At 41.4% G+C, this 57,671-nt stretch carries 54 protein-coding genes and 1 rRNA gene (1 of these 55 running past the window's edge); 26 read left to right on the forward strand and 29 right to left on the reverse strand.

Going from position 1 to position 57,671, the window contains the following annotated elements; translation table 11 throughout:
• The 3 genes from rrf to trhA form a co-directional block, all read left to right on the forward strand.
• Positions 1-92, forward strand: a 5S ribosomal RNA gene (rrf, locus tag GTQ34_RS14630); the annotation flags it as partial.
• A gap of 70 nt (positions 93-162) precedes the next feature.
• Complete coding sequence (locus GTQ34_RS14635; protein WP_166524557.1) at positions 163-1,503, forward strand: amidohydrolase family protein; 1,341 nt, start codon at positions 163-165, stop codon at positions 1,501-1,503.
• A gap of 6 nt (positions 1,504-1,509) precedes the next feature.
• Positions 1,510-2,148: a PAQR family membrane homeostasis protein TrhA gene (gene trhA / locus GTQ34_RS14640; protein ID WP_166524558.1), complete on the forward strand. Its 639-nt coding sequence runs from the start codon at positions 1,510-1,512 to the stop codon at positions 2,146-2,148.
• 11 nt (positions 2,149-2,159) lie between these two features.
• Here trhA and GTQ34_RS14645 read toward each other — a convergent pair whose 3' ends face one another.
• Positions 2,160-2,849, reverse strand: coding sequence for a ZIP family metal transporter (locus GTQ34_RS14645; protein ID WP_166524559.1), 690 nt, complete (start codon positions 2,847-2,849; stop codon positions 2,160-2,162).
• Between the two features lie 56 nt (positions 2,850-2,905).
• Here GTQ34_RS14645 and GTQ34_RS14650 point away from each other — a divergent pair, with 56 nt between their 5' ends.
• The gene (locus GTQ34_RS14650) at positions 2,906-4,072 is read left to right on the forward strand and encodes a THUMP domain-containing class I SAM-dependent RNA methyltransferase (protein WP_166524560.1); all 1,167 of its coding nucleotides are present in this window, start codon (positions 2,906-2,908) and stop codon (positions 4,070-4,072) included.
• A 26-nt stretch (positions 4,073-4,098) separates the two neighbouring features.
• Here GTQ34_RS14650 and GTQ34_RS14655 read toward each other — a convergent pair whose 3' ends face one another.
• The 4 genes from GTQ34_RS14655 to rlmD are packed head-to-tail and all read right to left on the reverse strand — an operon-like array spanning position 4,099 to position 7,143.
• Positions 4,099-4,446 carry a VOC family protein gene (locus GTQ34_RS14655; protein WP_208103904.1) on the reverse strand — a complete coding sequence of 116 codons (348 nt, stop codon included), beginning with the start codon at positions 4,444-4,446 and terminating at the stop codon, positions 4,099-4,101.
• Positions 4,443-5,201 carry a DUF6048 family protein gene (locus tag GTQ34_RS14660; protein ID WP_166524561.1) on the reverse strand — a complete coding sequence of 253 codons (759 nt, stop codon included), beginning with the start codon at positions 5,199-5,201 and terminating at the stop codon, positions 4,443-4,445. Before GTQ34_RS14660 ends, GTQ34_RS14655 begins: the two co-directional genes overlap by 4 nt.
• On the reverse strand, positions 5,182-5,700 hold the full coding sequence (locus GTQ34_RS14665) for a DUF6452 family protein (RefSeq protein ID WP_166524562.1): 519 nt from the start codon (positions 5,698-5,700) through the stop codon (positions 5,182-5,184). The genes GTQ34_RS14660 and GTQ34_RS14665 overlap by 20 nt, the downstream gene beginning before the upstream one ends.
• Before the next feature lie 30 nt (positions 5,701-5,730).
• Positions 5,731-7,143, reverse strand: a complete 1,413-nt coding sequence (gene rlmD, locus GTQ34_RS14670) for a 23S rRNA (uracil(1939)-C(5))-methyltransferase RlmD (protein ID WP_166524563.1) — start codon at positions 7,141-7,143, stop codon at positions 5,731-5,733.
• Positions 7,144-7,264: 121 nt separating this feature from the next.
• On the opposite strand from rlmD, the gene GTQ34_RS14675 reads away from it, so the two are divergent.
• From GTQ34_RS14675 to rocD, 3 genes are all read left to right on the forward strand, one after another.
• The gene (locus GTQ34_RS14675) at positions 7,265-7,810 is read left to right on the forward strand and encodes an RNA polymerase sigma factor (RefSeq protein WP_166524564.1); all 546 of its coding nucleotides are present in this window, start codon (positions 7,265-7,267) and stop codon (positions 7,808-7,810) included.
• Positions 7,807-8,187, forward strand: a complete 381-nt coding sequence (locus GTQ34_RS14680; protein ID WP_166524565.1) for a DUF6768 family protein — start codon at positions 7,807-7,809, stop codon at positions 8,185-8,187. The genes GTQ34_RS14675 and GTQ34_RS14680 overlap by 4 nt, the downstream gene beginning before the upstream one ends.
• A gap of 155 nt (positions 8,188-8,342) precedes the next feature.
• Complete coding sequence (rocD, locus tag GTQ34_RS14685; RefSeq protein ID WP_166524566.1) at positions 8,343-9,623, forward strand: ornithine--oxo-acid transaminase; 1,281 nt, start codon at positions 8,343-8,345, stop codon at positions 9,621-9,623.
• 48 nt (positions 9,624-9,671) lie between these two features.
• Here rocD and GTQ34_RS14690 read toward each other — a convergent pair whose 3' ends face one another.
• Both GTQ34_RS14690 and GTQ34_RS14695 read right to left on the reverse strand, forming a co-directional pair.
• A complete protein-coding gene (locus GTQ34_RS14690) occupies positions 9,672-10,928 on the reverse strand; it encodes a carboxypeptidase-like regulatory domain-containing protein (protein WP_235915058.1) in 1,257 nt (418 codons plus the stop codon).
• A 210-nt stretch (positions 10,929-11,138) separates the two neighbouring features.
• A complete protein-coding gene (locus GTQ34_RS14695) occupies positions 11,139-13,592 on the reverse strand; it encodes a M14 family metallopeptidase (RefSeq protein ID WP_166524568.1) in 2,454 nt (817 codons plus the stop codon).
• Between the two features lie 162 nt (positions 13,593-13,754).
• On the opposite strand from GTQ34_RS14695, the gene bshC reads away from it, so the two are divergent.
• A complete protein-coding gene (bshC, locus tag GTQ34_RS14700) occupies positions 13,755-15,356 on the forward strand; it encodes a bacillithiol biosynthesis cysteine-adding enzyme BshC (protein ID WP_166524569.1) in 1,602 nt (533 codons plus the stop codon).
• Here bshC and GTQ34_RS14705 read toward each other — a convergent pair.
• The 4 genes from GTQ34_RS14705 to pgmB all read right to left on the reverse strand — a co-directional run bounded on the left by GTQ34_RS14705 (position 15,345) and on the right by pgmB (position 21,001).
• On the reverse strand, positions 15,345-15,890 hold the full coding sequence (locus tag GTQ34_RS14705) for a pyridoxamine 5'-phosphate oxidase family protein (RefSeq protein WP_166524570.1): 546 nt from the start codon (positions 15,888-15,890) through the stop codon (positions 15,345-15,347). The genes bshC and GTQ34_RS14705 overlap by 12 nt on opposite strands.
• A gap of 204 nt (positions 15,891-16,094) precedes the next feature.
• Positions 16,095-18,143, reverse strand: a complete 2,049-nt coding sequence (locus tag GTQ34_RS14710) for a thiol-activated cytolysin family protein (RefSeq protein WP_166524571.1) — start codon at positions 18,141-18,143, stop codon at positions 16,095-16,097.
• Between the two features lie 241 nt (positions 18,144-18,384).
• On the reverse strand, positions 18,385-20,244 hold the full coding sequence (locus tag GTQ34_RS14715; protein WP_166524572.1) for a tetratricopeptide repeat protein: 1,860 nt from the start codon (positions 20,242-20,244) through the stop codon (positions 18,385-18,387).
• Positions 20,245-20,341: 97 nt separating this feature from the next.
• Positions 20,342-21,001 (reverse strand): beta-phosphoglucomutase, encoded by a 660-nt coding sequence (gene pgmB / locus GTQ34_RS14720; protein WP_166524573.1) that lies wholly within the window; start codon positions 20,999-21,001, stop codon positions 20,342-20,344.
• 200 nt (positions 21,002-21,201) lie between these two features.
• Here pgmB and guaA point away from each other — a divergent pair, with 200 nt between their 5' ends.
• From guaA to GTQ34_RS14740, 4 genes are all read left to right on the forward strand, one after another.
• The gene (gene guaA / locus GTQ34_RS14725) at positions 21,202-22,734 is read left to right on the forward strand and encodes a glutamine-hydrolyzing GMP synthase (RefSeq protein ID WP_166524574.1); all 1,533 of its coding nucleotides are present in this window, start codon (positions 21,202-21,204) and stop codon (positions 22,732-22,734) included.
• Complete coding sequence (locus GTQ34_RS14730; protein ID WP_166524575.1) at positions 22,731-24,881, forward strand: LysM peptidoglycan-binding domain-containing protein; 2,151 nt, start codon at positions 22,731-22,733, stop codon at positions 24,879-24,881. The genes guaA and GTQ34_RS14730 overlap by 4 nt, the downstream gene beginning before the upstream one ends.
• Complete coding sequence (locus GTQ34_RS14735; protein ID WP_166524576.1) at positions 24,859-25,263, forward strand: OsmC family protein; 405 nt, start codon at positions 24,859-24,861, stop codon at positions 25,261-25,263. The genes GTQ34_RS14730 and GTQ34_RS14735 overlap by 23 nt, the downstream gene beginning before the upstream one ends.
• A 74-nt stretch (positions 25,264-25,337) precedes the next feature.
• Positions 25,338-25,790 carry a DUF922 domain-containing protein gene (locus GTQ34_RS14740; protein WP_235915055.1) on the forward strand — a complete coding sequence of 151 codons (453 nt, stop codon included), beginning with the start codon at positions 25,338-25,340 and terminating at the stop codon, positions 25,788-25,790.
• Here the strand turns inward: GTQ34_RS14740 and GTQ34_RS14745 are convergent.
• Both GTQ34_RS14745 and GTQ34_RS14750 read right to left on the reverse strand, forming a co-directional pair.
• Complete coding sequence (locus GTQ34_RS14745; protein ID WP_470299679.1) at positions 25,787-26,122, reverse strand: avidin-fold protein; 336 nt, start codon at positions 26,120-26,122, stop codon at positions 25,787-25,789. The two genes, GTQ34_RS14740 and GTQ34_RS14745, sit on opposite strands and share 4 nt — an antisense overlap.
• A 15-nt stretch (positions 26,123-26,137) precedes the next feature.
• Positions 26,138-27,001, reverse strand: a complete 864-nt coding sequence (locus GTQ34_RS14750) for a hydroxypyruvate isomerase family protein (protein WP_166524579.1) — start codon at positions 26,999-27,001, stop codon at positions 26,138-26,140.
• Between the two features lie 44 nt (positions 27,002-27,045).
• Between GTQ34_RS14750 and GTQ34_RS14755 the strand changes: the two genes are divergently transcribed.
• From GTQ34_RS14755 to GTQ34_RS14770, 4 genes are all read left to right on the forward strand, one after another.
• The gene (locus GTQ34_RS14755) at positions 27,046-27,288 is read left to right on the forward strand and encodes a DUF3820 family protein (protein WP_166524580.1); all 243 of its coding nucleotides are present in this window, start codon (positions 27,046-27,048) and stop codon (positions 27,286-27,288) included.
• Between the two features lie 49 nt (positions 27,289-27,337).
• On the forward strand, positions 27,338-28,972 hold the full coding sequence (locus GTQ34_RS14760; protein WP_166524581.1) for a CTP synthase: 1,635 nt from the start codon (positions 27,338-27,340) through the stop codon (positions 28,970-28,972).
• A 65-nt stretch (positions 28,973-29,037) separates the two neighbouring features.
• Positions 29,038-30,912: a membrane protein insertase YidC gene (gene yidC / locus GTQ34_RS14765; protein WP_166524582.1), complete on the forward strand. Its 1,875-nt coding sequence runs from the start codon at positions 29,038-29,040 to the stop codon at positions 30,910-30,912.
• An 89-nt stretch (positions 30,913-31,001) separates the two neighbouring features.
• The gene (locus GTQ34_RS14770; RefSeq protein ID WP_166524583.1) at positions 31,002-31,559 is read left to right on the forward strand and encodes a DUF6515 family protein; all 558 of its coding nucleotides are present in this window, start codon (positions 31,002-31,004) and stop codon (positions 31,557-31,559) included.
• A gap of 281 nt (positions 31,560-31,840) precedes the next feature.
• Here the strand turns inward: GTQ34_RS14770 and GTQ34_RS14775 are convergent, their stop codons facing one another.
• Positions 31,841-34,351: a fasciclin domain-containing protein gene (locus GTQ34_RS14775; protein WP_166524584.1), complete on the reverse strand. Its 2,511-nt coding sequence runs from the start codon at positions 34,349-34,351 to the stop codon at positions 31,841-31,843.
• 75 nt (positions 34,352-34,426) lie between these two features.
• Positions 34,427-36,313 (reverse strand): fasciclin domain-containing protein, encoded by a 1,887-nt coding sequence (locus GTQ34_RS14780; RefSeq protein WP_166524585.1) that lies wholly within the window; start codon positions 36,311-36,313, stop codon positions 34,427-34,429.
• Between the two features lie 449 nt (positions 36,314-36,762).
• Here GTQ34_RS14780 and mnmA point away from each other — a divergent pair, with 449 nt between their 5' ends.
• From mnmA to GTQ34_RS14795, 3 genes are read left to right on the forward strand one after another with little or no spacing between them, the layout of a single operon-like run.
• A complete protein-coding gene (gene mnmA / locus GTQ34_RS14785) occupies positions 36,763-37,953 on the forward strand; it encodes a tRNA 2-thiouridine(34) synthase MnmA (RefSeq protein WP_166524586.1) in 1,191 nt (396 codons plus the stop codon).
• Between the two features lies 1 nt (position 37,954).
• On the forward strand, positions 37,955-38,896 hold the full coding sequence (locus tag GTQ34_RS14790) for an NAD(P)H-dependent flavin oxidoreductase (protein WP_166524587.1): 942 nt from the start codon (positions 37,955-37,957) through the stop codon (positions 38,894-38,896).
• 47 nt (positions 38,897-38,943) lie between these two features.
• Positions 38,944-39,429: a YfiM family lipoprotein gene (locus GTQ34_RS14795; RefSeq protein ID WP_208103905.1), complete on the forward strand. Its 486-nt coding sequence runs from the start codon at positions 38,944-38,946 to the stop codon at positions 39,427-39,429.
• On the opposite strand, the gene GTQ34_RS14800 is transcribed toward GTQ34_RS14795, so the two are convergent.
• The 6 genes from GTQ34_RS14800 to GTQ34_RS14825 all read right to left on the reverse strand — a co-directional run bounded on the left by GTQ34_RS14800 (position 39,426) and on the right by GTQ34_RS14825 (position 45,589).
• Positions 39,426-40,673: a DUF58 domain-containing protein gene (locus GTQ34_RS14800; protein WP_166524588.1), complete on the reverse strand. Its 1,248-nt coding sequence runs from the start codon at positions 40,671-40,673 to the stop codon at positions 39,426-39,428. The genes GTQ34_RS14795 and GTQ34_RS14800 overlap by 4 nt on opposite strands.
• Before the next feature lie 93 nt (positions 40,674-40,766).
• Complete coding sequence (locus GTQ34_RS14805) at positions 40,767-41,765, reverse strand: AAA family ATPase (RefSeq protein ID WP_166524589.1); 999 nt, start codon at positions 41,763-41,765, stop codon at positions 40,767-40,769.
• A 3-nt stretch (positions 41,766-41,768) separates the two neighbouring features.
• Positions 41,769-42,980: a DUF4350 domain-containing protein gene (locus tag GTQ34_RS14810; protein WP_166524590.1), complete on the reverse strand. Its 1,212-nt coding sequence runs from the start codon at positions 42,978-42,980 to the stop codon at positions 41,769-41,771.
• Between the two features lie 5 nt (positions 42,981-42,985).
• On the reverse strand, positions 42,986-43,702 hold the full coding sequence (locus GTQ34_RS16980; protein WP_166524591.1) for a DUF4129 domain-containing protein: 717 nt from the start codon (positions 43,700-43,702) through the stop codon (positions 42,986-42,988).
• A complete protein-coding gene (locus GTQ34_RS14820) occupies positions 43,699-44,640 on the reverse strand; it encodes a hypothetical protein (RefSeq protein WP_166524592.1) in 942 nt (313 codons plus the stop codon). Before GTQ34_RS14820 ends, GTQ34_RS16980 begins: the two co-directional genes overlap by 4 nt.
• Positions 44,615-45,589, reverse strand: coding sequence for a stage II sporulation protein M (locus tag GTQ34_RS14825; protein WP_166524593.1), 975 nt, complete (start codon positions 45,587-45,589; stop codon positions 44,615-44,617). The genes GTQ34_RS14820 and GTQ34_RS14825 overlap by 26 nt, the downstream gene beginning before the upstream one ends.
• 34 nt (positions 45,590-45,623) lie before the next feature.
• Between GTQ34_RS14825 and GTQ34_RS14830 the strand changes: the two genes are divergently transcribed.
• Complete coding sequence (locus GTQ34_RS14830; RefSeq protein ID WP_166524594.1) at positions 45,624-46,349, forward strand: RDD family protein; 726 nt, start codon at positions 45,624-45,626, stop codon at positions 46,347-46,349.
• A gap of 2 nt (positions 46,350-46,351) precedes the next feature.
• Positions 46,352-46,966, forward strand: a complete 615-nt coding sequence (locus tag GTQ34_RS14835; protein WP_166524595.1) for a trimeric intracellular cation channel family protein — start codon at positions 46,352-46,354, stop codon at positions 46,964-46,966.
• 14 nt (positions 46,967-46,980) lie between these two features.
• Here GTQ34_RS14835 and GTQ34_RS14840 read toward each other — a convergent pair whose 3' ends face one another.
• Together GTQ34_RS14840 and GTQ34_RS14845 are read right to left on the reverse strand one after the other, a co-directional pair.
• Entirely contained in the window at positions 46,981-47,679 is a 699-nt protein-coding gene (locus tag GTQ34_RS14840) for a response regulator transcription factor (RefSeq protein WP_166524596.1), read from the reverse strand.
• Positions 47,663-48,904: a sensor histidine kinase gene (locus GTQ34_RS14845; protein WP_313790515.1), complete on the reverse strand. Its 1,242-nt coding sequence runs from the start codon at positions 48,902-48,904 to the stop codon at positions 47,663-47,665. Before GTQ34_RS14845 ends, GTQ34_RS14840 begins: the two co-directional genes overlap by 17 nt.
• Positions 48,905-49,162: 258 nt before the next feature.
• Here GTQ34_RS14845 and GTQ34_RS14850 point away from each other — a divergent pair, with 258 nt between their 5' ends.
• Positions 49,163-49,672: a DoxX family protein gene (locus GTQ34_RS14850; protein ID WP_208103906.1), complete on the forward strand. Its 510-nt coding sequence runs from the start codon at positions 49,163-49,165 to the stop codon at positions 49,670-49,672.
• Here the strand turns inward: GTQ34_RS14850 and GTQ34_RS14855 are convergent.
• Positions 49,608-50,327 carry a dienelactone hydrolase family protein gene (locus GTQ34_RS14855; RefSeq protein ID WP_166524597.1) on the reverse strand — a complete coding sequence of 240 codons (720 nt, stop codon included), beginning with the start codon at positions 50,325-50,327 and terminating at the stop codon, positions 49,608-49,610. The two genes, GTQ34_RS14850 and GTQ34_RS14855, sit on opposite strands and share 65 nt — an antisense overlap.
• A 28-nt stretch (positions 50,328-50,355) precedes the next feature.
• Positions 50,356-51,075: a peptidylprolyl isomerase gene (locus tag GTQ34_RS14860; RefSeq protein ID WP_166524598.1), complete on the reverse strand. Its 720-nt coding sequence runs from the start codon at positions 51,073-51,075 to the stop codon at positions 50,356-50,358.
• 127 nt (positions 51,076-51,202) lie between these two features.
• Between GTQ34_RS14860 and GTQ34_RS14865 the strand changes: the two genes are divergently transcribed.
• Both GTQ34_RS14865 and GTQ34_RS14870 read left to right on the forward strand, forming a co-directional pair.
• A complete protein-coding gene (locus GTQ34_RS14865) occupies positions 51,203-51,715 on the forward strand; it encodes an NUDIX hydrolase (RefSeq protein ID WP_313790516.1) in 513 nt (170 codons plus the stop codon).
• Positions 51,716-51,753: 38 nt separating this feature from the next.
• A complete protein-coding gene (locus GTQ34_RS14870; protein ID WP_166524600.1) occupies positions 51,754-52,566 on the forward strand; it encodes a lysophospholipid acyltransferase family protein in 813 nt (270 codons plus the stop codon).
• Here the strand turns inward: GTQ34_RS14870 and GTQ34_RS14875 are convergent.
• The 3 genes from GTQ34_RS14875 to GTQ34_RS14885 all read right to left on the reverse strand — a co-directional run bounded on the left by GTQ34_RS14875 (position 52,563) and on the right by GTQ34_RS14885 (position 55,198).
• A complete protein-coding gene (locus GTQ34_RS14875; protein WP_166524601.1) occupies positions 52,563-53,210 on the reverse strand; it encodes a hypothetical protein in 648 nt (215 codons plus the stop codon). The two genes, GTQ34_RS14870 and GTQ34_RS14875, sit on opposite strands and share 4 nt — an antisense overlap.
• Before the next feature lie 3 nt (positions 53,211-53,213).
• Positions 53,214-53,708: an RNA polymerase sigma factor gene (locus GTQ34_RS14880; protein WP_166524602.1), complete on the reverse strand. Its 495-nt coding sequence runs from the start codon at positions 53,706-53,708 to the stop codon at positions 53,214-53,216.
• Positions 53,709-53,770: 62 nt separating this feature from the next.
• Entirely contained in the window at positions 53,771-55,198 is a 1,428-nt protein-coding gene (locus tag GTQ34_RS14885) for an amidohydrolase (RefSeq protein WP_166524603.1), read from the reverse strand.
• A gap of 98 nt (positions 55,199-55,296) precedes the next feature.
• Here GTQ34_RS14885 and GTQ34_RS14890 point away from each other — a divergent pair, with 98 nt between their 5' ends.
• Both GTQ34_RS14890 and GTQ34_RS14895 read left to right on the forward strand, forming a co-directional pair.
• Positions 55,297-56,595 (forward strand): NAD(P)/FAD-dependent oxidoreductase, encoded by a 1,299-nt coding sequence (locus tag GTQ34_RS14890; protein WP_166524665.1) that lies wholly within the window; start codon positions 55,297-55,299, stop codon positions 56,593-56,595.
• Between the two features lie 80 nt (positions 56,596-56,675).
• On the forward strand, positions 56,676-57,191 hold the full coding sequence (locus GTQ34_RS14895) for a hypothetical protein (protein WP_166524604.1): 516 nt from the start codon (positions 56,676-56,678) through the stop codon (positions 57,189-57,191).
• 5 nt (positions 57,192-57,196) lie between these two features.
• On the opposite strand, the gene xerD is transcribed toward GTQ34_RS14895, so the two are convergent.
• Positions 57,197-57,671 carry the 3' portion of a site-specific tyrosine recombinase XerD gene (xerD, locus tag GTQ34_RS14900; RefSeq protein ID WP_166524605.1) on the reverse strand. The gene runs 422 nt beyond the window's last position, so only the last 475 of its 897 coding nucleotides appear in the window; its start codon lies off the right edge, out of view; it ends in the stop codon at positions 57,197-57,199.

The raw sequence follows: 57,671 nt of genomic DNA on the forward strand, positions 1-57,671 counted from the left end.
GGCCCACCCCTTTCCATTCCGAACAGGGAAGTTAAGCCCGTTAGCGCCGATGGTACTGCCACACCAGGTGGGAGAGTAGGTCGCCGCCTTCCTCAAGGCCCGATGCAATGCGTATCGGGCCTTTTTTATTTTTAAGCACTATCTTTAGCATAAAACTAAATTATGCGTAAGCTTCAACTTCTTGTATTCTCTTTTTTACTCTTTTCATTCTCACTATTTTCTCAAAATAATCAGTTAAAAGCCCTAGTTGGGGGAACGTTGATTGATGGCTATGGTTCAGACCCGATAAAGAATAGTGTAATATTAATACAAGGCGAACGTATCAAAGCAGTTGGAACTGTTGAAACACTAACCGTGCCTGAAAATGCTGAAATCATATCAACAGAAGGTATGAGCGTACTTCCCGGACTATGGGATATGCATGTGCATACCATGATCAATGGTCATGCAGATTATACGTATTGGGACAAGACATATCCACCATTGTTCGAAGATGTGATCATGCCTGCTTCTGCGTATCAATTACTGATGGCCGGTGTTACCAGTGCAAGAGATTTGGGAGCACCTTTAGAAGAAAGCATAGCGGTTCGGGATGCTATCAATTCTGGAGAAATTCCAGGAGCAACGTTATATGTTTCGGGCCCGTTTATCCAACATAAACCCTACCCTGGAACAGAAGACTTTAGGTGGGGGGTGAACGGTCCCGAGGATGGAAGAAAAAAAATCAGAAAATTGGCCAAGGCCGGAGTGGATGTCATCAAACTGATTGATCATGACCAGATGACCACGGAAGAACTAAGGGCAGTAGTTGATGAGTCGCATAAAAATAACCTAAAGGTGGTTGCCCATGGGCATAGACCCGAAGAGATACGAAGAGGACTGGAAGTAGGAGTCGATTGTTTTGAACACACTGGATTGTCTTCAGCGCCAAGATATCCCGATGATGTAATGGAAATGATTAAGGAGCGAACAGCACAGATGAACAAAGGGCCCTTGTTCTGGTGTCCGACTGTTGAAGGGCTTTACAATTACGAGTATGTAAGGGATAATCCTGAGAAATTGGATAACGATTCTTGGCATTTGGGTCTACCTGATAGCGTGATAACGGATATAAAAAATAGCTTTAAACACCCAGACCGGCTTCCTTATTTCCAATTGACCCCTTCGAGAAGACCAACTTTACAAACGAAAATTCAACAATTGTTGGATGCGGGAGTGGTGCTCTTAATAGGCACCGATAGTGGTATCCCCATGAAATTCCATAGTCAATCCACCTGGAATGAACTGGATGTATGGGTCAACGAATTTGGTATCGACCCCATGTACGCCATACGCTCCGCTACCTACTGGCCAGCACTTTGGACGGGTGTTGCGGATGAAGTTGGAACAATTACCCCGGGTAAATATGCCGATATTATTGCGGTGGATGGTGATGTACTTCGGTACATTAGCCTATTGCAGGATGTTGACTTGGTAATCAAACACGGTAAACGCTACAAATAGGTTGCCTTGACATTCAAATCCCAATCTGTTTTACTGGAGGAGAAGTGGAACGCCTATTCGCACGCTTTGGGTATTGTTCTGGCCTTAATGGGGAGTTACTATTTGCTTTCAAAAGATTTAGGCTCGGGACTTTACCAATTTGAAAGCATTTTGGTCTACTGTCTTTCCTTGATTTTGTTGTTTACCGCTTCAACAATTTATCATGCCGTTGAAAACCCAAAACTGAAAAGGAAATTGCGGGTTTTGGACCATATCAGTATTTATTACTTGATAGCAGGTACGTATACTCCAGTTTGTCTCACTGTATTGATTGGTTCAAAAGGATGGTTATTGTTTTATCTAGTATGGGGTACTGCTTTGTTCGGCACCATCTTGAAAATTTTCTTCACCGGAAAGTTTGAAGTTTTCTCTTTGATACTCTACGGTATCATGGGATGGATAATCGTTATAGATTTACCATACCTTCTTGATACCATGTCACCGAAAGGATTGTTGTGGCTTTCCTTGGGAGGAGCTTTTTACACGGTTGGAATCTTGTTTTATGCCATTAGAAAAATCCCATTCAACCACCTAATTTGGCATTTTTTTGTTTTGGGTGGGGCTATAAGCCATTGGATGATGATTTATGAAGAGACCGTCCGTTAAGCTTTTGGAATTCAAATGAAATAGGCTACTGCTACGCCCAAAACTATGACAATCAACTTCTTAAAATCAAATGAATGCCCTTTGGAACTTTCAAAAAGGATAATGGTTGAGATATGGAGGAAAACCCCAATAGCCAATGAATTCAAAAGAAATCCATGGTTATCAACCCAAGGTGAGTGTGCGGCCAAATAGGTGCCCAGAGGAGTCATCAATGAAAACAATGCTATAAACAAAACCACAAAACTGGGTTTCATTTTTGAGTTGACCAAAAATATGCTCAGTATCAAGGTAACAGGTATTTTGTGGATAACAATACCATACAGCATGGAATTGGTTCCATCTAAGGGAACTCCCTCTACCAAAGCATGGATGGACAAACTCAAAAAAAGCATCAGGGGAAATGTGTTTTCCGAAATCGGGTGATGCATGTGTCCGTGTTCGGCACCTTTGGAAAAGAACTCCAAAAAAACCTGCAGAAGAATTCCCGCCAAAACAAAAAGAGCAACATGCTTGGGATTGCCAGCATGGTATACTTCCGGGAGCAACTCAAAAAAGGTCAGTGCCAATAGAAATGCACCGCTAAAGGCCAGGAGTAGATTAATGGTATCCGCCTGCTTTGGTTTTTTCCACCAAACAAAGGCAAAACTGATCCAAACCGCCAAAAAGGGAATCAGTAGAATTACTGCAAAAGGAACATCCATTGGTTACGTTGAAGGGGCAAAAATAGCCTATTTTTGTTGAAAGTCTTACAGAAGAAATGGCAGGAAATTTTAGGATGTTGGCAAAGACCTTATATGGTTTTGAGCCCATTTTGGCGAAAGAATTGCGGAATTTGGGTGCTGCAAATGTCACCGAAGGAGTCCGTAATGTCTCGTTTGATGGAGACCTTGGTTTTTTATACAAGGCCAATCTTTGTATACGTACGGCGCTAAAAGTATTCAGGCCCATTAAAACCTTTAAGATATTTCACGAAAGGGACTTGTACCAAAATATGTACGCCATTGATTGGACGGCCTATTTTGATGTGGATAAGACCTTCGCTATTGATACCACCATGAGTTCTGATGTTTTTAAGAATTCCATGTATGTTTCCCAAAAGGGAAAGGATGCCTTAGTGGACAAGTTTAGGGACAAGCTAAAGCAGCGTCCTAATGTTAATTCTCAACATCCGGATATCAGAATAAACATCCATATTTTCAAAAACACATGTACGGTTTCTTTAGATAGTTCTGGCGAGTCCCTTCATCAACGCGGCTATCGAATTGCAACGAATATTGCGCCCATTAATGAGGTACTTGCCGCGGGACTTTTATTGATGAGCGGTTGGGATGGACGAACAGACTTTTTGGACCCAATGTGTGGTAGCGGCACATTTTTAATAGAGGCGGCAATGATTGCCTGCAATATTCCGGCAAACATAAACCGGGAATCTTTTGCGTTTATGCACTGGAAAGACTATGATTCTGAACTGCACGAAAAAATAGTGGATGCAAGTCTCAATAAAACCCGTGAGTTCCATCATAGGATATTTGGATATGACAAGGCTCCTTCTGCTGTACGCAAGGCGCAAGAAAATGTAGAGAATGCCAGTCTATCGGAGTACATTCATATTGAAAGAAAGGATTTCTTCCGAGGTGAAAAACCAGTGGATGGGAAACTGCACATGGTGTTCAATCCGCCCTACGGGGAGCGTTTACCCATTGCGGCAGACGATTTTTATAAGAAAATTGGTGATACTTTGAAACAACACTATCCTGAAACCGATGCTTGGCTGATTACATCCAATCTGGAGGCCTTGAAGAGCGTTGGTCTTCGTACTTCCAAAAAAATCAAAACTTTCAACGGGAAGTTGGAGTCTCGATTGGTAAAGTATGAAATGTATAAAGGAAGCAAAAAATCCAAATACTTGGACAGCGAAGGATGAAATTGGACATATGGACAGCCGAAGTCTTATTTATCGGACCATATGGCTAGTTCATTCCCCGACGGGTCTGTAAAATGAAATCTACGGCCACCGGGAAAGGAAAAAATATCCTTCACAATTATACCTCCTGATTCCATTACCCGTTCTTTGATTGCTACTAAATCTTCATGATATAGCACAACCAACACTCCGTTCACTATATCTTCTCCTTCGTTAGCACTTTGGAAACCACCTTCAATGCCACTTTGCGCAAAGGCGGTGTAGCCAGGACCATAATCCGTAAACTTCCAGCCAAAAGCTGATGCATAAAACTCTTTGATTTTATGTAAGTCTTTGGCCTTGAACTCGACGTAGTCAATCACTGTATTTTTCATTCGGATTTGGGTGTTTCACGTTTCTTTTTGGACTTTTTGTATAAAGGAATAAAATAGGAGATGGAATAGTTGTAACTCACACCAAAATTGCTTCCATCGGTAACCTTGTTGAAGCCAGGAATCCAGAGATTTGGAAATCGGTCCGTTTCCTTGTTTGTCACCAAAAAGCCCAAACGGGCGCTCATCCCCATATAGATATTGGCAAAAAGTTCAGCTTTGATCCCGACCACAAATTCTAACCAAGATGCATTGAGACCACTAAACTCTTCTCCAGGTGAAGCGCCTGGCAAAAAATCATCATCAAAGAATCTATCGCTATTATAGATGTTATAATCGTTTAACGTCTGGCTAAAAGAGGCTACTGCATAGCGGCCTCCAAGGGTTATGGCATTGTTCATCCCAAACCAATTTTCATAGGTATTGATGTCCACACCGGCTTTGAAATAACTTCCAGAGGTAGTATAGTTGTAGATTAAGGTATTTCCCAAATCCTCCGTTTGCGTTTTTTCTTCATTGCCGATTTCCGCCGCTAAATATAATTTTTGGGTAAGACGATAATCTCCTACCAGCTCCAATCCAGTATAGTCTTCATCAATAAAGGAGAATATCAATCTACTGATATCGGCACCAACCCGAAGACCGTACTCTTCCTTATACTCCACTGTATCTTTAGGCTGGAGGTCAATAGATTTATCCTGAGCTGTGACCAGAAGTGAAAATGAGAGGACAAAAAGGCTAATGAAATATCTTAACATGGATATTATTGGAGTTTTCTACTGTTGATTGAACAATTTGGATATCCTGAATCCAGTTTTCGGTACCTTCTGAAAGTGTGACGGTCAAATCATTAAAATTGGCCACAAAACCACATGCTCTTGACACAAAGCTTTCACGGACTTGATAGGAAATGGTCAAAGTGTCCACGTTGCCTGTTTCCTCTTCGGTATCTTCATCATCTGCAGAGTCCAATATAAACTGGTAGGATGTTGTCACTTCGTTGATCCTTAACGGAACAGATAAAGAATCAGGGGAATTGGACCTATCACCAAAGGATTCATTATCCAAAACAGTGGAAATATCCGTGTTTATAATGCGAAGGGAAGTAACCTGCTTGGTTTCTGCAGTGTCCGCCACATCAAAAAAACCAATTACCACAAGTGGAGTATCGCCATCCACGCAGATATCATCTTTTTCACAGGATGAAATATGCACAAGTAGTATGGTTATCAATAAAGCGGGGAGTATTTTTCTCATTCCTGTTTAAATCGGCAAATTTAGAATCGATTAAACCTGTCTTGTCAAAAGTACAACATTTTCCACGTGGTGGGTTTGGGGAAACATATCTACTGGTTGAACCTTTTCCACAGCGTATTTTTCTTTTAGCAAGGCAAGGTCACGCGCTTGTGTGGCACTGTTGCAGCTCACATATACTATTCTTTCAGGCGCTACTTTGATAAGTTGTCCCACTACCTTTTTATGCATACCATCGCGAGGAGGGTCAGTTATGATAACATCGGGATGTCCATACTTCTCAATAAACTCTGAAGTGAACACATTCTTCATGTCCCCAACAAAAAAATCCACATTTTCAATATGGTTATGTTGGGCATTTGTTTTGGCATCGGCTATGGCTTCGGGCACGGACTCCACGCCAATTACTTTCTTTGCCTTTTTTGAAACAAATTGGGCAATGGTTCCTGTACCGGTATAGAGGTCGTAAACGAGTTCATCCCCGGTCAGTCCAGCAAAATCAAGGGCCACCTTGTACAGTTCATGGGCTTGTTCTGAATTGGTTTGATAAAAGGACTTCGCCGTGATTTTGAACTGCAAATCTTCCATTTCTTCAAAAATATGGTCCCGTCCCGCAAAACAATGCACCTCCTGGTCATAAATGGTATCATTTTGTTTCTGGTTGATGACATAGAGCAAGGCCGTTATTTCAGGGAATTTTTGTTCGATGTGTTTTAATAGTAGTTCTCTTTTTTCCAATTCATCTTCAAAAAACTGCAACAATACCATAATTTCCCCTTTGGAAGATGTCCGAATCATAAGAGTGCGCAGCAATCCTTCTTGTTTTCTGTGGTTAAAAAAAGAAAGTCCATTTTGGGTTGCAAAGTTTTTTATTTCCAATCTAATGGCGTTGGACGGATCTTCTTGAAGGTGGCATTTTTCAATGTCAAGAATCTTGTCCCACGAGCCAGGAATGTGAAAACCAAGAGCATTTCTATCTTTAATTTCATTTTCTGAAGCTATTTCATCGTCGGTCAACCAACGGTTGCTAGAAAAGGAAAACTCCATTTTGTTACGATAGGAATACTGTTTTTTTGAACCCAGTATCGGTAGAATCTGAGGGAGGTCAAGACCACCAATGCGCTTTAGGTTGTTCTCTACTTCTTTCTGTTTGTAATAAAGTTGGTGCTCGTAGGCCATATGCTGCCATTTGCACCCCCCACAAACACCAAAGTGATTGCATATTGGTTGGGTTCTTTTGCTCGAAAGATGATGGAAATGGGTAGCAACCCCTTCAAAATAGGCTTTTCTTTTCTTGGTCGTCATCACATCGACCACATCTCCGGGAACGGCGTTGGACAAAAAGATGACCTTCCCATCTGGAGCTTTTCCAACCGATTTTCCTTTGGCACCGGCATCGATTACTTCTACATGTTCGAACGTTCTCCGTCTAGTTTTTTTGCGCATGGGGCAAAAGTAAGCATAGGTTTTCATAAAGAACAACTAACTTGTTGATTTGGGTTGAAGAAATGACCATCGCTTTTTTGAACCTTTTTCTCCTTTCTATGTCTATTGATTGGAAATAGTTATGAAAGCAACTGATAGAGTTTTTGATGGGTTACTTGTTTTGGAGTATCGGTCCGGTAACAAAAAGTCATTGTCCTTATTGGTGAAAAGACATCACCTTAGATTGTGCAGGCATGCTTATGGTTATACCAAGGATTTTGAAGTTTCAAAGGATATTGTACAGGATACATGGAGCTCCATCATTAATAACATACAATCTCTAAAGAAACCTAATAGTTTTGGAAGTTGGGCAACCATGATAGTAACCAGAAAATCATTGGATTATCTCAACAAGAAAAATAGGGATAGGTTAAAATTGGAAGATTATTCCTATGACAAGCAAACCTTGGAAGGACCGGATAAAACCGAACCGGAAATACAAAACCTTCTCATGGCAATAAGGGAATTGCCAGAAAATCAGCGGATGGTCTTGCGGTTGTTCTATGTGGAGGAATATTCACTCAAGGAAATCGCAGACATCTTGGGAGTATCTGTGGGAACAATAAAATCCAGGTTGTTTCATGCAAGGGAAAAATTAAAAATGATTTTTAAAAACAATAAGAAATGAAAGATGACAGCAAAAAAATCGATGAATTAATCAAAGAAGCACTTACCGAGGAAGAAGCAAGATTCTACGATGAATTGGGTGAGCAAAATGTTCTTGAAAAGTTTGAAGGCGTGTTTAAAGGAAGAATGGGTTGGTTGAGCATTTTGATGAACTTTTGGATCTTGGTATTTTTTGTGCTGCTGGTCTATTGTGCCGTTCAATTTTTCGGTGCGGAGACCACAGAGGGGCTTGTTACCTGGGGTGTGGGCGTTCTGGTCTGCTCAATTTTGGTAAGTATGCTAAAACTTTATATTTGGATGCAGATGGACAAGAACGATATCTTAAGGGAACTAAAGCGATTGGAACTCCAAGTTTCGGCACTTTCCCATAAAAAATAAACTCGCAATGGGCCATTATAACCAAAATTGACCAAATATTTAATATTTTAGCAGCTCTTCAAGGGGTGATTTCTCTCCCACGCTGCTTTTTCGAGTCCTCGAAAGAATAAAGGTACAGTAGGAATGGTTATTTTATTAATTTAAACACTATTAAAATGGCTGTTTTAGAACATTTGACATCTCAGCAAGCGATTGACTTAGAAAACAAGTATGGAGCACAAAACTATCATCCACTTCCCGTGGTCCTCAGTAGAGGAGAGGGCGTATACGTCTGGGACGTAGAAGGTAAAAAGTACTATGACTTTTTATCAGCTTATTCAGCGGTAAATCAGGGACATTGTCACCCTAAAATTATCGGTGCGCTAAAGAATCAAGCTGAGAAGCTGACACTTACCTCGAGGGCATTTTACAATGATATGCTAGGTCAATTTGAGGAATTCGCCACCAATTTTTTTGGTTATGACAAGTTATTGCCCATGAATACCGGGGCCGAGGCCGTGGAGACGGCAATTAAGCTCGCCAGAAAATGGGGCTATGAGAAAAAGGGCATTCCCACCAACCAAGCTAAGATTGTGGTTTGCCAAAACAATTTTCATGGGCGTACCATTTCCATAATTTCTGCCTCCAACGATCCCATTGCAACGGAAAATTTTGGACCCTTCACCCCTGGGATTGTTTCCATTCGCTATAATGACATCAATGCGCTGCAAGAGGTGTTGAAAGACGAGAACATTGCTGCATTTTTGATAGAGCCAATTCAAGGTGAAGCTGGAGTATATGTGCCCGATGGAAATTATATCAAAGAAGCATTTGCCCTTTGCAAGGCCAAAAACGTGCTCTTTATGGCCGATGAGGTACAAACAGGCATAGCACGTACTGGAAGGTTGCTGGCGACTTGTGGAAACTGCTCCTGTGCCGATAAAAACTGTTCAGGTACACCAGACGTGAAACCCGATGTATTGATTTTGGGAAAGGCCATCTCAGGTGGCGTACTTCCGGTATCTGCGGTTCTGGCCAACAAAGAAATCATGGAGGTAATTCGACCTGGCAATCACGGTTCTACTTTTGGCGGAAATCCTCTGTCCTGTGCAGTTGCCATGGCGGCCTTGGAAGTGGTCAAAGAGGAGCGATTGGCAGAAAATGCTGACGAATTGGGCAAAATCTTTCGTAGAGAGATGGAAAAGCTTGTCCAAAACATAGATTTGGTCCGCTTGGTTCGTGGAAAAGGATTGCTCAATGCCATTGTGATTAATGACTCTGAGGATAGTTCCACGGCTTGGGATATTTGCATGGCCCTAAAAGAAAATGGGCTGTTGGCAAAACCGACCCATGGAAATATTATCCGTTTTGCACCACCCCTGGTAATGACGAAGGAGCAGTTGCTTGATTGTGTCTCAATAATTGCAAAGACCTTGCAAGACTTTGAAAAAAAATAGAAAAAGCCCCATTTTGGGGCTTTTAATATATTCTCTAACCTAAAAACATCAACGAGCGGCTGCTGCAGAACCGCCCTTGGGTTTGGCCCTGCGCAATTGACGCTGAATTTTTTTGATGGCGGACTCAATTGATTTTTCGGGTTCGATAATATTGTACTCTCCCCAAAAATCAGGATCTGAGAACCCAATGGCCTCATCACTAAGAATGATTGATTTTTTGAGGCGTTCTCTATTCTTCGGTAGATTGCCCGTAACATTCTTTTCCCAATCGGTGACCGCCATTTCTGCCGTCATACTGTAGACCGAATTGAACAATTTATCTTCCCAATCCACCTTGAATTCCAAGAAAACATTACTGTACCCGTAATACCATTTGCCATTTTTTTCACGATAATCTACCCGGTAGGCCACTTCGGTGGGCCATACGTCTACCTTGGCAGGCTTTCTTCTGACAAATAGCTTGGCAGCTTTAACCTTGTCTGTTATATTAAGGGTATAAATGGCACTGGTCAAGGTTCTATTTTCCACATCAATAAAGAGTTCTCCTTTATATAGTGGTTCGTTAATGGTTTCCAATTGATCAAACTTGATCACAAAAATAAGTCTGTCGTTAATCCTTGTTGAGCGGTCGAAGGTAAACTTGTAATTAGCTATGGACCCATCGGAAAAAATATACTCCGGATATTTCATAATATCCACATAAAGTGTATTAAAGGGGCCTCCCTGCAATTTTAGAGCAACAGTGTCCAATTTGCTGTAGTCGGTACTTTTTCGTGCTTTGTAAAGCTCCACGGCATCTTGGCGCACCGAGCTATATGGTGATTTGTAAATGTTCACAACAGCTTCTGAAAGAGATACGTTTTTTCTACGTTTTTTTATTGTCTCTCGATAAAATGCGGTCATCAATGTGGGGTCGTCAAAATAATTATCCCCTTTTCTTGCCAAAGTTTCCCTGACCAAGGCAGCAGCATCCTTTGGCGCATTAATGTTTACCTCGGATAGCTGCATTACCGAAACCAACAGTGTAATGGTGTTCTTTGCTGGCTTTAGCTGTGCCAAAGGCACATTCTTGCTTTGGTAGCCCAGAAATGACACTACAACGTTACCTTCCGTCATATTTTTAGGCACTTTCAACAAAAAGCTACCTTCCGTGTTAGTGATTGTAGTGATGTTGGTTCCTTCTACAGTTAGCGTAGCAAATACCAAGGGCTTATTTGACGATTGATCAACAACCTCTCCCTTGTACTGTTTATAATCATTTTCCGATGTTGCTTCTTGCTGGAAACCCCATACTTTTGGTAGCATGAACAATGCGGTTATCACAAAGAAGACCAATGGGATGCTATTTTGTCGTATGGGAAAAGCGGCTCTTAAGGACTGCATAAGTATATATTTTAATAATTTCTTCAACTATTAAATATACAAATTTTTACAGTGATTTAATTAGTTTTTACTCCAATATTGCAATCTAATTGGTTTAAAACCAGATAAAAAGCGGGTTGGTGTGATAATGCTTTAATCCACCATGAAAAGTGCATTGGCCATAAAAAGCTTTCCGTTTTCCCAGAAACCTCTGAACAAAGGATTGTCCACCATATAAATAACCTGACCCTGACCGAATTGCTCAACACCAAAAATAAGTGAGCCGTCCACCTTCTTTTGAGCTTCACTACCAGCAAATCCTGAAACGGGAGTAGCGTTGTTTTTTAGATAAACCGCATTACCATTTTCTAGATATTGATAACCATTACTTCCCAATTTTAGAGTAAAATACTGTTTGCCATATCCATAGGCCAGCGGGTGGGTATTGTCTACTTCAGTTCTAAAAACAGCACCGGTAATGGCTTTCTTTATCTGCTCCCTTTGAGCATTTTTGTGGGGCATGGGTCTGTTTACAGTGTCTTTTGGAGTATTTTTCTTTTTGATGCTGAATCCTTTTTCACCGTCAAGAGCATCAATAGCGCCCCCCATTGCAATTATCTTACCGCCTTTTTTCACCCAATTTTTAAGTAGTCCCAATTTTTCTTCTTTGAAGAAATCCCCATAACGGCCTCCGGGCAAAATCAAAATATGGTAATCGTCCAAGTCAACCTTATCAACATATTCGTTGTCAATTACGGTCAATGGATAATGTAATTGCTGCTCAAAATAATGCCAAATTTCACCAAAACGGAGTGTGGACGTAGGGCCGCCCGACAATATTGCCACCTTTGGTTTGGCCACCATCTGAACGTATCTGGAGCCAAAGTCTTTACCAGAATCTACAAAACCTGTTGAACTACTTATCATGCTTTTGTTGTGCTTCTTGGCAATATTGCGCAGTATTGGAATGAAGTTGTCCTTATGTTGATTATCTCCTTTGGTGATTATCAAGCTGCCACGGTCAAAAGAATCTCCTTCGATGGAGAAGGGCTGGTGTGCTGTTCGTACACGAATGCCATTTTTAAGCAAGTCGGCCAAAAAGCGGGCATCTTTCATGCTGTTCCAATCGGTAATGTGGGCATAATTACCCTCACTAATGTTGCTTTGCACACCAGAGGTATTAGTTCCTCCTTTATTGCTTGAAGAAATGAGCGCTGTGGAAGCGATGGCATCAAGCCCATAGGCATAGGGCAAGGACCAGGCCGTAATATCGTAGGTAAGCGAGTCACTTAGTTTGGCTTTGGGTTCGAACAGTACTTTCACAAGCGTTGCCTTGGTTTGGTTGGTGGAGACAACCAGACTATTCTCCGAAACAGGCATACTTCCATTGCCGCCCGTGTTGTACTCAAAACCTTTTACCGAACCTCTGGAGCCCATACCGTATTCAATCTTGTGCTTGTCAAGCAAGGATTTCAATGCGTCAACTTTGTCTTTGTCCCCATTCAGTACGTAGCTGTTGTACTTGAAGTTTCTGTTTTTGTAGAATTTTTGAAACTCAGTGTTCAGCTTATCTGCATTTTTTGAAGACACTTCCACGGTGGATAGTCCCGTGGTAAAATGGTGGGCTATACGATCTTTTAAAGTAAGGGTATCCCCAATTTTTGTGATAATTCCCAAACCTGCACGTCCACTTCCTCCCTGTTCGTAGGTCATGCCTATGGCACCATTATAGGTGGGATAGGTATCTCCGTAGCTGGGATAGAAAAGGTCAAAAATTTCCTTGGTGAAATAGAACCATCCATTGGCATCAAAATATTTTGCATGGTTTTTTCCCAAGGTTACCTGAAAATTCCTTTGGAAATCAGTAATCACTTCGTGATAGGGCTCAGCGGCCGGAGCAAAATAATAAGGATTGTCCACGCCTTGCTCATGAAAATCCACATGAACATGAGGAAGCCATTCATTGTATACTTTTATGCGTTGTTGACTTTCCACTTGGGTCAACCATGCCCAATCCCGATTTAGGTCGAACATATAGTGATTGCTACGTCCGTTCCACCAACCTTCGTGGTGTTCCTTACTGTTGGGGTCTACCTGATGCGGATTGTTTTTATACTGATTGTACCAATTGCTATATCGGTCCCGACCATCTGGATTGATACAGGGATCTATAATGACCACAGCATCTTCCAAATATGCACTTTTCTTGGTCAACAACTCATAAATGGTCTTCATGGAAGCCTCCGTGCTTACACTTTCATTCCCGTGCACGTTGTAACTCAACCAGACAATTGCTTTGGAATTTGTTCCCGTGCCTTGGGTGTTTTTTACATGTTCCGTTCTTATATCTTCTAGGTTGGCCATGTTTTCTTCAGAAGAAACAAAAACCAACAATAACGGCCTTCGTTCATTGGTTTGCCCATAAACCGTTAGTTTTACCCTTTTCGGGACTTCTTTGGCCAAATATTCGTAATAATCCACCACTTCATGGTGTCTGGTGAATTCGGTGCCTAGTTCATATCCCAAAAACTCAGAAGGAGATTTTAGTTGTTGTGCGCTAAGTAAAAAACCAGAAAGTAAACAGAGGGAAAGTAAAAATTTATTCATAGATGCAATGGTTCATTTGTGGTAACCAAAGCTAACAATAAATTGTTCCCAAAGCATAATTTTGTTTTTGAACCGTTGCGAAAATACGATAAAAGTAATTAACGATTTTTTAGGAGGATAAAAAAAGAAGAGAAGTATCTTTAGCACATCATTGCACTTTTAATGGAAGTAGATTGTATACCTTTTAGGGAAACAGGTTATTTTTCAACGTTGATTTGTGATTACCTTGATGAACACGAAAACTTGAAGCCATTTTATAACCGATTTCCCCACCTTCAAAATTTTCAACCCCAGATAAACGAAAAAAAGGCAAATTATGCCACCTCCCACAGGAAAGTTTTGGTGGAAACCCTAAATCGACAATATAAAGGATTTCAGGTTTCAAAATTGACCCAGGAAAACATTGCTGCTTTAGAAAGTGAGGATAGCTTCACCATTACTACCGGTCATCAATTGAATATTTTTACTGGACCCCTTTATTTTCTGTATAAGATTGTTTCCACCATCAATCTGTCTAGGAAACTAAAAAAAGAATACCCCAAATATCAATTTGTACCGGTTTACTGGATGGCCACGGAGGATCATGATTTTGATGAAATCAACCATTTTAACTTTGAAGGCAAGAAGATAGCGTGGGACAGAGCTGCTTCTGGAGTGGTCGGTGAATTAGATACCCAGGATATGGATAAGGTGTTAAAAGCATTTTCGGCTGATTTGGGAGAGGGGCAACGTGCCGATGAGCTCGTTACTTTGTTCAGGCGAGCCTATTTGGAGCACAACAACTTGGCCGATGCGACCCGTTTTTTGGTCAATGAACTGTTTGGCGATATAGGGCTGGTTATTGTTGATGGTAATGATACAGCCTTAAAAAAATTATTGATTCCGTATATAAAACAGGATGTTTTTGAGCAAATTCCCTATAAAAAGGTTTCCGAAGCGATTGTTGGTCTTACGGGGGTTTCTTCCGAATATAACATTCAGGTCAACCCTCGGGAGATTAATTATTTCTATCTGAGAGAAGGGCTACGAGAGCGCATTGTAAGGAAAGATGAAGGTTTTCATGTGGTCAACACTAAGTTGAGTTTTACCAAAGCACAACTTGAAAAAGAAATGGATGGTTATCCAGAACGGTTTTCTCCCAATGTAATTGCAAGACCATTGTTTCAGGAGGTAATTTTACCTAACCTATGCTACATTGGAGGAGGGGGAGAGCTGGCTTACTGGTTGGAGCTCAAACCCTATTTTGAGGCCATGGATGTCACCTTTCCCATGCTTTTATTGCGAAATTCGGTGCTTTTGCTCACGGAAAAGCAAAAAGGTAAAGTTGAGCGATTGGATTTAAAGGTTTCCGACCTCTTTTTAAAGCAACATCTTCTCGCTGAAAAGAAGGTCAGGGATATTTCTGATGTTGACATTGATTTTTCACCACAAAAACAACTTTTGGAGAATCAATTCCAAAATTTGTATCAACTGGCTGAAAAAACGGATAAAAGTTTTTTGGGAGCCGTAAAGGCACAGGAAGTCAAGCAGAAAAAAGGCCTGGATGTCCTTGAAAAAAGATTGCTAAAAGCCCAAAAACGGAAACTGCAAGATCATGTGAAAAGGACCAGGGACATGCAAGATGTTCTGTTTCCGAACCAATCCCTTCAAGAAAGACAACTAAATTTTTCAAAGTTCTATCTGGAAATGGGTGACAATTTGATTCCAACCCTATTGGAAAAACTTGATCCCCTTAAGCAGGACTTTCTCATTTTAAGGTATTAAATAAGTGCCTTTCCATATATTGCCATGAGGAAGAAATTGAACTCGCGTATGGTTAGGGCGACCCAGTTTTAGATACTCAAACTTTTGCGGGATTAGGTTAACGATGGCAAAATGGTTTTTGTCTTGTAAATAGTCTATGGCCTCTGGGGATTTGATAGTGCTTCCTGGGGGTATAAAAACAGTGTAGTCCCTCCGCGCTTTTGTAGGGACATTTTTCCAGTGGTTTTCAATCAATTGTCTATCAGTCACTAATTGACCTTTTCCTTCCACTTTAAGTTGAAACAATTTCTTTGGATGGTAAAAAAGTGCGGAAATATGCTGGTTTTTATTCAACTCCTTTATTTTACTTGAACGACTATCGGTGTAGAAGGTCAGGTGAAACTCTGGCGAAACTCTTCGAAGAACAACTGTTCGCAAGCCAATATCATTCTGCAATCCTTGGGTCGCCAAGGCAAAATATCGAAAAGGATGTCCTTTTTTGGATGCACCCAGCCTAAGTTCAGCTGTCAATTCTTTAAAAAGATCTTGAATCATAGCCCATGAAAATACCTTTTTTAAAAAAAAAGTAATAATCAAGTAGGGTTTTTTTTACCCGTGTTGTTCTACTATTGAAAATTGCTATGAAATTTTCAACTAAAAATGAGTTGGTAACTCATATGTTTAGGTTGGTTTTGATTTTAATTTAAAAGCCCCGGAGTGGTTCCCGGGGCTTTTGTTTTTTGCTAAATCAAATTGAAACTAGTTTATGACCCATGGACCATTAAAACTATCGGTATCTATTTTATATTCCATTAACTCCTCACCTGTGTCGTTTATGAATAGCCATCCTCCACTGGCACCTCCAAAAGAAATAAAAGTGCTCGCACCAACTTTTTCAAATAGCTTTACACCTGTTCCTCCTCCAAATTCCGTGGTCGCTACTTCTGGACCCCATGAGCCATTGCCGGAACTATTATATAAAGCATAGCTACTGCCATCGTCACCAAAGAACATTTTATTGCCACCAAGATCGAATCTGGCTCCGGCGGTGAACCCTTGGTTGGTGTAAGGAAATCCACCACTATCACCAAATATTGCATTGACCGAGTAAATGATGTTTTCCCCTCCCGATCGACTATAAGTACCGATAGGTCCATCTTCGGGTGATGCTGTTGGAGTGTAGTTGAAGATTTCTGCGGCCAAACCATCATCGTTGAAGATGTAGATTTGAGTATCCGAAAATCGGGTACAAGCACCAATTGAATCAAAGGTTGTACCACCAATGGGTCCTTCAGGGTCTGAAATCTCCCACATGCCTCGTATCCTTTCATCATTGGTGGCTGCATTGCCATCGTACCAGGCGTAGCGTGTACCTGCTTTATTGAATATAATGATATCACCATCCCTAATTTGGAACATTGCACCAATGCCACCTTCGTCGGTCTCCGTTTTGAAGATATCCACTAAGGGCTGATAACCAACTGGAGGAAATATACCCTTTAGTTCGCAATTTTTGACTGTATATCGTGTGGCTAAGTTGGTGCTTACTACTTGACTAGGGTCTTCTAAACTATTCACAACATAAGATAAAGGTAGTCCGCCTGAAATATCACTTGACTCCGCCAATCTTCCTACAATATCTTGGAGATTATTAACCGTTTCATTAGTATCATCACCCCCGAAAACGGCACCAACGGCATTTAAGGTGCCTTGGGAATCTCCACCATAGGCAATTACTTTAACCGACAAGTTATTGTATTCCTTTAGTGATTCAATATCTACACTTGCGCTAGCATTCCCAGCAACAGCATTGTATGATCCTTTCAAAGCAGCTTCCATGTCTTCGGCCGAGGCTGTGGATTCATAAAGCATGTAGAATATTCTACCATACGTCACTGATGATATAAACGTTGCAGGATTATCGGGTTGAATAAAATTTGTCAGTTGTTCGGGTGCTACGCTTGAATCAAAAACTTCATCAAGACTTGTGGGCTTCACATAGCTCATGGTATAATACTGCTGCGTTAGCTTAACGAGAACACTACTCGTTTTAGAACTGATATCTAATGAGAAATCGCTGCTAACTTTTGCAGTGAGTGTTGATGCTTTCAAACCCATTTCCAATGCCAATTGTTCAGACGAGTTTACTGCGACTACATCAAGAGTGAAGTTAGCGGGCGTAATATCGCCATTTTGCGCTATAATGTCATTCATGGCCTGTTGTACCGTTCCTTGGTTTACAACATCTACAGCTACCGTAGCCACAGGATTTCCTGTAATCAAATTATAGGTAATTGTACCACCAGCACGTTTTACAACAATATCCGTTGGGGTTCCATTATCCAAAGTTTTCCCTTGCAAAAGGTTTCCTGGCCAAATCACCGATGCGTTGGTGTTGTATAGTGGGAAAGTATGGGTTCCCCCTGTGATATCCACTTCTTTTTCCGTACAGACCCAACGTTGCTCTATGGTTGGTCCGTTGCTACTCTCCTTACGGTCAAACTTATCGTCTGCCGTGGTCTCTGTACCGGCAACTTCTGTTTCCGTGATATTGAGTGGAAAGTTTTCAAATGCATCTCCACTAGCAACAACTTCTGAGAGTGTAGTTGCTGCTATAGTTTCAGGACAGCCATTATTATTCGCTGGCCCTGTTTCATTTGGGCAGTTATCATTTGCATCAACCACACCATCCTGATCGGTATCTACTGATCCGGAAGTATCTGGACTTTCATCTTTGCTACAGGAAATGGCTACCACTATGAGCAGTACCATCATAGACCTGTTCCATAATTTAAATTTTGCTTTCATCACGTTTTTGTTTTGTGGGTTAAACTTGATTATAGTTTTGTGTGACCTGCCCGGTAAACGGTCTGCAGCCCTTAGCCGAGCAAGACCACAAAACTGGTTGTCAGGATTCCATATAGAATTCGATGACAACACAAACCTAAATCACTGATTTTGAGATAAGAAAAAAGCGGGGTGGACAACTGGTGGACACCCTAAAAATAAAAGTGGGACAATCGGTAGACACCCCTGTTACGACTGGTGTTTAAAGGGACAGCACCAAATCCTGTAAAGAATCCTCAGTGGTGATATCCAATTTTTTTCGCAGACGATATCGGGCTTTTTTGATGCCCTCTGGCGATATATTAAGGATATTGGCTATCTCTTTGGAGGATAGATTCATCTTTAAAAGGGCCAAAAGTCGAAGTTCATTTGAGGTAACCTGAGGATATTTTGACTTCACATTGCTGTTGAAATCCTTATGTACTTCTTCAAAATAACGGGAAAAATTTTCCCAATTGTTATCATCCTGTAAGTCAAAATTGATGGTGCGGATCAATTGTTGGTAACCGTTTTTTGATTCCTCTTTTTCCTTGAGTGCTTCCGCCTTTTGTTTCAGTCCTTCCAAAACTTCATTCTTTTTGGCCAAATGCAGCGCATGGGTAGTGAGTTCTTTCCTTTTGAATGCTAGCTCGACATCAACTTTTTCCTTTTCCAATTTTTTTCGTTTGAGTTTTTGTCGCACACCGTAAAAAGCAAAAAAGAAGATAACCAACAGTCCCGCAAGTAGAATTTTTTGCAGGGTACTTATTTCCGCTTTTTGTTCCAAAACGGTAATTTCCTTTTGCTGCAGGGCAATTTGTTGTTCTTTTTGCTCGGTTTCATAAATGGTGCGCAATTCTTCAATTTGTTTGGATTTCGTCTCATTGAAGATTGAATCATTGATGGTGATGAATTTCTTTATGTCCTCAAGAGCCTTATCAAACTGTTTATTTTGCTCCCTGGCCATAGAACGTCCATAATATCCATCTTTGAGTTCAACCAGACTGCCAATGGAATCGGCCATGGAAATCGCTTTATCAAAATTTTCAAACGCTTTGGACATTTCATTCTTTTCTGTGTAGAGTGTGCCAAACTCGTTGAATAGCGTTATGTCATTGTTTGCACTACTACCGCCTAGGGTGACATATTTATTAAGGTATTCTTCAGCTAATTTCAGATTCCCCCTTTTTCTGTTGACCAAACCTAGATTATAATAGCAAATGGCCTCGAAGCCCTTTCTGCCTTGCTCTACGGAAATTTTTAAACTTTGGTTGAAATTTTTAAGGCTCTTTTCGTAGTCACCTAAGTTTAAATGGGCATATCCTATTTCGGTATGTGTAATGCACTGCCATAACACATTATCCTGTTGAATAAAAATATCCAAACCATCTTGAAGTGGTCCCAATGCAATACTATCATTGCCTCTTAGAGATTCTATCCTACCAATGCCTACCAGCATATCTGCCTTTTTATCCAGATGAGGTTCGGACAAGGAGTCCAAGCCTTTAAGTCCATCATACATGAATTTTGCTCCCAGTTCATAGCTCCCTTTGTCCATATAAATGGTGGCAATTTCTCTATTTGTTTGCGCAATTCGGATTCCACTTTTCATTTTGAAAGCTAATTTGACAACGTCCTCATATAGTTTCAATGCTTTTTCAAAATTGCCGGACAGTTGTTCTACTTTGGCAAAATTGTTAAGGGTTTTAAATCGGCCAAAATCATCTTTGGTTTTATCCCAGATTTTGTTGGCTTTTCCAAAATAGTACCTTGCCGAATCAAAGGCGAACGTTCTTCGATGATAATTGCCAATATTGTACAGGGCATCTCCTATTCCGAGATCATAGTTTATTTTTTTAGAAATGGCCAATTGTTCCTTGGCATATACCAAGGCCTCTTCAGGTGTCTTCAAAAAAAATGTCTTTCCGTAGAGCTCATCTAACGTTTTTACCTTTTCAATACCGTCGGATTGATTTTGATACACATTTAGGATACTATCCAATATCTGCTCTTTTTCTTGGGAGGAGATTGAGAAGTTACATATGAAAAGTAGGAATGGAAGAAATAGTTTTGAGGTTTTCATAGCGGCTGGATTACCCATTAAAAATAGGCAATTTGCCACAACCTTTTGAAAAAGAACAATTTAGTTCGGTAAAAGGAAATTACGAAAAGCCCTTAAGCTAAAATAAATCCTTGAAGAAGGACTTAATCTCGAACAAGGTTGCCTCATTCATGCTGTCAAATCGAAGATCCGCATGGCCCACACGTTCTTCAGGACCGATGCCAACGCTGTAAAAACCACCTGCTTTAGCGGCGTCAATGCCTTTTTCTGCATCCTCAAAAACAATGCAATCGTCGGGTTGTAGGCCCATTTTTTCAGAACCATATAAGAAAATGTCGGGTGCGGGTTTGCTTTTTGAAACACTGGTTCCATCTCCAATCACATCAAAATATCCCATGGCATTTAATTGTTCCAAAACTTTTATCGCATTTTTACTGGCACTGCCCAGGGCGACCTTAAATCCTTCGGTCCTTAAGTGGGTCAAAAGCACTTTGGCACCCGGCAGATAGTCCTCAGGTGTGATGTTTTCCAAACTCGCCACATAGATTTCGTTCTTTTTGTTGGCCAGCTCTTCAATTTTGGCTCCCTCAAGTTCAACGTTGTTGTGGTCCATGATCACTCTAATGGAATCCAATCGGGAAATGCCGCGCAGTTGCTCGTTGAGTTCCCGGTCAAAATCCCATCCCATCTCGTCCGATAGGTTCTTCCAAGCTTCATAGTGCAATTCAGCGGTATCGGTAATTACCCCATCCAAATCGAAAATAAATCCTTTGATCATGGTTTTGATTTTGAAAAAGCAAAGAAATGATGAAAATTGTTAAGAAAAAAACTACAAAGCCGATTAATTTGCGTTCAATCGAACAAAATCGAGCTTAAAAAGTATCATAGATTTAAATCCATAAATTCCAATTAAAAAAGTTGTGATAAATATCCTTGAGCGGATACTTTTCTAAATGGGGCAAATTGCTATTTTTGCCCATGCATAACAACGTACTTATCCTAGATTTCGGTTCTCAGTACACACAGTTGATTGCGAGACGCGTACGAGAACTCAATATTTACTCCGAAATTATTCCTTATAATAAAGTTCCGACCGATTTATCGGATTATGGCGCTGTGATTCTTTCGGGATCTCCGCTTTCGGTTAGGGCAGAAGAGGCTCCCATTCCCGACCTGACAAAAATAAAAGGAAAGATACCCTTATTGGCCATTTGTTATGGTGCCCAGTATCTGGCCCATTTCAATGGGGGAAATGTTGCTCCATCGAACACTAGGGAATATGGAAGGGCAAATTTGTCTTTCATCAAAGAACATGAGCCCTTTTTTCACATCATAAACGAGGGAAGTCAAGTTTGGATGAGCCATAGCGATACCATAAAAGAACTTCCCAAGGGAGCAGTATTGTTGGCAAGCACCCACGATGTGGAGAATGCAGCTTTTAGGATTGAGGGCGAAGATTCCTATGCCATTCAATTTCACCCTGAGGTATACCACACCACGGACGGAGAACAGTTGCTCAAGAACTTTTTGGTAGACATTGCCGGAATGGAACAGGATTGGACCCCCGATGCCTTTGTGGAGACGACTATTGCAGAGCTCAAAAACACGTTGGGTGACGACAAGGTGATTTTGGGCCTATCCGGTGGAGTGGATTCGAGTGTGGCCGCCCTTCTATTGCATAGAGCCGTTGGCAAAAACCTGTATTGCATTTTTGTGAACAATGGACTTTTAAGAAAAAATGAGTTCCATGATGTGCTGGAACAATATGAGGGCATGGGACTAAATGTCAAAGGTGTAGATGCTTCGGCACGCTTTTTGGGTGCTTTGGCAGGAGAAAGTGATCCAGAAACAAAACGAAAAACGATAGGACGGGTGTTCATTGAAGTATTTGATGATGAGGCACATAAGGTAGAAAACGCCAAGTGGTTGGCCCAGGGAACCATTTACCCTGATGTTATTGAGTCCGTATCGGTTTCTGGAGGTCCCTCTGCTACCATTAAAAGTCACCATAATGTTGGAGGACTCCCAGATTATATGAAATTAAAAGTGGTTGAGCCTCTAAAGCTTCTTTTCAAGGATGAGGTTAGACGGGTAGGTGCGAGTATGCATATGGACCCCAATATTTTGGGACGGCATCCATTCCCAGGTCCGGGATTGGGCATTCGTATTTTGGGGGACATCACCGCCGAAAAAGTAGCCATGCTTCAAGATGTGGACCATGTTTTTATAAAGGGATTGAAAGATTGGGGGCTATATGATAAAGTTTGGCAGGCCGGAGCTATGCTTTTGCCCGTTAATAGTGTAGGGGTTATGGGCGATGAAAGAACCTATGAGAAATGTGTGGCGTTACGAGCGGTGGAAAGTACCGATGGTATGACTGCCGATTGGGTGAATTTACCCTATAAATTTCTACAAAAGATCTCCAATGAAATAATAAATAAGGTAAAAGGCGTTAATAGAGTAGTGTACGACATTAGTTCGAAGCCACCTGCAACTATTGAATGGGAATGAAAAAAATTATCAAAACATTGTTTTTTGGAGCCTTTTTATTGGCTTCGCTGCATGTTTCCTCACAAAAAAAGTTTGAGACACATGTAGTTAAAGAGGGCGAGACCTTACAAAGCATTTCCCAAAAATATAGGGTTACGCCCTATACCATCTTGCAATCCAACAAAGAGCTAAAAACTGCTGCAGATCTCAGGCCCAACACAATTTTGGTAATTCCCCTGAATGGTTCTGTGATTGAAACTACTGATAAGCCCAAGGAAGAAAAAGTTGAGGAGCAGATTGAGCCTATTGGATTTTCTCGTCACAGGGTTCGAAAAAGAGAGACGCTATTTGGATTGACCCAGCGTTATAGCATTACCGAGGAACAGTTGAAGCGCTACAATACCCAACTCTATTCCCAACCACTTAAAAAGGGGATGGTGTTGCGGATACCGAAGTTCCCTGAGGTGGACCCAAATGAAGAGAAAGAGCTGGATTTTGAAACATACACGGTACAACCTAAGGAGACGCGCTGGAGTATTGCCCATAAATATGGCATTACCGTTGACAGTCTTGTTAACCTCAATCCAGACTTGCCCAAAAACTCCAATTATTTAGCTGCCGGGCAAGAGCTGAAGCTACCAAGACCCAAAGGGGATAGCCTCAAGGACCAAAAGGTAGATCTTTTCACGTCGTACACGGTTCCATTAAAAATGACCTTATACAGTTTGGGCAAAGAATATGGTATTCCATCCGATTCCATTGTTAAGCTAAACCCCGAAATCATGAAAGAGGGCGGGTTGAAAGAAGGTATGGTTATCCGTCTTCCTAAAAAACAGGACAAGTCAGGTATCGTAAATACCGATAACTATATTTTTTATGAGGTCAAGCCAAAACAGAACGTATTCCGGCTTACGCAAAACCTGAAAATGACCCGAGACGAACTGTTCCAACTGAACCCTGATTTAGCGAATGGGTTAAAAGCAGGCATGGTACTTAAACTTCCCAAGGAAAAAGCTGAAGTATTGGATGTTAAGAATGCCTTGGTGTTGGACAAAATCAATTTGGCTGATAGCATCAACGTTGAAAACAAACCAAAATTGGTGTTTATGCTTCCGTTCAGGTTGGATCGAATCGATTTGAACGATGGCAAAAAAACACGAAGCCAAATCGCCACCCGAAGGGATCTTGCTTTGAGTCTCGGTTTTTATTCCGGTGCATTGGTTGCTTTGGATTCCATTAAGAAATTAGGTGTTTCGGTGGACGTACAAACCTTTGATACCGAATTGAGCCAAGATAAGGTAAAACAAATTTTGTTCAGGGAAAATATGCAGGGAGTAAGTGCAATTATCGGTCCAGTGGCTTCTGGTGCACTAAACGAAGTTGCAGTGCAAGCAGCGAGCAAAAACATTCCTGTAATTGCCCCAGTGGCCTCGGATAGTGAATTGAGCCATGGCAACGTTTTTTTCTCGGTGCCCAGTGATGAAGTTTTACGACATAAGATGCTCACTTATTTGGAGAAAGTTCATACGGATGAAAACGTAATCATCATTGCTGATTCTACCCATCAAGTAGCGTACGATTCCATTCTTAAAAAATTCCCTGCTGCTCAAATTGCCAAGGTTATTGACAACAAATCGTTGCATTTGGACGAGTTTTTGATTCAACTATCGGAAGACAAGGAAAACTGGGTGTTTTTGGAAACCGACCAAGCCAATATGGTGTCAAGTGTTAGCTCCATTCTCAACTCGACCAACACCGAAGAAATTAAGGTGCGGATGTTTACTACGAGTTACAATAACGCTTTTGAGGATGACGCGGTTTCAAAAACTCATCTTTCCAACCTACGGTTCACGTATCCTTCCTTTTATAAAGGGATAGACAACGACGCCTTTACTAGGGCATACAGGAAAAGGTACCGCGGACTAATTCCAAATCGCTACGCGGCCCGTGGTTTTGATGTAACATTTGATGTGTTGTTGAAGTTGGCCCACAAAAACAACCTTTTTGAAACATCCAAGATAATTGGTCTAACAGAGTACACTGGAAATAGTTTCAATTATTTTAACGATTGGACCTCGGGATACTATAACAAGGCCTGTTACCTTATGGAGTATGATAGCTTACAAATAAAAGAAGTACAACTGAATGACCTCAAAAGTAACCTATAACGGAGAACTGCGAACAACGTGCGTTCACCTGAAATCGCAAAACGAATTTATTACTGATGCACCAATGGATAACAACGGAAAAGGGGAGGCCTTTTCTCCCACGGATACTGTGGCAACCGGTTTGGCGAGCTGTATGTTAACAGTGATGGGCATTAAAGCTCGTGATTTGGACGTAGATTTGAATGGAGCTACGGCAGAAGTAACCAAGCACATGGCATCAAATCCGAGGCGTATTTCTAAAATAGATGTGATTATGACCTTTCCCGAAAATATTTCGGAAAAAAACAGAAAAATATTGGAACATACAGCCAACACTTGCCCCGTACATTTTAGTCTTCATCCCGATATTGAAAAAGTAATCGAATTCCATTGGTCAAAATAGTTCCTATAGTATGTGTGTTACTTCTTGGTTTTTTGGGATTGTGTCAGGAAATTGAGGAAGGAATACCATGGAGTATGGAAAACAGACTTACATGGCACGATTTTAAGGGCAAAGTGCCTCCAGCGGCGGTATCTGCAGCAACCACGGCAAGTGGGATCAGCTATTCCTATACAGCAAATCTGATTCACCATGAGGTGCACTTGGATTTTGAAGTAAACGCTCATTTTTATCCCAATGAATCGTGGTACAAACCTGAACAGTGCAACGATTTGACCTTGAGCCATGAGCAACTCCATTTTGATATTGCCGAGCTCTTTGCCCGTCAAATGCGCAATAAACTGGAAAGCACCTCTTTTTCAGACAACGTAAAGGCCGAAATACGAAAAATCTATAGGGAGACCTTGGAAGAACTGCAAAAATATCAAGAGTTTTACGATTGGGAAACCGACTTTTCCCGAAATCGCGGGAGGCAATTGGAATGGAATGAAAAGGTAGCTAAAGCCCTAAACCGAGAGGATGAACATTAAATTTCGTCAAAAATATTAACTCCTTTGGCATTTGGTCGAGAGCCCCATTCAAAATTTTCGGTCATTCTAATTTTTCCATTTTCTAGCATGGACAGTTCGCCAACCGATGAGCCATTGTCCAATTCACCATCAAATTGTAGCTGGCAATAGCTAAATTTCAAAGTTGACCCCGTTAAACTGCCCACTAGGAACCCCTTGGCAATCTTACCTCCTGAATATTTGGCATGGACAACATGTTCTTTTTGTTTAAAATAAAAGAGAGTTTCTTTGTTGACCACGCCATTTACGGCCGTTTGGGTTACATTCATGCAAACTTGGTCCAGATTTATCATCTTTCGATAAAAGTTTTATACATCACACCTTAGAAAAGCATCCTTTAAAGCACCGATTTTGTCTTCCCAGGTTACTATGAACTCCTGGGCCACGTGACCTTTAAAACCGGTATTCAAAATTGCATGCATTATGGCAGGGTAGTAGAGTTCCTGTGTCTCATCAATTTCATGTCTTCCAGGAACCCCTGCAGTGTGGTAATGCCCAAAATAGTTGTGGTATTTTTGAATGGTACGGATAATGTCACCCTCTTGAATCTGCATGTGATAAATGTCAAACAGTAATTTAAAATTATCACTCCCCAAACGCCGACAGAGCTCAATGCCCCATAGCGAATTATCACACATATAATCGGGATGGTCAATTTGGTTGAACAATTCCATTTGTATTACTACCCCATGTTCTTCTGCCAAAGGCATTATTTGCGATAGTCCATCAACACAATGCTGAAGACCCACATAATCATTAATCCCCCGCCGATTGCCACTAAAACAAATAAGGTTGGTGTAGCCAGCTTCAGCCACCAGGGGAATTATTTCCGTATAATTTTGGATGAGTTGTTCGTGGTATTTGGGGTCGTTCCATCCCTCAGTAAGACTAATCTCCGCACCATTGCACATAGAGCAATGTATGTTGTGCTTTTTCAACAAAGGCCAATCTTTGGGGCCAATTAAATCTATGGCCTTGATACCAAGTTCGTTCAAGGTCGATAAAAATTCTTCCAAAGGAATATCGTTAAAGCACCATTGGCATACGCTGTGGTTAATGTTGTGCTTTAGTTTAAAATCTTTTTGGGTTGGACCCTCATTTGACAAAGCCGAAACTGACACTAATCCAGCAGAACCCGCAGCGGCCGTTGCAATAAAATTTCTTCGTTTCATTGAGGATGGATTGTTCATGGAAAGATAGTACATTAGGTCAATAAATGGAAATACGGCCCAACGCAGAACAATTACTGGAGCTTGCTCATTACAGGATGCCCTTCGGCAAGTATAAGGGGCGATATCTATTGGATTTGCCGTTACCCTATTTGGTATGGTTCAGACAAAAAGGCTTCCCCAAAGGGAAGTTAGGGGATTATCTCAATACCATGCTTACCATTAAGGATAACAACCTAGAACCTATCATTAGAAAGCTGCAAAAAGAATTTCCTCGGGATTCCTCCTGATTTTTGTGCTGCAATTTGTAACTTTACGCCCCGTAATAGAACGTTCAAAATGTCACAGACCAAATACATTTTCGTTACGGGAGGCGTAACTTCATCCCTGGGCAAGGGAATTATCGCCGCATCTTTGGCCAAACTCTTGCAGGCCAGAGGTTACCGAACCACCATACAAAAGTTGGATCCCTATATCAATGTAGACCCTGGAACGTTGAATCCCTATGAACATGGGGAGTGTTATGTGACAGACGATGGTGCCGAAACCGATTTGGATTTGGGCCACTATGAACGTTTTTTGAACGTTCGAACCTCCCAAGCGAACAACGTGACTACGGGAAGAATCTACCAAAGTGTAATTGAAAAAGAACGAAGGGGCGAATTTTTGGGTAAGACAGTCCAAGTGGTTCCACATATTACCAACGAAATAAAGGAACGCATTCAAATTTTGGGCAATAGTGGCGATTACGACATTATTATTACCGAAATTGGCGGTACTGTGGGTGATATTGAGTCATTACCCTACATTGAAGCTGTCCGACAGTTACTTTGGGAGTTGGGAGAGCACAACGGTATTGTGATTCATTTAACCCTGGTGCCCTTTTTATCCGCCGCGGGCGAGTTAAAGACAAAACCTACTCAACATTCGGTTAAAACCTTGATGGAAAGCGGAATTAAGGCCGACATTTTGGTCTGCCGTACCGAGCATGAAATTTCTGAGGAAATCAAAGAAAAATTAGCCCTTTTCTGCAACGTAAGAAAGGAAGCCGTAATTCAGTCCATTGATGCCTCCACCATTTACGATGTACCACTTATGATGCAGGAAGAAGGTCTGGATGCGGTGACATTGGAAAAATTGGCATTGCCTAAAGACTTAGAACCCAATTTGGACCAGTGGAAAGAGTTTTTGGAAAGACACAAAAATCCAAAGAACAAAGTGGTCATAGGTTTGATTGGGAAGTATGTGGAACTTCCTGATTCCTACAAGTCCATTCAAGAATCGTTCATCCATGCCGGTGCTGCCAACGAAGTCGAGGTCGAGGTGCGTTCCATTCATTCCAGCCACTTGTCGGCCAAAAACATTGATAAAAAACTTTTAGGGCTGGATGGAATTCTGGTTGCTCCAGGTTTTGGTGAACGTGGAATCGAAGGAAAAATAAGGGCCGTACGCTATGCCAGGGAAAACGATTTGCCTTTTTTGGGCATCTGTTTGGGTATGCAAATGGCGGTGATAGAATTTGCACGTAACGTCCTTGGCATGGACAAAGCGAACTCTACCGAAATGGACCCAAATACACCCTATCCTGTAATCAGTTTGATGGAAGAACAAAAATCTGTGACCAACATGGGGGGGACCATGCGACTTGGAGCATGGGATTGCCATTTAACAGAGAACAGCTTGGTGCACCAAGTTTATGGCACTTCAGATATATCCGAACGGCATCGTCACCGATTCGAGTTTAACAATGAGTACAAACAGCAAATGGAAGATGCTGGATTGGTGCCCACTGGATTTAACCTCAAAACCGGATTGGTTGAGGTGATTGAGATTCCATCCCATCCTTGGTTTGTTGGAGTGCAGTACCATCCGGAATATAGAAGTACAGTGGCGAGCCCCCACCCATTATTTGTAGGGTTTGTAAAGGCCGTATTGGCCCAGAAACAGAAACAAAAGAATGCCAGTTTGGCATAAACTGCGGTTTTGGGCATATATTTGCCACCTGAAATACCATTAAAGATTTCGACTAAATAATTTTCATGGAAGAGAAGAAGCTGGATATCAATTCCATTATCGGGTTCGTTCTGATTTTTGGAATTCTAATTTATATGTTCTACCAAAATCAACCTACTCCGGAAGAATTGGAAGCCCAAAAGGCGCAACAGGAACAGGTTGAAGCAGAAGCAGCAGTAGAGCAAGCCGAAAAAGAAGCGGATACCCCCCAGTTGGAAGAACCCAAACCTTTGGATGTAAATGATTCCACTGCAGTGGCCAAATATAAAAGTTCCATTGGAGCGTTTGGTTTTACCAAAGCGAATGAGGGAACTTCAAAATTGGAAAATGAATTGCTTTATCTTGAAATTGCCAACAAAGGAGGACAAATTGTGGAGGCCAAGATGAAGAATTTTGTCACGTACGATTCCATTCCAGTGTATTTGGTTAAAGATGGCAATGCCAATTTTGCACTTAGTTTTTCAACTTCCGACAATAGGGTGCTCACCACAGCTGATCTATATTTTGAACCCTCTTTTTCCAACAACGGTGATAATCAGGTTCTTTCCATGAAGGCGAAGGTGTCCAACAATCAGTATTTGGAATACCGTTACGAGATGAAACCCAACGAATATCTAGTTGATTTCACGGTACGTTCGCAAGGGCTTAATGGAGTGATCAATAGCAGCAAGCCACTGGATTTGACTTGGGACATGAAGGGTATACGTCATAATAAAAGTGTTCAGTACGAAAATCGTTATACTCGATTGACCTATAACCATGAGGATGGAAAAATTAGCAAGCTTTCGGAAAGCAGCGACTTGGATGAAGAAATCGAGGAGGATATAAAATGGCTTTCTTACCGTCAGCATTTTTTCAGCTCCATTTTGGCCACCGACAATCATTTTAAAACGGCCGAACTCATTTCCAAAAATCTTGTTGAGGAAGAAAGTAAGGAGGAATTTTTTACCAAGCAATATAGTACCAAGGCTCCTTTGGAACTTCAGGGTGGGGAACTTTCCCAACAAATGTATTGGTATTATGGCCCTACGGATGTAAAAATTTTGGACGACTATAAAGATTTGGCCTTGGCCGATTCCATTCCTTTTGGATGGGGTATATTCGGTTGGATTAACCGCTATGTGTTCACACCCTTTTATGGTTTTCTGAGCTCTTTTCTTCCTTATGGGATTGCGATCATCGTGATGACCATTTTGGTGCGTTTGGCACTATCCCCTGTTACCTATAAGTCTTATCTTTCACAAGCTAAGATGAAGGTCTTGAAACCGGAGATTACCGAAATCAACGAAAAGTACAAGGACAACGCCATGAAAAAACAGCAAGAGACCATGAAGCTGTACAACAAGGCAGGCGTGAGCCCCATGAGTGGATGTATTCCTGCATTTTTGCAGTTGCCAATTTTCTATGCCCTTTTCATGTTCTTCCCTACTTCTTTTGAATTACGGCAGAAATCTTTTTTATGGGCAGAGGATTTGTCCTCTTATGATACTATTTTCAATTTACCGTTCACCATTCCTTTCTATGGAGACCATGTAAGCTTGTTTCCCATTTTGGCCTCGGTCGCCATTTTCTTCTACATGATGATGACCACTGGGCAGAGCATGCAAATGCAACAACAACCCGGAATGCCTAATATGAAGTTCATCATGTACCTATCTCCAATAATGATGTTGTTCTTCTTTAACAACTACGCCAGTGGTTTGAGTTTGTACTACTTCATTTCTAACTTGATCACCATTTTCATCATGTTGGCCATCAAAAAGTACATTTTGGATGAAGAAAAGATACATGCCCAAATTCAAGAGAACAAAAAGAAGCCCAAAAAGGAAAATAAGTTCCAGCGTAAAATGCGAGAGATGATGGAACAAGCCGAAGAGCAGAAAAAGATAGGCAAGCGTTAGATTTTTAGTTTTTGGATTTTTTTGGAACTTTCAATTAAACCTTTTAGTTAAACCTGTGTCCAACCCCAATAACCTACAAAATCCATAGTATGAAAAATTTAAAGTATCTACTTTTTCTGTTGGCATTTATTTTTGTTGGCTCAACGGATTATGCTGAAGCGCAGGTCCGCCGGTCTACCGTAAAAACTGTTAGAAAAAAGCGAAGGGTAAAGCGCAAGGTCCGTAGGCATAATAGAAGAGTGGCCCGTAGAACTTTAAGAACCCTGCCGAGAAACACCCGACCCATTATTTTCAGGAGAGTATCGTATTACCCCATAGGAGGGATGTATTACGTGCAACGCAGGGGTGTTTATGTCAGAACGTTCCCTCCAAGAGGTTTCCGTTTGCGCCTGCTGCCAGCTACTGCAATTGCACTTACCGTTAGGGGCAATGCCTACCGATATGCAGATGGTGTTTATTACAGGGAAATGGAAGGCGAGTATGAAGTAACCGAACCCCCAATAGGTGCAGTTTTGGATGAGCTTCCCGAAGATGCGGAAGAAATAGACTTCGATGGTGTTTCGGCCTACGAACTTAACGATGCGGTATACAAAGCTGTTGAGGATGGCTATGAACTTATCGATGTTTTGGAAGAAGAGGAAGAATAAGTCACAATCCTGTCTTTAACAACATAAAAAAACTCCCTCAACGTGTTGGGGGAGTTTTCCATTTATTGGCTTAGTTTGGAAAGATTTGGGACTTCAAAGATGAGGCATGATGGCGTTAAAAAAAATTAATAGTTGTCAAACCTCTTGTTTTGTATGGTAAACAGATATCTTTTGATGTGTCATCGATGAACGGTAAAACGATAACTAATAAAAAACTCCCTTGATTCATCATCAAGGGAGTTTTTGAAAAACTAAAACTCAAAAATTATAGCATTAAAATATTAGTGCAGGGCATCAAGCACTTCTTTTGGCAACAAGACTTTGTCTATGATATGGACGATTCCATTGCTGGCCACATTGTCCGCACCAATTACTTCCGCATCGACATGGGTCTTGTCACGAATGAACACACCGTGATTGAGTATTACCGTTACATCCTCTCCCTGAACCGTATGTAATCTTTGATGGTTTTTCAAGTCTCCAGAGGCTAAAGCCTGTCCAGCAACCACATGATAAGTCAATATTTTGGCCAATAACTCTTTTTCTTGAGGGGTATCAAAATCTGCCAAGCTGTTGTATTGACTTCCCAAATCATGCAAAAGGCTTGCAAAAGCCTCATTGGTGGGCGCAAAAACAGTGAAAGGACCTTCTCCACTTAGCACTCCGACCAATCCGGCATCAGCCTGAATCAGTGCATCCACCAAAAGGTCTAGGTCATCAACTGATTGTGCTAGCTCAACAATGTTGGGAGTTGGAGGGAAAAGAATATCCAAAACTTCTTGAGGGAGCAACACTTTGTCAATCACATGGACCACTCCGTTACTTGCCTCAACATCGGGTAGCATCACAGTGGCATTATCATCTGTTGCATCAACTATATGCACTGTACCGTTCTTTTTATTGATACCTACATTTTCACCTTGGAAAGTTTCAATCTGCTGTCCATCAGATAAATTATCCTTAAAAGCAGCGGTACCTACAATCACATGATATGTCAGTACCTTGACAAGAATGTCTAATTCTTCTTGGGTATCGAAATCTGACAAACTGTGAAAATCATCTCCTAGTATATCCAGAAGCTCACCAAAAGCTTCGTTGGTCGGAGCAAAGACTGTAAACGGACCAACACCGCTCAAAGTTTCAACCAGACCTGCATTAGCCGTTTGTAAGGCTTCTACCAACAATTTCAAGTCATCAGTTTCAACCGCAATCTCCACAATGTTTTTGAGCTGAAGCTGTGCTACAAAATCGAGCGCCACCTGAGGCAGCAATACTTTGTCAATCACATGTACCACTCCGTTGCTTGCTTCCACATCGGGTAGCACTACCGTAGCATTGTTATCGGTTGCATCAACTATATGCACTGTACCGTTCTTTTTGTTTACTTCAAGATTATCTCCAAAAACAGTTGGAATCTGCTGTCCGTTGGATAAATTATCAGCGAATGCGGCAATATCTGGAACAACATGATATGTTAGAATAGCAATCAACAAATCTATTTCTTCTTGGGTGTCGAAGTCAGAAAGATTTTTGTAGTCATCACCAAGGATGCCCAAAAGTGCAACAAAAGCCTCGTTGGTAGGCGCAAAAACGGTAAAGGGCCCTTCCCCACCTAATGTTTCTACCAATCCCGCATTGGCTGCTTGGAGAGCTTCTACCAAAAGACTAAGGTCATCGGTTTCTATGGCTATTTCCACAATGGTTTTCAATTGTAGTCCAGCTACAAAGTCGATGGCAGCTTGTGGTAATAATACTTTGTCGATGGTGTGTGCCACACCATTGGAAGCCAAAATATCAGTTCCAGTGATATTAGCGTTGGTGTCAGAAGCATCGCCTATTAAAAAAGCATCGTCACTTTCTATAACTGATAATTTATTGCCTTCAAATGCTGTTGGGACTTCTCCTGCCTCCAAGTCGTCCTCGAGTACTTTGGCAGGAATAACATGGTATAGTAAGATATTTCTAAGTAGATCTATTTCTTCTGTGGTATCAAAGTCATCCAAGGAAGTATAGTCGTCACCTAAAACATCGAGCAATGCAAGGAAGGCATCATCAGTCGGTGCAAAAACCGTGAAGGGACCTTCACCACTTAGAGTTTCTGCCAATTCAGCTTTTAGGACAGCGGCTTCCAATAGGGAAAGACTCTCTGTTTCCACTACAATTTCAACCAAATTTTTAGATTCTTCGTCACCATCATCATCATTGAGGGCATCTAAAATGGCTTGAGGAAGCAATACTTTATTGATTACATGTACAATGCCGTTTGAAGCAAATACATCAGGTATGACTACCTCTGCATCTTCGTCTGTGGCATCTTCGATAAATACTCCATCGTCCAAATCAACTTCAAGGTCTTCACCCTGAAACGTGGTGATCATTTGGTCATCTTCCAAGTCGGTGGATTTGACAGAAACACCGGCAACCACATGATACTTAAGAATGGTAGCAAGAAGGGCCTTTTCTTCTGGGGTGTCAAAGTCTTCAAGTTTATCAAACCCATCCAGATTGCCCAATAATTCGTTAAATGCACCATTGGTTGGAGCAAATACAGTGAATGGTCCGTCGCTGCTAAGTGTACCAATTAAATCTGAATCTTCATTTTCGTCCGCTTTTGTAAGTGCGGCTACCAAGGAGCTTAAATCATCAGTGGCCTGGGCCGTTTCAACAATATTACTTTGGGGTTCATCTGCCATGGCAAGGGCAGCGCCGTCGTCTTCGTCATCACAGGATAGCGCTACAAGGGCTACCAGCATAAAGAGCAAATAGCTCTTTAAACGTATTACTTTTTTCATTTTCATAGGGTGTTTAGTTAATAAATATGTGAGGTGAAAGAAACGGGCCATGATTTACCATGGCCCATATTCATTCTAATTCATAGTGTCTGGAATCAATACGGAATCCAATACGTGGATTACGCCATTGGCAGCTTGCAGATCCACTACATCAATACCAATTCCTGTATTACCAGCGCCATCGGTGACGTCAGCAATATTGTCACCTGTGCCTGGTAGAGTAATAATGAACGTATCTCCTTCCAAAGTAGCTGGAGTAACAGTATCTCCATTTGGATTCAAATCACCTGATCGAATATTTGCTCCAGAAATAACATGATGTTGCAATACACTGGTAAGCAATCCAGAATCGATATCTTCCAATGAATTCCACATGTCGTTGCTGTCCAATAGCGCCTGGAATGCATCGTTTGTAGGAGCGAATACGGTGAAAGGACCGTTACCTGATAGGGTTGAAACAAAATCTGGTTGTCCATCGGTAGTAAGTGCTGCAGCTAGAGAGCTTAAATTAGTATCGGCCACTACAAAAGTGACTACGGTAGGAAGGTCAATAACAGCGTCTACAGCATGGATGACCCCGTTTGTTGCTACGATGTCCGCTTCAGCAACATTGCTTATTCCATTTAAAGTGACACCATCATCTGTATTGATATAGAGACTTAGGTTTTCATCTGTATCAAATTCGGCTGCTGTATTTACGTAAGAATTGCTCAAACCAGAGGAGAATGCAGCAGTTCCTACCACTACGTGATTGGAAAGTATGGTATTGATATCATTCGCATTTGGGTTGGTAAAGGCATCAAAAGCTGCGTTTACGGGTGCAAAAACTGTGAATTCTTCCTCTTCATCGGAAAGTAAATCGGTGAAAGCTGTGTTATCTCCGTCGGTCAAAGCTGCTACCAAAGAGGAAAGATTGGGATTGGCAACGGCATGGTCTACTATGTTGGGCAAATCAATAACGACATCCACAACGTGCACTACACCGTTCAATGCCTTTACGTTGGGTGTTTCAACAGTAGAAACACCATTAAAGGTAACATCTCCATCAGTGTTGAAGAAAATACTGATGTTTTCATCTTGGGCTCCTCTTGCCAAGGTTTTGGCATAACCTGATCCTAAATCCTGTAGATCTGTACTGAAAAGTTCTCCTTCGATAACATGGTTCAATAAAACTTGCGTAAGGGTTTCAACGGGGATGTCCTCTAAGGCAGTACCATTTAAGAAGGTTTCAAAAGCTGTATCAGATGGTGCCAATACTGTGAAGGGGCCATCGCCTCGTAATGCTGTGGGCAAATCTCCATCCGCAGCAGTAAGGGCAGCAACCAGGCTTTGCAAGTTTTCATTGGCTATAGCCAAATCAGTTATAGGTACTAAAATAATGTCTGCCAAAGAATCTAGAATGGTCTGAGGCAACAATACCTTATCTATAACATGTACTACTCCGTTGGTAGTTTCTACATTGGCGGTGGTCACTTGGGCATCAGTGTCTGTAGCGTCTCCAATAAATACGCCTCCTGTTGTGGAAACACTAAGTGTAGCACCTTGGAGCGTGGTCAGTGTTTGTCCATCACTTAAATCGGTGCTTAAGGCTGCAGTACCTGATATAACATGATAAGTTAAGATCACTGCCAATAGGTTTTGCAATTCTTCGGAATTAAAATCATCCAAGGAATCAAAACCATCCAATTGTGCCAATAAATCAGAAAAAGCAGCATTGGTTGGTGCGAATACCGTGAAGGGACCACCCCCGCTCAAAGCACTAATCAGGTCGTTGCTGGAACTTTCATCGGCTTTTTGCAACGCACTTACCAAGCTGCTAAGTTCTGCTGTGGCTTGAGCGGTTTCTACAATATTGGTGTCATTTTCTGGGGGTTGTGTACCATTGTCATCATCGGAACATGATGTAAATGTAAGTAGTAAAATTACCAGGGAGATTCTGGTGAGATTGATCAGTGCTTTCATAGTAAATTTTATTAAATTAATTGTTTAATGCTTTAAAGATATAATTAAACAAAATTGGTTGCTTTTGTTTTATGATTTTTATAAAAAGTTTAACAAAATGATTTAGTTAGAAGCCTCAAGAGAATCTTTGTACGAATTTTTTTGAATAATTTTTTGGTAACTATTACTTAATCAATTTTTTAGATAAAAACTTCTTTTTCTTGAATCGTAATGGCAGAATTATGATTCTTTAAACATTTTGATTTTCAAAATTCACATTTTGTTTAGGATTTACTTGAAAATAATAATCATACTAAAAATACTCGTATACCATTCGAGAGAATATAAATAATGTTGGCAGTGATGGCATTGTTCGCAACAGTCCACTCTGAAAGCGTATTCTGTTTTACATTCCGCGAAATTAAAACCAATGGACACCATTTTGTATTTTTGCACTGAACAAGTAATAAATGAAAAAGGTAGTAGTAGGACTTTCCGGTGGCGTTGATTCCAGTGTGACGGCCCATCTTCTAAAAGAGCAGGGTTACGAGGTGATCGGTCTTTTTATGAAGAATTGGGTGGATGACTCTGTGATTATTTCCGAGGAATGTCCCTGGGTGGAAGATAGCAATGATGCCCTTATTGTGGCCGAAAAGCTGGGAATCCCATTTCAGACGGTGGATTTGAGTACGGAATACAAAGAGCGAATTGTGGATTATATGTTCAGTGAATATGAGAAGGGAAGAACACCAAATCCTGATGTACTCTGTAATCGTGAAATCAAGTTTGATGTTTTTCTGAAAATTGCACTGCAACTTGGTGCTGATTTTGTGGCTACTGGACATTATTGCAGAAAAGGTGTTATTAAGAATGATGATGGTTCCGAAACCTATCAACTATTGGCGGGAAAGGACCCCAACAAGGACCAGTCCTATTTTTTGTGCCAACTTTCACAGGAACAGCTTTCAAAGGCGTTGTTCCCCATAGGAGAGCTCACCAAACCCGAAGTGCGAAAAATAGCTGCCAAAAACAATTTGGTCACCGCCGAGAAAAAAGATTCGCAAGGACTTTGCTTTATTGGCAAGGTTCATTTGCCCGAGTTTTTACAGCAAAAGTTAAAACCAAAGAAAGGAGTCATAGTGGAAGTGCCCAGCGATGCTTCCCAGTTTTCCAATAGCGTACCTAGCTTCCAAAACAAAAAAGAGGAATTGGCCTTTAGTGCCGAAAAACCAATATATTCCGAAACTGATGGAAGAGTGGTCGGGGAGCATCAAGGAGCCCACTATTTCACCATTGGGCAGCGTAAGGGGCTCAATGTTGGTGGCACAAAGGAACCTTTGTTTGTAATCGACACCGATGTGGACAAAAATATCATTTACACAGGGCAAGGTAAATCCCATCCGGGTCTTTTTCGCAATACCCTCTTTGTAAATGAGGATGAACTGCACTGGGTAAGACCTGATCTGGCTTTGGAAACAGATGATTCCATGGAGGTTATGGCCCGAATACGATACAGACAGCCTTTGCAAAAAGCAACGCTTTATAAAATTGAAAACGGACTTTATGTCGATTTCGAGGACAAACAATCGGCTATTACTGAAGGACAATTCGTAGCTTGGTATTTGGGTGAGGAACTTATTGGTTCAGGTGTAATTTCATAAAATGAAAAACAGAATAACCCAACTTTTTGGAATAGAGTACCCGATTGTACAGGCCGGAATGATCTGGGCAAGCGGCTGGCGATTGGCGTCTGCGGTGTCCAATGCTGGCGGATTGGGTCTCTTGGGTGCAGGGAGCATGTACCCCAATGTGTTGCTCGACCATATCCAAAAATGTAAAAAGGCAACCGATAAACCCTTTGGGGTCAACATTCCAATGCTGTATCCAGATATTGATAAGCTTATGGAAATTGTTGTGGAACAGGAGATCAAAATCGTATTCACATCTGCTGGAAACCCTGAAACATGGACCAATTTTCTAAAAGAAAAAGGGATTACTGTGGTGCACGTTGTAAGCAGTGTGAAGTTTGCTTTAAAAGCACAGGAGGCTGGTGTGGATGCCATTGTCGCTGAAGGTTTTGAAGCAGGTGGACACAATGGGAGGGATGAGACTACAACTATGGTGCTTATCCCCTCGGTAAAAGAGCAAATACAGATTCCGTTGATAGCTGCCGGCGGCATTGCAACGGGAAGGGCCATGTTGGCTGCCATGATATTGGGTGCCGATGGGGTACAGGTCGGAAGCCGTTTTGTGGCCAGTCCCGAAGCTTCTTCACATGAATTGTTCAAACAAGAGGTGGTGCAAGCCAAGGAAGGGGACACCCAATTGACCCTTAAAGAACTGGCACCGGTTCGTATGTTGAAAAACAAGTTCTTTAAGGAAGTACAGCAAGCTTATGCCCAGGGCGCAACCGTTGAGGAGCTCAAAACCTTGTTGGGCAGGGCTAGGGCAAAAAAAGGCATGTTCGAAGGTGATATGGAAGATGGAGAGTTGGAAATTGGTCAGGTTTCTGGATTGATTCACGACATTAAACCTGCTGCCGAAATTGTTCAGGATTTAATGGCTGAATTTCACCTGGCCAAACAAGAAGTACAACAGTATTAGTGTATTAGCTCCATTCATAGACATTTTTTTATACATTTACCCTGCGCATGAGAACACTAATCCCCACACTGGTCCTTTTTATGCTCGTATCCCATGCCCATGGTCAAGTGGAACGAGACAAAGCACTTCATTTTTTGGGTGGCAATCTCTTTGGATTGGCCGGAGCCGGCATCGCCAAACAGGCTTCGGATGGCAATCGAATCTGGACTTTTGTTGGTTCCGTAGCGGGAAGTACCCTTATTGGAGTGGCCAAGGAAGCTGTGGATGCCAGCCAACGCACTAATGGATGGGACAATGATGATTTGGCGGCCACGGTTTTGGGCGGGGTAACCGTAGGGGTGACCATAGACCTTTTTTCCAAGAAAGATGATAAAAGAAGATTGCGGGGCAGCTATTCCAAACTTGATATCAAAAGAAAAGAGCTTCGTCATGATACAACAGATTTGGAGTTCGTGGTACGGGAGGAAAAACTTGATGCAATCAATGCACTAAAACTCTCCCCAGAATTGCGTCAGGCTGGCATTTCCTTTTAAAAGAGTCCTCGGGCCTTTAACTCCAAGTATTTGTTAATGGTATTGACCGTTAGGTTTTCGGGCTTGGTCAAAATGGTTTGTATACCATGTTTTCGCAGCTCATTGACTATTAACTTCTTTTCATAAATGAACTTTTCCGCTATAGTTTGTTCAAATAGCTGTGGAACTGTTTCTGCCCTTTTGTTGGCAAACACATGGAGTTCCGTATTTTCAAAGAAGATGACAACCAACAAATGCTGTTTGGCCATGGCGAGCAGATAAGGTAGTTGCCTATGCAGTGCATCCAACGTCTCAAAATTGGTATAGAGCAACAGCAGACTTCGCTGATTCAGGTTGCGCTTCACATCTACATATAATCGGCTGAAATCACTTTCAATAAAATTGGTTTCCAGATTGTATAAGGTCTCCAAGATCAGATTCATTTGGGAACTTCTTCGTTCGGCAACCACCCTATTCTCAATTTTATTGCTGAAGGCAAACATACCCGCTTTGTCATGCTTTTTTAAAGCTATATTGCTGATAACCAAAGTGGCATTGATGGCATAATCCAACAGGGTCAACCCTTCAAAGGGCATTTTCATGACCCGTCCCTTATCAATGACCGAATAAATAGGTTGTGATTTTTCGTCTTGATACTGGTTGACCATCAGTTGCCCCCTTTTTGCCGTGGCCTTCCAGTTAATATTGCGAATATCATCTCCCAATACATATTCCTTAATCTGTTCAAACTCCATGGTATGACCAATCCGCCTAATTTTTTTTAGGCCATACTCATGCAGGCGATTTGTGGCCGCCAAGAGGTCGTACTTTTGAAGTTGGAGAAAGGAGGGGTAAACCGGAACTTCTTGTGCTTGGTCAAAAGTGAATTTTCTTCCCAATAAACCAATGGGAGAAATTGCAAATACAATCAAACTTCCAAAGGAATATACACCACGTTCGGTTGGTCTTAGTTGATATTCGTATGTTTTACCATTACCGCTTGCAATAGAGCTTGTGAGACCAAAATCACGTTTTTGGAACTGAAAGGGAATTTCGTCAATAATCTTTACAGCTACCTGAAAAAGATAGGTGTTTGTAATTTGAAACTGGATTGGATTGTTGTCCCCGTTGGAAAGCTTATCCGGTAAACGGCGTTTGCCTTCAATTTTTCCCTTGGAGGCGAACAGCAGCAGTAAATCTGTGATGAGCAAAATCGCAAACACGAAAAACAACAACTTCATCACTCCAAACAATTTGGGTTCCATATAAGAGATTATAAAACCTACTATGATGGCTGATAAGGCTATAAAGAACCTTTTTTGAAGATATACGGGCCTAAAAAATCGCTTCACGAGTGCTTATCTGGGAATTTCGATACTATCGACGATTTGTTTTACCACTTGGTCAGCGGTCAATCCTTCCATTTCCCGTTCAGGGGTCAACATGATTCTATGTCCTAAAACTGGGCCTGTTACTTTTTTAATATCGTCCGGGGTGATGAAATCCCGGCCATTGATTGCTGCCAAGGCCTTGGAAGCATCTAAAATGGCTATGGACGCCCTTGGTGATGCACCCAAATAGAGGTTGGCGTTGGTTCGCGTGTTGTTCACAATGGAGGCAATATATTTGAGCAGATTTTTCTCGACAATGATTTCCTTAATGGTACTCTGGTACTCCGCAATTTGTTTCGCGGATAGTAGGGTATTTACCAAATCTTCCTCCGATTTATTCTTTTGTTCATGTTTGCTTTCCAAAATTTGGACTTCTTCATCCAAAGAAGGATAGTCCACATTAATTTTGAATAGAAAGCGGTCCAATTGGGCCTCAGGCAAACGATAGGTGCCTTCTTGTTCAATCGGATTTTGGGTGGCAAATACAAGGAATGGTGGTTCCATGGTGTATTCAATGCCATCCATTGTGATTTGTCGCTCTGCCATAGCTTCAAAAAGGGCTGCTTGGGTCTTGGCCGGGGCACGGTTGATTTCATCAATTAAAACGATATTGGAAAACAAGGGGCCTTTCTTAAACTCAAATTCAGAAGTTTTCACATTGAAAATAGAGGTGCCCAAAATATCACTGGGCATCAAATCGGGGGTAAATTGAATACGACTGAAATCCACACTCATGGTTTTGGCCAACAATTTGGCCGTTACCGTCTTTGCTACACCCGGTACGCCCTCAATTAGGGAATGTCCATTGGCCAGAATGGAGACAATGAGCAGTTCAATCATATTCTCTTGCCCAATGATTACTTTGCCCAATTCCGATTTTATTTGGGAAACGGCCTTCTGCAAAGGCGATAGATCTATCCGATTGATGAACTGTAGCGCGTCGTCCTGTGGTTTGTTTTCTTCCATGTTTTATTGCTTAAATGCGGTTATCTTTTTATTGAGTTCAATGCTGTCCTCTTCCGAGTGGGAAGTTTTGTTTTTAAGTGCCATGATAAAAGTGATCAAAGCTTTCGTTTCTCCAACCTCTTTTCCTGCCTTTGCTGCTAAAATTTGAATGGTTCTTTCATTAAGCTGGTTTGTATCGATATGATATTTGCTTCGTAGCTCCGCCAAAAAGTAATTCACCTTTTTATTGATCAGGTCAGTGTAGTCCCTATTTTGATAATACAAAGAGCCCACAGCCTGTGCAAACCCCACCGAGGCGTTCTCCAGAGGCTTGATAACAGGAATGATGCGTTGCTCCCGTTTTCCTCGAAACAAAACAAAGAGCAACAGTCCTAAAACGGTCAAGTAATAGGCCCATTTTAACGAAGACTGTGTCAGCACAAACCGCATGGGCGAATCGATTATAATGCGACCTGATTTTTTATAATTGTCCCAATAAAGTACTCCTTTGTCCTCCAAGTAAGAAAACGTATGGGTCACATAATCATGGTTTCCCTCGAGCATATAAAAGTTGGAATAGGCCTGGGGTGTGGTGTGAACATAGAAGTTACCCTTTCCAAATGAGGTCTTTATAAAATTAGGCTTGGAAACCTGTTCGTCTGGTTGGCTTTCCAATAAGTTTTCTTTAGAATAGGTGATGTGCCCCAGAATAGTGGTACGTGTGGAATCTACGCTGGTAAAATGTGAGTTAAAAACACCTCGAGATAGTTCAAACTCTTGTCCCCTAAATTTGTTGTTGGTCAAATCCAAAAGGGCCGTCCCCTCTTTTAAACCATAATCGGAACTGATGCTTATGTTCAAGGTATCCATAAGTTCCCATCCAAAACCAGTGGACGAAATAAAAACTGAATTGCCCTGGCTCACATAATCCAAAAGTTGATGGGTCTCTTGTCGGTCCAAGTCGATATATTCGTTGATGAGCAGGTAGTTGGAAAGCATGGTGGTATCACGGCTGACCAAAACATCATAAACGCTTTGGTCAATGGTCTCAATGGATTCATTTTTAAAAAGGGATGGGAGTTCGTTGTAAAGCACATAGCAACCAAAGGGAATTTTATCCGCTGCTGTATATGAAGGTCTCCAATTGATGGGTCTGGGACGGACAAGCTCTGTAATGATGATTCCAATAACCACCAAGGCAAATAGGGCGATGACAATTTTAGATTTCCGGTCCATGCTCATTACGGAATTAAATGGTTCAATGCCCTGAAGCGGGATCTGGTTTTGTCATAGCCAGTTGCGTCAATGGGTTGTTCACCATACCAGATGTTCTCATATAAATAAGAGACTTTTTTGAACTCTTGTTGCAACCGGTCCTGCTTGATTTCCCGTTGATAATCGATATTGGTCTTTTCAAAATGCCAATCGATAATATGCTTTTGGGAGAGCATCTTCAATATTTTAAGGAACTGATATCGAACTGCAAGGCGATAATCCTTGTTTTTCAAGGCTGATTCCATTTGGGCATCCAGATCAATGGCCTCAATATGTTGTTCCGATAGGTCAATGTCCAGCAAGGGCTTTGCCTTTTTAGAAAAGATAGCATTGAACTTTTCATTGATAAAAACACGGACCAATAAATAAATAACCAGGGCACCCATGAGGGCATAGATTGTATACTCAAGTACCAGCAAGGTTTGTGGGGAAATGTCAAAACCGAACGTTTCACCAAGGCCATTGAGCAGCCATCGGATAAATCGGGCCAGTAAATTGGCGGATTCCCCGGTTTTTACATCGTAGTTGAATTCATCTCCAGTATATTTTTCGCTTAGGTTTTCATCAATCTGCCTTTCCGTTAACGCTGAGCTTACATCCTTTGGGAGTGAAATAGTATCATTTTGGGCCAAAGATACATTGACCCAAACCAAAAAAAGTATGGTAACTAAACGTAGCTTCACGGGTTGGACTGTCCTATTTGTTCTATTTTACTTCGAGTGTTGAGGTTATATGTTTTTTCGTGCAATGCATAAAAAAGTATACCATTGATGAATTGGGATAGACACTGCGCATATACCATCATAATAAGTAAAACACAGAGTCCCAAAGTATACACAATTGTAGATATAATGGAACCGCTCACATCCACATTGTTCTGTACCACATGGAAGGTATAAATCCCAACCAATATCCCGGGAATCAACAAAATAATGAAGAACAGCAAACCGTTCAGTAAACCCAGTATAAAATTGACTCCTACTGATTTCCAAAAATTCTTGCCCACGAGATTCCAGCCTTCTCCAAATCCATCCATTACTCCTTTATTTTCACTCATCATGCTGAAAAAGGATACGCCGACCCATGCAGTCATAAAAAATTGAACAATATATTGTGCAACTAGACCGAGTAGCGGAATAAATGCAAAAATCAACGAAGCAATCATAAATGTTAAATAGATAGGGACAAGTAGTAGGATAAAAACGAGGGTATTGCCAATTTTGCCCTTCGTATGTTGCCACACTTGGTCTTTATCAAATGTTAGACCTTTATGTTCTTCATATTTTATGAGGTACGATGAACTCAGACTGAAATTAAGACCCGCAACCATCAAAAAAATCAGGAAGAACAGAATACCACCACTGATAATATAGATTAAATAAGTGTCTTCGTTGCTTTGCCCAGCATTGATCCCGTAGATATTGGAGTCCGCTGCAATCATCCCCACAAAACCAGAAACCAACAAATAGCTGGTAATCAACAGCCCTATTAAAAATACGCCGTTATAACTCAAAAAAACGTTTGTGAATTTTTTGATGTTCTGCTTTAAGAATTCAAAATAGGTGGTAAGGATATCTCCAAAATCACGGTTGATCCTAAGCTCGATGAATTTGTCCTTCATGTAATCGATTTAATATGATGGGATAAATGATATAGTAATAGATGATGAGCAACAAAGAGCTGCCAATAATAAAAAACGCAAGCCAGTCGGGCATATTGGCATAGCGGGTAATGAATCCTTCAATAAAACCTGCAATAATGAAAAAAGGAATGGTACTGACCACCACTTTCAGACCATCCTTGGCACCTTTCATAAATGAGACCCTTCGGGAAAATGTTTTGGGGAACAATATGCTGTTGCCCATGATCAGTCCTGCACAGCCCGCAACAATGATGACTGAAATTTCTATGGTTCCATGTAGCCAAATCTGCCGATTGGCCTCAAAAAACACTCCTTTGGTATAAAAAAAAGTGATGAAAGCACCTAGCATCACCCCATTGCTAAACAAAATGTATGCAGTGCCCAAGCTGGTGATTACCCCAAAGGCAAAGGCCAAAAAGGCCACCCGAATGTTGTTGATGGTAATTCCAAGGAAAGTACCTATTTCACTGCCACTTTTGTATATGGCAGTGGGCTCTCCCATGGCGATGTTGTTCAAAGTTTCGTTTACATAGGCATCGCCCAAAATAAGTCGTACAAAAGAAGTGTCGTTCAATGCAGAAATGCAACCAATGGCCGAAGCCACCAAAAAAATGGTAAAGGCCACAAGTAGGGTTGGGTGGTACTGTCTGAAAAACAACGGAAACTCCCGCATCCAAAATGTTATGATTCGGTTGCCCGACTCTTTTTTGTTTTTATAAATTTTTTGATGGGCCTGGGATGCCAAAGAGTTCAGATACAATAAAGTTTTGCTTTCTGCGTAATACGTTTGTGCGTAGGCCAAGTCGTTTGTGAGTTGGATGTAACCGTCCACCAAGGCATCGGGGTCGGTTTGGGAACCCAATGCGACCGCTTTTTCAAAAGCGATCCATTTTTCCTTATTTTGTTTCACAAAGGCAGCTTCGCGCATACGTGGAAATTCCTACAGCTAAAATTACGTTTATATGGGTAACCTACAAATCAACACCTCCCAAAATGTCAATTTGGATTATAAAATTGTGAGCATCGGGGAGCGAATAGTTGCCTTTTTGATTGATGGTCTTATTTTGTACATGTATGCCTATCTGGTGAGTTTGATCAGCAATGCCATAGGGTACGTTTATGAAGATACCTGGACCCAACGGGGTTTGGCATCCCTTATTTTTTTGCCGGCCATGTTCTACTCTTTATTGATGCACAGCCTGTTCAACGGTCAAACGGTGGGCAAGATGTTAATGCGGATGCGAGTGGTGCGCTTGGATGGAACACCGGTACATTGGAGCAATCTTTTGGTTCGTTGGATGCTGCGGTTGGTCGACATTTGGATTTTCTTGGGTTCCATAGGTATTTTGAGTATCCTTTTTTCGGAAAAAAGACAACGTGTGGGCGATGCTGCTGCAGGAACAGTTGTAATCAGCACCAAGCGGAAGACCAAAGTGTCGCATACCATTTTGGAGGAAATAGATGATTCTTATGTACCACAGTTCAATAATGTCACGTTGCTAAGTGATAAAGACGTGCGCCTGATTAAGGAGACCTTTCATATTGCCAAACGAAGCGGTGATTTTAAAACGATGAAGGCTTTGCGTTCCAAGGTAGAGAGTATACTTAAAACCAATTCCAGACTATATGACGTTCCTTACTTGGAGGCTGTTCTAAAAGATTACAACTACTTTACCCAAAAAATGTAACTATGTTCTATTTGACGATTGATATTTTGGGTACGGTTGCCTTTGCCATTTCAGGGGTGTTGGTCGCCATGGAAAAAAAGTTGGACCTATTTGGCGTACTTATTATTGCCTTTGTTACTGCAATCGGTGGTGGAACCCTGCGCGACTTACTTATTGGCAATACCCCGGTTGCCTGGATGAAGGATCTTACCTATGTTTCCACTATTTTCATCACTGTGGTCTTTGCCATTCTATTCGCCAGCAAGCTCAAATATTTGAGGAAATCCCTGTTTTTGTTTGATACCATTGGGATAGGGCTTTATACCATGGTAGGTATTGAAAAAGGGCTTCAGGCCGATTTGTTACCTGTAATGTGCATTGCCCTGGGGACAATGACCGCAAGTTTTGGTGGTGTTACCCGGGATATTTTGTGTAACGAGATACCGGTTATCTTCAGAAAGGAAATTTATGCTACGGCCTGCATTTTGGGTGGGGCCAGTTATTTCTTGTTGCTTCAATTCTCCATTCCCGAACGCTATGCTTACATAGCCGCTATTTTAATTGTAATCGTTTTGCGACTTTTGGCGGTGAAATTCAGTATCAGTTTACCCAATATCTATAAAAAGCAAGAGGAATAGTTTTTCGAAAGAACTTATTGATTCACTTTTAGGATGAAACCACGACCATGCACGTTTTCAATTTTTATGGAAGGATCTTTCTCAAGGTATTTGCGCAGATGTGTGACAAATACATTTAGACTTTTTCGGTTAAAATAATCGTTGTTGCCCCATATGCTCAATAAAATATCTTTATGTGAGCACAAATTGTTTTTATGTTGTACCAAAAATTTGAGCAACTCTGTTTCACGGGCCGTTAACCGCATGGATTCCCCCTCATGCAAAAGCACATGGTTGCGGTTATCAAAACTGTAACTGCCAATGGATATAACCTCTTTTTCAATCGGCGCGGCCACGGTTTTTTCAAGTCGGGACAAATGGGCCATGATACGGGCGACCAGCTCTTCCTCGTCAATGGGTTTTTTTAAATAATCCAATGCGCCAAGGGAAAAACCTTTTAGTACATCAATTTTAAGGGATTTGGCGGTAAGAAAGATAAAAGGCATGTTGGGATGCTTGTCTTTTATTTGCCTGGCCAATGTAAAACCATCCAAATGCGGCATCATAACGTCGAGTACGATTAAATCGAACAGTCTTTGCTCCATGAGCTCCATCACTTTTGAGCCGTCTTGTGCCCATTCCACCTGCAACTGTTTCATCTTTAGATATTCCGAAAGCAAATATCCTAAGGATTCATCATCCTCAACCAACAATATTTTATAGGTCTTTTCCATTTTTGATCAAAGGTAATAACAATGTGATTTTTGTTCCTTTCCCGGGTTCACTGTCAAGCACAATTTTACCTTTAAAGCCTTGCACCACTTTTTTCACATAGCTCAAGCCCAACCCATATCCTTTTACGCTGTGTTCATCTCCATTGCTTACCCGGTAGTATTTTTTAAAAATTTGTTCCTGGTCTTCTTTTGAAATACCTTTTCCGTTATCCGTTATCCTGATTTCCAAGTTGTTTTTGTAAAGAATGGCTTGTAAGATGATTTTGGGATTTTCAGCATACTTTTTGGCGTTATCCAACAAATTGTTGATTGCATTTTCTAAATGAAATCGCTCAACATTAATCAAATATTGACCTTTTTCCAAAGAATACTCAAAGGCCGTTCCATCAATTGAGGACAGCGTTTCGAATTCTTGGCAGAGCTTTAAAAGGTATGGCTTAAAATCAATTTTTTGAAGGGTCATCACATTTTTGTGCTCTAGGCTTCCCAGTTCCAAGACTTTATCAATATGACCGCTCAGCCGTTCCGTTTGTTGTTTGATCAATGAAATGACATGCTGCTGTTTCGAGCTGGCTTCCTCTTCTAGCAATTTTGTGGCCAGACTGATGGAAAAAACTGGAGTCTTGAGTTCATGGGTCAAATTATTGATGAACTCGTTGGTAGTGGTGATAACATTGCGTTGCCAATAATAGGTGCGAAGTGCCCAGATAATGGCAGCTATTATGCCTATAATAAAAAGTATGCTGGGAAGGGTCAACCCATTAAGTTGTCTTAAGAAGTAGTTGTTTAAATTTTTGAAATGCAGTTCCAGTACCAATCTTTTGTCCATGAGTTCTGGCAGATACCCATATAACTCAATGGGGTAGGAAGCGAAATTGTCCTTTCTTTTTAAATCCGTTGGGGATTGCAAGTAGTAAATACTATCCTTGGAGTACAGATTGTACGTGAAGTGGGCCTCCAGACCATGATTCACGAGTTTTTCGGTAAGAAAATCATTTAAAAAATGACTGGACGCATCCTGTACGCTGTCCAAACTCAGGTTGAAATAGGAATCATCTTCTTTTATAGCTTTGCCAACTAAAAATGTAAGTTGGTTTTGCGTGCCGAGACCTTCTTTTATTTCATTGGCAGCATCTTGTACTTTTCGATTGAATTGTACTTTGGCCAAGCTCAGGCCAATTTGAAGATATTGGTATTGCACCACGGCCAGTCCAAATAACGACACCGTAAAAATTATGATATAGATGTTCCGCTTTTTCAAATCATTGACTAAGTAAATCAAATATATCCATTCCTTAAGTCTCCTTAATTTTTCATTAATAGAATTAACCGTTGCTTAAGGCTAGTTACTTTTCTATTAACCGCACTATATCTTTTGTACTCCTATATTGCCTACAATTTGAAATACGGTTTAGTAACGACCCCGAATTACGGCCGTTTAAGATAGCTGAATTTAATGACAACCCGACCATTTTGGAAGCACATGAAATCGAATAGCAAGAACAACTTTTTATCTATTTCCATAGGTTTCGTATACCTGTGGTTCGGCATGCTGAAATTTTTTCCTGATTTAAGTCCCGCAGAGGGATTGGCCAAGAATACCATTCATTCCCTAACGCTGGGGATTATCCCAGATGATGTTTCCATCCTCTTATTGGCGCTATGGGAAACGTTGATAGGTACTTTTTTGATTGTGAGACTTCTTCGGAGAACGGCCGTTTTACTAGCACTGATACATATGGTGTTCACTTTTGCCCCGCTCTTGCTATTCCCGGATGAAACTTTTAATCAAGGACCATTTTACTTGACCCTTTTGGGGCAGTATATCATGAAAAACCTCATCATTGTAGCAGCCTTGGTGCTGTTATATAAGGAGGAAACTGTGCATGCCAAAAAAGGACAGCTTTCCAATGCTTTGGGATTAAAGGTTAGTTTTCAAAAATTTCTTCAAAGAAATATACCATTCGTTGCCAAGCACGTGCATCGGCCATAGGGTTGTAGTTCATACCCTGTTCAGGACTATTTGCATTAGGGTTGGTAAAGGCATGGCCGGTATGCCCAAAAATATCCATTTCCCAAACAGCATTTCTTTCGGTTAGTTCTTCAGCAAGCATATTGATGTCTTTTGGCAAGGCTAGGGGGTCTTCCCAGCCGTGCAAGACCAAGATTTTGGCATTGATATCTCCTTGGTGATTTAAGCCCGGCGAGTCAAAAATACCATGAAAACTTACTATGCCATTGATGATTAGTCCAGATCGGGCCAGATCCAATACACACTTGCCACCAAAACAAAATCCAATGGCTCCGACCTTGGCGCTATCGGCCAGTTCATGTTTTTTGATGTTGTTCAATGCCAATATCAAACGATTTAAGAGCTCCTGTCTATCGGCCAACATTTGATTCATAAGTGTTTCGGCTTCTGAAGCGTCTGCTGCCCTTGTTCCTTTCCCGTAAACATCTAGAGCCAATGCCAAATAGCCCATCTCAGCCAACTTTTTGGCTTTTTCCGTTTCAAATTGTGTTTGTCCCATCCAAGTATGGGCAACCAAAACCACAGGTCTTTTATCTTTAATGGCATCATCAAAAGCGATAACTCCTTCGTAGGATTGGATAGCGTCGTTGTAGGAGTATTTTTCAGTTTTTATCATGGCATTCGATTTTAGATCAATAACGGTTTTACAATACTTCAACGCTTAAAATGTACACGTTTTGCCAGGGCCAATCACCATCTCCCACAGGAACATTGTTTATGGCATCCACGACATCCATTCCTTCAACTACACGGCCAAATGGGGTATAGGAGCCATCCAAATGGTAGGATCCCGGCTTGGTAACGACGATAAAAAATTCATAGGGAGAGGCCAATTTATGCGGGTTGTCGCGCTCGCTGCTCGGCATCGATATAACACCCCGGTGATGTTTGTATCCCTTTTTGGCATCTGGAGGCAGTAAATACCTTCCTATTGCCCTTCTTTTTCTTGGTGTTTTTTTATCATCGGAATTTCCGCCCTGAATGATGAAATCTTTCACCACACGGTGAAATTGGGTACTGTCAAAATATTTTTTTCTGGCCAAGTAGATAAAGTTGGCCTTGTGATAGGGAACATCATCATAGAGCAGTACGGTAAAACTTCCCATTGTTGTTGTGACCTTCACCTTATTTTTCTTTAATTCCTTGGCGTAGTTAAAAAAGAAATCAATCGCATTTTCCTCGGAGAGCACAAAAGCTTCCTCCTTTTTTTCCTCTGGTTCCTCCCCAGGACTTTCTAAAGGTATGGAGTCTTTTTTCACTTGCTCTTTTTTGGGAGCAGGTTCCGTTTTTTTAGTTTTTTCTCCGCAGGAGACCAAAAAAAATAATAGTATACTTGTAAGTAAAGCCGATTGTTTTAGCAACATGGATTTCAATGAATTTTATCAAGCAGCATTAAAAATAAAAAATCTACCACTACCCGGCACGGATTCGCATTATAAAATGTCCCCGACATTAAGGATCGAGTGGTTAAAGTCCCATAAGGTTGAAAAGATGAACCCTAAAAAGGCTGGTGTCATGGCACTTTTTTATCCAGATGCATCGCAAGTTACACGTTTGCTGCTCATTTTACGGAAAGCATATCAAGGGGTCCATTCCAACCAAATAGGATTTCCTGGTGGCAAAGTTGAAGATGTTGATAGCGATTTGATGGAGACTGCGCTTCGTGAAACACATGAGGAAGTGGGCGTTCCGCCTTCCGCTGTTGAGGTCATTAAAGAGTTGAGTGAAGTATACATTCCGCCCAGCAACTTTATGGTTCGCCCCTTTATGGGGATATATCATGAACCACGGCCTTTTGTTATCGAAGAAAGTGAAGTGGAACGTTTGGTTGAGGTATATTTACACGATTTTCTGGACGATTCCAACCATATTGAAGAAGTTTTGAGTACTTCCTATGCAAAAAATATCCACGTACCGGCTTATAAACTAAATGGTTATACGGTTTGGGGAGCTACAGCTATGATGCTGAGTGAAATCAAGGAACTCTTGCAGAAAGCACTTTAAACTCTAATTTGTAAATTTACTTTTCAACAAATACCCCCATGAGCCTATTCAAAAAGAATCCTTTTGGTCATATTCTATTCCTGAAACGTTGGTTGATCCGTATTGCGGGAATGATCACCCATCAACGATACAAAGGTTTCAACACCTTAGAAATTGAAGGCTCTCAAGTTATTCGTGACCTTCCCGATACCAATGTACTTTTTGTAAGCAACCATCAAACCTATTTTGCGGACGTAGTGGCTATGTTCCACGTTTTCAATGCAAGCTTAAGTGGCAGGGAAGACAGTATTAAAAACCTAGGTTATCTCTGGAACCCAAAGCTTAACATTTATTACGTGGCAGCCAAAGAGACTATGAAAAAAAGCCTTTTGACCAAAATTCTCGCTTATGCAGGATCTATTAGCATAGAGCGTACCTGGCGCGCGGAGGGTAAAGATGTGCAGCGACAGGTGAAGTTCAGCGACATAAGCAACATTGCAAAAGCATTGGATGACGGATGGGTAATTACTTTTCCCCAAGGGACCACGACCCCCTGGAAACCCCTGCGAAAGGGTACTGCCCACATTATTAAGCATTACAAGCCTGTGGTAGTTCCAGTGGTGATTGATGGATTTAGGCGTTCTTTCGATAAGAAGGGGTTACGGGTCAAGAAGAAGGGAATTCTGCAGTCCATGCACATCAAGGAACCCTTGGAAATTGATTATGAAAATGAATCCATTGAGTCCATCTTGGAGAAGCTGGAATATGCCATTGAACAGCATCCTTCATTTTTAAAGGTTATTTCCCAAGAAGAGTTGGCCGAATATGAGGCCGAACATCAAAAAAGGAAATACAGTTATCGGGGAGATTAAACCTCCAGCTTTTGCAACTCCCGATAGTTTTTTCTTAGTTTTCTTGTCAAAAGCCCATACAACAGGAAGTAAATACCTCCCAAGGCAACTGTGAACAGTACACCAAAAATGGCAAAGCTGGCCATAATGATCATTTTCGCCTCATTCGCTGGTAAAGAGGCCATTTTCCCTGTTAAACCAAGCGCTTCCAAAACGTTATCGGTAAAGTAAATACCTACAATAAGCAAAACAAAGGTCAGCAAGACCATGGATAAGGAAAATATGACATAGTGCTTCACGGTTTTACGAGTTCTCAAGATGTTGGAAGTAAGCTGTCTCGCATTGTCCAACACTGAAATTTCACGGTACCTTTTATAGAATTGATAGATGAAGTAAAAGATGACAAGATATTGAACTATACTTACCACGAGGATGACATTGGACAATCCCAAATCGGAATATAGATCCAGATTGTTGCGCATAGATGGAACGAGGTAGAGCAAATGGGGGAGTATAAACTCTATGATACTGATATAAAAAATCCACTTGACTATGGAAGATGATTTTTTCCAAATCATTTTATAGATTTCATCATAGGACAGTTTGGGAAGTTCAGCGTCCCTTTTTTGCCAGTCCTTTTTTAAGAGTTCCAGTTCATCCAGCATATTCTAAGGATTTAGTATGGTTCTTAATTTATTTTTTACTCGGTTCATTTTTACTCTTGCGTTAACCTCTGTTATACCCAAAGTTTCTGATATTTCGGTATAATCTTTATCCTCAAGGTAAAGAAATACCAGTGCCTTGTCCACATCGTTCAATTGTTTTATGGCATTGTACATCAGTTTAAGCTGTCTTTCCTCGGTATCGTCATATTCGTTTGCTTTAATTTTGAAGATTACCGAATCATAGTCTTGGGTTTGGACTCTTCTTTTTGATTTTCTGTACAACGTAATGGCGGTATTCAAGGCCACTCGGTACATCCAAGTACTAAATTTGGAATCTCCCCTAAATTTCGGATATGCCTTCCATAATTGAATGGTTATCTCTTGGAACAAATCGTTATGAGAATCCTTGTCGTTGGTATACAACGTGCACACTTTATGAACAATGTTCTGATTGCTCTCGAGCTCCGTTACAAAACGATGTTCCAGTTCTTTGTTCACTTAGGTTGGTAAGTTTGCCTAATAAGTATGATTACCACCACGTTTGTTACATCCTAGATTGATTATTTTCGATAATCGAGTGCGGGTGGTCTATTGCCCAATAGCGGAGTGTATGTAAAATCCTTGCCCCTGCGCTCTTCAAGCTCGGCCTTTGCTTTGGCCACCACATTAGGATTGTCAAAAAGGTCCATGGCTGTCATCGTCAATGTTTTGGCCGCCACCATCATGCCCTTTGTTCCTATGGAAGTGCCTCCGGCAGCTACAGCCTGCCAGCTATGGGCTGGAGTTCCCGGTACCCAAGTAGCCGCTCCCATGCCAACGGTAGGCACAGTGAAGCTTACATCACCTACATCAGTAGATCCGTAGGCCCGGGCTTCTTCCATGTAGGGTTGTATTTCTTCTGCTCTGGACATATCCAATTGATCATATCCAAGGCTTTTGGATATTTTCTCGGCAAACTGCCTTTCTTCATCCGAGTAGGTTACGCCTCCTACTTTGGTGAGGTTATCGTGCATTATTTTCTGAAGCGTAAGATTTGGCAAAAGCTCATGGGTGCCCCCAATCATTTCATAATCCATGGTGGTACCTGTGCCCAGGGCGGCTCCTTCCGCTGCTTTCACGATTCGGTCAAAAATATCGATTACTACATCCCTTTTGCCATGTCTTGCATAATAATAAACCTCTGCAAAATCGGGGACGACGTTCGGCGCTTTACCTCCATCTGTTATTACATAATGAATTCTTGCATCTTGGGGAATATGCTCACGCATCATATTGACCATGGCATTCATCGCCTCTACACCATCCAAAGCAGAACGACCACGCTCGGGAGCTCCGGCTGCATGGGCCGAAACACCATGAAATCTGAATTTAGCTGATTTGTTGGCCAAGGCAGCTCCAGCGCTTGCGGCATTCTGGGAACTTGGGTGCCAGTGAAGGGCGGCATCTACATCGTTAAATACACCCTCTCGAACCATATATACTTTTCCAGAGCCTCCTTCTTCGGCAGGGCAACCATAAAATCGAATGGTTCCTTGTTTTTTATTGGATTTCAGCCAATTCTTAACTGCTATAGCGGCTGCAGCAGAAGCTGTACCAAAAAGATGATGGCCACAAGCATGACCTGCCGCTTTGCCAGCCGATTTTTTTTCGGGGACTGCCTGTTGCGACAATCCAGGCAGGGCATCATATTCACCCAAAATTGCAATCACCGGATATCCGGAACCATATTCTGCCATAAACGCCGTTGGAATGCCTGCAATACCGGTCCGTATTGAAAAACCTGCTTCCTTAAGCTCGCCTTGCAATAAAGCAGCACTTTTTTCTTCCAAATAGCCCATCTCGGCAAGATCCCAAATGTTATGGGCCAGGTCACCATATGCTTGGGTTTTATTGTTAAGTTCTTTCAAAATGACATCTCTATTTTCTTGAGCTGAGATAAAGGCATTGGTCAAAATAAGCAAGCTCCAAACAGACAGTATTTTTTTCATGGAAGTGTTTTTATGAATTAGCATTTAAAGATAGCAAAAAACCTGTCCCAAGTTGGGTGGGCCTTTTGGGATTATGTAAATTTGCCCCCATGTCGGCCATGAATATTCCACAATCCAGTTTTCCACGAATCATTATAATAGGAGGGGGCTTTGGCGGTATCGCCCTAGCTAAGAAATTGAGCAAGAAAGAAGTACAGGTGGTACTGTTGGACCGCCACAACTATCATACATTCCAGCCGCTCTTATATCAAGTGTCAACAGGAGGATTGGAACCCGATTCCATCGCCTATCCCATTCGAAAGGTTCTTCAAGGATATCCCAACTTTTATTTTCGATTGGCAGAAGTATTTCAAATACATACTGAGGACAGGACGGTGGAAACCAATATCGGGACCATTGGGTACGATTATCTTGTGGTGGCGACAGGTTCAGAGACCAATTTTTTTGGTAACAAAGGTATTGAAGAGAAGGGAATGGCCATGAAGACCATACCCCAATCGTTGAACCTACGAAGTTTGATTTTGGAAAATTTTGAACAGGCGCTATTGACCGATGATTTACATCAAAGGGATGCACTCATGAATTTTGTCATTGTGGGAGGAGGGCCCACGGGTGTGGAGCTGGCAGGTGCCCTTGCCGAAATAAAAAAAGGTATTCTCCCGAAAGACTACCCCGATTTGGATACACGTAGGGCCCAAATCAATTTAGTTCAAGGGAGTGACCGTATACTTCCTGCCATGAGTGAAGTTGCCTCCCACAAAGCAGAACGTTTTTTGGAACAGTTGGGCGTTAATGTCTGGAAAGATATTAGAGTTACAGATTACGATGGTCAACGGGTTACAACCAGTACGAATACGAGTTTTGAGACCGCCACGTTGATTTGGGCCGCGGGAGTCCAAGCAGTTAATATACCCGGGCTTAATGGAAAGGAGCTGCTTTGCAGGGGAAATCGCCTAAAGGTGAACCGATATCATCAAGTGGAAGGTTTTGAGGAAATTTTTGCAATTGGCGATGTGGCCCAAATGGAAACAGAGGCATTTCCAAATGGACACCCTATGATGGCCCAACCGGCTATGCAACAGGGTAGAAATTTGGGAGAGAACTTGGTAAGATTATTGGATGATAAACCCATGAAACCTTTTGTTTACCGAGATAAAGGGAGTATGGCCACTGTAGGGCGAAACAAAGCTGTGGTTGATTTGCCCAAAATTAAGTTCCAAGGGGTTTTCGCTTGGTTCGTTTGGATGTTTGTGCATCTTTATTTTTTGATAGGTTTTAGAAACAGATTGGTGGTTTTCATCAACTGGGTTTACAACTACGTTCGTTTTGACCGCGAGGCTCGATTGATTATTCGTCCGTTTAAGAAACAATATCGAACATCCAAATCCAGAAATTGATACAGGCTGGCAAGGGTTAAAACTGAGCCAACATTTGATGCACTAAGCTCATAAAAGGGTATATTGTATATATGTTGGCAATGATTCGATTACTCTTGGTACTTTTCCTATTAGTTACTGTGCACTATGGCTATGGGCAAGCTCATGGCGCACTTTCCACAGAAAAAGAGAAACCATTTATATACATCGAAGGCTTTAATTATCCTGATTTTGAAAAATATACCCATTATGCCTGGTTTCAAGTCAATTTTCCAATAACATCGACCACAGAATTAAGCATTGGTGGAAATCATTACAGAAATTATGGAGCTGATAGATTTTCAATACCCATTGAACTAAGGCAATACATGAACAAAAGAACTTTTTTTATTGGGGGATATGAAAGGGAATGGGACCTTTTGAACAATGGAGTGGGCAAGCCCAACCCTATCCCGATTGATGAAGTATACTTTGGTGTTGGACACGATGTTGGCCCAGGCATGTTGATGGAAGTCAAAATGGTTCATCCTTTGGGAAAGGGAATTCCAAGATTTTACAAAGTGGGCTTGGAAGGGGTAAGAACAAGAGTGGAAATAGGGACTCGAGTCAAGTTCTAATAACTTCATCTTCTAGGATGGTATCTTTCCAGCACTTTGGTCAGTTGTTTTCGATCTACATGCATATAAACCTCCGTTGTGGTTATGCTCTCATGCCCCAACATTTGTTGTATCGCTCTTAAATCAGCCCCATTTTCAAGTAAATGTGTTGCAAATGAGTGTCGAAAAGTATGCGGACTGATATTTTTTTTCAAACCTATTTTTTCGGCCAGTTTCTTAACAATGGTAAATATCATGGCCCGGGTCAATTGTTTCCCCCTTCGGTTTAGAAAAAGATAATCCATATGCTCTTTCTCAATGAGAAGATGTATCCGCACTTCATTTTTATAAATGTTGATGTACTTCTTGTTTAAGAAGCTTATGGGCACAAATCGCTGCTTGTCTCCCTTCCCGGTCACCTTTATAAAGTCTTCATCAAAATAAAGGTCCGATAATTTTAGGTTCACCAATTCCGACACACGAAGACCACATCCATACAGG

The organism is Flagellimonas ochracea, from assembly GCF_009903685.1.
GTDB lineage: Bacteria > Bacteroidota > Bacteroidia > Flavobacteriales > Flavobacteriaceae > Flagellimonas > Flagellimonas ochracea.

Bases quoted from the DNA above. Each gene is read 5' to 3' on its own strand.
- GTQ34_RS14635 (WP_166524557.1), top strand. From the start codon at position 163: ATGCGTAAGCTTCAACTTCTTGTATTCTCTTTTTTACTCTTTTCATTC.
- GTQ34_RS14645 (WP_166524559.1), bottom strand. From the start codon at position 2,849: ATGGATGTTCCTTTTGCAGTAATTCTACTGATTCCCTTTTTGGCGGTT.
- GTQ34_RS14650 (WP_166524560.1), top strand. From the start codon at position 2,906: ATGGCAGGAAATTTTAGGATGTTGGCAAAGACCTTATATGGTTTTGAG.
- GTQ34_RS14655 (WP_208103904.1), bottom strand. From the start codon at position 4,446: ATGAAAAATACAGTGATTGACTACGTCGAGTTCAAGGCCAAAGACTTA.
- GTQ34_RS14660 (WP_166524561.1), bottom strand. From the start codon at position 5,201: ATGTTAAGATATTTCATTAGCCTTTTTGTCCTCTCATTTTCACTTCTG.
- GTQ34_RS14665 (WP_166524562.1), bottom strand. From the start codon at position 5,700: ATGAGAAAAATACTCCCCGCTTTATTGATAACCATACTACTTGTGCAT.
- rlmD (WP_166524563.1), bottom strand. From the start codon at position 7,143: ATGCGCAAAAAAACTAGACGGAGAACGTTCGAACATGTAGAAGTAATC.
- GTQ34_RS14675 (WP_166524564.1), top strand. From the start codon at position 7,265: ATGAAAGCAACTGATAGAGTTTTTGATGGGTTACTTGTTTTGGAGTAT.
- GTQ34_RS14680 (WP_166524565.1), top strand. From the start codon at position 7,807: ATGAAAGATGACAGCAAAAAAATCGATGAATTAATCAAAGAAGCACTT.
- rocD (WP_166524566.1), top strand. From the start codon at position 8,343: ATGGCTGTTTTAGAACATTTGACATCTCAGCAAGCGATTGACTTAGAA.
- GTQ34_RS14690 (WP_235915058.1), bottom strand. From the start codon at position 10,928: ATGCTACCAAAAGTATGGGGTTTCCAGCAAGAAGCAACATCGGAAAAT.
- GTQ34_RS14695 (WP_166524568.1), bottom strand. From the start codon at position 13,592: ATGAATAAATTTTTACTTTCCCTCTGTTTACTTTCTGGTTTTTTACTT.
- bshC (WP_166524569.1), top strand. From the start codon at position 13,755: ATGGAAGTAGATTGTATACCTTTTAGGGAAACAGGTTATTTTTCAACG.
- GTQ34_RS14705 (WP_166524570.1), bottom strand. From the start codon at position 15,890: ATGATTCAAGATCTTTTTAAAGAATTGACAGCTGAACTTAGGCTGGGT.
- GTQ34_RS14710 (WP_166524571.1), bottom strand. From the start codon at position 18,143: ATGAAAGCAAAATTTAAATTATGGAACAGGTCTATGATGGTACTGCTC.
- GTQ34_RS14715 (WP_166524572.1), bottom strand. From the start codon at position 20,244: ATGAAAACCTCAAAACTATTTCTTCCATTCCTACTTTTCATATGTAAC.
- pgmB (WP_166524573.1), bottom strand. From the start codon at position 21,001: ATGATCAAAGGATTTATTTTCGATTTGGATGGGGTAATTACCGATACC.
- guaA (WP_166524574.1), top strand. From the start codon at position 21,202: ATGCATAACAACGTACTTATCCTAGATTTCGGTTCTCAGTACACACAG.
- GTQ34_RS14730 (WP_166524575.1), top strand. From the start codon at position 22,731: ATGAAAAAAATTATCAAAACATTGTTTTTTGGAGCCTTTTTATTGGCT.
- GTQ34_RS14735 (WP_166524576.1), top strand. From the start codon at position 24,859: ATGACCTCAAAAGTAACCTATAACGGAGAACTGCGAACAACGTGCGTT.
- GTQ34_RS14740 (WP_235915055.1), top strand. From the start codon at position 25,338: ATGGAAAACAGACTTACATGGCACGATTTTAAGGGCAAAGTGCCTCCA.
- GTQ34_RS14745 (WP_470299679.1), bottom strand. From the start codon at position 26,122: ATGATAAATCTGGACCAAGTTTGCATGAATGTAACCCAAACGGCCGTA.
- GTQ34_RS14750 (WP_166524579.1), bottom strand. From the start codon at position 27,001: ATGAAACGAAGAAATTTTATTGCAACGGCCGCTGCGGGTTCTGCTGGA.
- GTQ34_RS14755 (WP_166524580.1), top strand. From the start codon at position 27,046: ATGGAAATACGGCCCAACGCAGAACAATTACTGGAGCTTGCTCATTAC.
- GTQ34_RS14760 (WP_166524581.1), top strand. From the start codon at position 27,338: ATGTCACAGACCAAATACATTTTCGTTACGGGAGGCGTAACTTCATCC.
- yidC (WP_166524582.1), top strand. From the start codon at position 29,038: ATGGAAGAGAAGAAGCTGGATATCAATTCCATTATCGGGTTCGTTCTG.
- GTQ34_RS14770 (WP_166524583.1), top strand. From the start codon at position 31,002: ATGAAAAATTTAAAGTATCTACTTTTTCTGTTGGCATTTATTTTTGTT.
- GTQ34_RS14775 (WP_166524584.1), bottom strand. From the start codon at position 34,351: ATGAAAAAAGTAATACGTTTAAAGAGCTATTTGCTCTTTATGCTGGTA.
- GTQ34_RS14780 (WP_166524585.1), bottom strand. From the start codon at position 36,313: ATGAAAGCACTGATCAATCTCACCAGAATCTCCCTGGTAATTTTACTA.
- mnmA (WP_166524586.1), top strand. From the start codon at position 36,763: ATGAAAAAGGTAGTAGTAGGACTTTCCGGTGGCGTTGATTCCAGTGTG.
- GTQ34_RS14790 (WP_166524587.1), top strand. From the start codon at position 37,955: ATGAAAAACAGAATAACCCAACTTTTTGGAATAGAGTACCCGATTGTA.
- GTQ34_RS14795 (WP_208103905.1), top strand. From the start codon at position 38,944: ATGAGAACACTAATCCCCACACTGGTCCTTTTTATGCTCGTATCCCAT.
- GTQ34_RS14800 (WP_166524588.1), bottom strand. From the start codon at position 40,673: ATGGAACCCAAATTGTTTGGAGTGATGAAGTTGTTGTTTTTCGTGTTT.
- GTQ34_RS14805 (WP_166524589.1), bottom strand. From the start codon at position 41,765: ATGGAAGAAAACAAACCACAGGACGACGCGCTACAGTTCATCAATCGG.
- GTQ34_RS14810 (WP_166524590.1), bottom strand. From the start codon at position 42,980: ATGGACCGGAAATCTAAAATTGTCATCGCCCTATTTGCCTTGGTGGTT.
- GTQ34_RS14820 (WP_166524592.1), bottom strand. From the start codon at position 44,640: ATGAAGGACAAATTCATCGAGCTTAGGATCAACCGTGATTTTGGAGAT.
- GTQ34_RS14825 (WP_166524593.1), bottom strand. From the start codon at position 45,589: ATGCGCGAAGCTGCCTTTGTGAAACAAAATAAGGAAAAATGGATCGCT.
- GTQ34_RS14830 (WP_166524594.1), top strand. From the start codon at position 45,624: ATGGGTAACCTACAAATCAACACCTCCCAAAATGTCAATTTGGATTAT.
- GTQ34_RS14835 (WP_166524595.1), top strand. From the start codon at position 46,352: ATGTTCTATTTGACGATTGATATTTTGGGTACGGTTGCCTTTGCCATT.
- GTQ34_RS14840 (WP_166524596.1), bottom strand. From the start codon at position 47,679: ATGGAAAAGACCTATAAAATATTGTTGGTTGAGGATGATGAATCCTTA.
- GTQ34_RS14850 (WP_208103906.1), top strand. From the start codon at position 49,163: ATGAAATCGAATAGCAAGAACAACTTTTTATCTATTTCCATAGGTTTC.
- GTQ34_RS14855 (WP_166524597.1), bottom strand. From the start codon at position 50,327: ATGATAAAAACTGAAAAATACTCCTACAACGACGCTATCCAATCCTAC.
- GTQ34_RS14860 (WP_166524598.1), bottom strand. From the start codon at position 51,075: ATGTTGCTAAAACAATCGGCTTTACTTACAAGTATACTATTATTTTTT.
- GTQ34_RS14865 (WP_313790516.1), top strand. From the start codon at position 51,203: ATGAACCCTAAAAAGGCTGGTGTCATGGCACTTTTTTATCCAGATGCA.
- GTQ34_RS14870 (WP_166524600.1), top strand. From the start codon at position 51,754: ATGAGCCTATTCAAAAAGAATCCTTTTGGTCATATTCTATTCCTGAAA.
- GTQ34_RS14875 (WP_166524601.1), bottom strand. From the start codon at position 53,210: ATGCTGGATGAACTGGAACTCTTAAAAAAGGACTGGCAAAAAAGGGAC.
- GTQ34_RS14885 (WP_166524603.1), bottom strand. From the start codon at position 55,198: ATGAAAAAAATACTGTCTGTTTGGAGCTTGCTTATTTTGACCAATGCC.
- GTQ34_RS14890 (WP_166524665.1), top strand. From the start codon at position 55,297: ATGAATATTCCACAATCCAGTTTTCCACGAATCATTATAATAGGAGGG.
- GTQ34_RS14895 (WP_166524604.1), top strand. From the start codon at position 56,676: ATGATTCGATTACTCTTGGTACTTTTCCTATTAGTTACTGTGCACTAT.